General features: G+C 65.5%; 35 protein-coding genes and 2 pseudogenes (1 of these 37 only partly in view). 14 read left to right on the top strand and 23 right to left on the bottom strand.

Annotated elements, in window-relative coordinates; translation table 11 throughout:
• Positions 1–84: 84 nt before the first annotated feature.
• The 4 genes from thiM to QM588_RS08185 form a co-directional block, all read right to left on the bottom strand.
• A complete protein-coding gene (thiM, locus tag QM588_RS08200; RefSeq protein WP_283312553.1) occupies positions 85–888 on the bottom strand; it encodes a hydroxyethylthiazole kinase in 804 nt (267 codons plus the stop codon).
• A gap of 186 nt (positions 889–1,074) precedes the next feature.
• A complete protein-coding gene (locus tag QM588_RS08195) occupies positions 1,075–1,776 on the bottom strand; it encodes a DUF2334 domain-containing protein (protein ID WP_283312552.1) in 702 nt (233 codons plus the stop codon).
• A 55-nt stretch (positions 1,777–1,831) separates the two neighbouring features.
• A complete protein-coding gene (locus QM588_RS08190; protein WP_027495833.1) occupies positions 1,832–2,341 on the bottom strand; it encodes a glutathione peroxidase in 510 nt (169 codons plus the stop codon).
• Positions 2,342–2,472: 131 nt separating this feature from the next.
• Positions 2,473–3,870 carry a cation:dicarboxylate symporter family transporter gene (locus tag QM588_RS08185; RefSeq protein WP_032386372.1) on the bottom strand — a complete coding sequence of 466 codons (1,398 nt, stop codon included), beginning with the start codon at positions 3,868–3,870 and terminating at the stop codon, positions 2,473–2,475.
• A 234-nt stretch (positions 3,871–4,104) separates the two neighbouring features.
• On the opposite strand from QM588_RS08185, the gene QM588_RS08180 reads away from it, so the two are divergent.
• A complete protein-coding gene (locus QM588_RS08180; protein WP_228139393.1) occupies positions 4,105–5,598 on the top strand; it encodes a sensor histidine kinase in 1,494 nt (497 codons plus the stop codon).
• On the top strand, positions 5,595–6,269 hold the full coding sequence (locus QM588_RS08175) for a response regulator (protein WP_283312550.1): 675 nt from the start codon (positions 5,595–5,597) through the stop codon (positions 6,267–6,269). The genes QM588_RS08180 and QM588_RS08175 overlap by 4 nt, the downstream gene beginning before the upstream one ends.
• A 39-nt stretch (positions 6,270–6,308) precedes the next feature.
• On the opposite strand, the gene QM588_RS08170 is transcribed toward QM588_RS08175, so the two are convergent.
• Entirely contained in the window at positions 6,309–8,447 is a 2,139-nt protein-coding gene (locus QM588_RS08170) for a S9 family peptidase (protein ID WP_283312549.1), read from the bottom strand.
• Entirely contained in the window at positions 8,444–9,328 is an 885-nt protein-coding gene (locus tag QM588_RS08165; protein WP_283312548.1) for a phosphoribosylaminoimidazolesuccinocarboxamide synthase, read from the bottom strand. Before QM588_RS08165 ends, QM588_RS08170 begins: the two co-directional genes overlap by 4 nt.
• Before the next feature lie 62 nt (positions 9,329–9,390).
• Between QM588_RS08165 and QM588_RS08160 the strand changes: the two genes are divergently transcribed.
• Positions 9,391–10,794 (top strand): MDR family MFS transporter, encoded by a 1,404-nt coding sequence (locus QM588_RS08160; RefSeq protein WP_283312546.1) that lies wholly within the window; start codon positions 9,391–9,393, stop codon positions 10,792–10,794.
• A gap of 10 nt (positions 10,795–10,804) precedes the next feature.
• The gene (locus QM588_RS08155; RefSeq protein WP_283312545.1) at positions 10,805–11,371 is read left to right on the top strand and encodes a CG0192-related protein; all 567 of its coding nucleotides are present in this window, start codon (positions 10,805–10,807) and stop codon (positions 11,369–11,371) included.
• Here the strand turns inward: QM588_RS08155 and QM588_RS08150 are convergent.
• From QM588_RS08150 to QM588_RS08140, 3 genes are read right to left on the bottom strand one after another with little or no spacing between them, the layout of a single operon-like run.
• Positions 11,368–12,417, bottom strand: a complete 1,050-nt coding sequence (locus tag QM588_RS08150; RefSeq protein WP_283312544.1) for an ABC transporter ATP-binding protein — start codon at positions 12,415–12,417, stop codon at positions 11,368–11,370. The two genes, QM588_RS08155 and QM588_RS08150, sit on opposite strands and share 4 nt — an antisense overlap.
• A 2-nt stretch (positions 12,418–12,419) precedes the next feature.
• Positions 12,420–14,000 (bottom strand): ABC transporter permease, encoded by a 1,581-nt coding sequence (locus QM588_RS08145; RefSeq protein WP_283312542.1) that lies wholly within the window; start codon positions 13,998–14,000, stop codon positions 12,420–12,422.
• Positions 14,001–14,003: 3 nt separating this feature from the next.
• The gene (locus QM588_RS08140; RefSeq protein WP_283312541.1) at positions 14,004–15,047 is read right to left on the bottom strand and encodes an iron ABC transporter substrate-binding protein; all 1,044 of its coding nucleotides are present in this window, start codon (positions 15,045–15,047) and stop codon (positions 14,004–14,006) included.
• A 116-nt stretch (positions 15,048–15,163) separates the two neighbouring features.
• Here QM588_RS08140 and QM588_RS08135 point away from each other — a divergent pair, with 116 nt between their 5' ends.
• Positions 15,164–16,357 (top strand): FAD-dependent monooxygenase, encoded by a 1,194-nt coding sequence (locus tag QM588_RS08135; RefSeq protein ID WP_283312540.1) that lies wholly within the window; start codon positions 15,164–15,166, stop codon positions 16,355–16,357.
• Here the strand turns inward: QM588_RS08135 and QM588_RS08130 are convergent.
• The 8 genes and pseudogenes from QM588_RS08130 to QM588_RS08100 form a co-directional block, all read right to left on the bottom strand.
• Positions 16,354–17,247: a siderophore-interacting protein gene (locus tag QM588_RS08130; protein WP_283312539.1), complete on the bottom strand. Its 894-nt coding sequence runs from the start codon at positions 17,245–17,247 to the stop codon at positions 16,354–16,356. The genes QM588_RS08135 and QM588_RS08130 overlap by 4 nt on opposite strands.
• Positions 17,248–17,338: 91 nt before the next feature.
• Positions 17,339–18,148: an ABC transporter ATP-binding protein gene (locus QM588_RS08125; RefSeq protein WP_283312538.1), complete on the bottom strand. Its 810-nt coding sequence runs from the start codon at positions 18,146–18,148 to the stop codon at positions 17,339–17,341.
• A complete protein-coding gene (locus QM588_RS08120) occupies positions 18,145–19,206 on the bottom strand; it encodes a FecCD family ABC transporter permease (protein WP_283312537.1) in 1,062 nt (353 codons plus the stop codon). The genes QM588_RS08125 and QM588_RS08120 overlap by 4 nt, the downstream gene beginning before the upstream one ends.
• Positions 19,203–20,267 carry a FecCD family ABC transporter permease gene (locus tag QM588_RS08115; RefSeq protein ID WP_283312536.1) on the bottom strand — a complete coding sequence of 355 codons (1,065 nt, stop codon included), beginning with the start codon at positions 20,265–20,267 and terminating at the stop codon, positions 19,203–19,205. The genes QM588_RS08120 and QM588_RS08115 overlap by 4 nt, the downstream gene beginning before the upstream one ends.
• Before the next feature lie 5 nt (positions 20,268–20,272).
• A complete protein-coding gene (locus QM588_RS08110) occupies positions 20,273–21,577 on the bottom strand; it encodes a lysine N(6)-hydroxylase/L-ornithine N(5)-oxygenase family protein (protein ID WP_283312534.1) in 1,305 nt (434 codons plus the stop codon).
• Between the two features lie 135 nt (positions 21,578–21,712).
• Positions 21,713–22,345, bottom strand: a pseudogene (locus tag QM588_RS25800) (methyltransferase); the annotation flags it as partial.
• A 450-nt stretch (positions 22,346–22,795) separates the two neighbouring features.
• Positions 22,796–23,527: pseudogene (locus QM588_RS25795) on the bottom strand (siderophore-interacting protein); the annotation flags it as partial.
• 124 nt (positions 23,528–23,651) lie between these two features.
• Positions 23,652–24,725 carry an ABC transporter substrate-binding protein gene (locus QM588_RS08100; protein WP_283312532.1) on the bottom strand — a complete coding sequence of 358 codons (1,074 nt, stop codon included), beginning with the start codon at positions 24,723–24,725 and terminating at the stop codon, positions 23,652–23,654.
• Between the two features lie 240 nt (positions 24,726–24,965).
• Between QM588_RS08100 and QM588_RS08095 the strand changes: the two genes are divergently transcribed.
• Genes QM588_RS08095 through QM588_RS08070 form a run of 6 tightly spaced genes read left to right on the top strand, consistent with a single transcriptional unit; the run spans position 24,966 to position 49,673 of the window.
• Positions 24,966–25,910, top strand: coding sequence for a methionyl-tRNA formyltransferase (locus QM588_RS08095; RefSeq protein ID WP_283312531.1), 945 nt, complete (start codon positions 24,966–24,968; stop codon positions 25,908–25,910).
• Positions 25,907–27,637 (top strand): ABC transporter ATP-binding protein, encoded by a 1,731-nt coding sequence (locus tag QM588_RS08090; protein ID WP_283312529.1) that lies wholly within the window; start codon positions 25,907–25,909, stop codon positions 27,635–27,637. Before QM588_RS08095 ends, QM588_RS08090 begins: the two co-directional genes overlap by 4 nt.
• Complete coding sequence (locus QM588_RS08085) at positions 27,634–29,424, top strand: ABC transporter ATP-binding protein (RefSeq protein ID WP_283312528.1); 1,791 nt, start codon at positions 27,634–27,636, stop codon at positions 29,422–29,424. The genes QM588_RS08090 and QM588_RS08085 overlap by 4 nt, the downstream gene beginning before the upstream one ends.
• Before the next feature lie 54 nt (positions 29,425–29,478).
• On the top strand, positions 29,479–39,069 hold the full coding sequence (locus tag QM588_RS08080) for a non-ribosomal peptide synthetase (RefSeq protein ID WP_283312527.1): 9,591 nt from the start codon (positions 29,479–29,481) through the stop codon (positions 39,067–39,069).
• Positions 39,062–48,502 carry a non-ribosomal peptide synthetase gene (locus tag QM588_RS08075; RefSeq protein ID WP_283312526.1) on the top strand — a complete coding sequence of 3,147 codons (9,441 nt, stop codon included), beginning with the start codon at positions 39,062–39,064 and terminating at the stop codon, positions 48,500–48,502. The genes QM588_RS08080 and QM588_RS08075 overlap by 8 nt, the downstream gene beginning before the upstream one ends.
• Positions 48,503–48,551: 49 nt before the next feature.
• Complete coding sequence (locus QM588_RS08070) at positions 48,552–49,673, top strand: ABC transporter substrate-binding protein (protein WP_283312525.1); 1,122 nt, start codon at positions 48,552–48,554, stop codon at positions 49,671–49,673.
• Positions 49,674–49,745: 72 nt separating this feature from the next.
• Here the strand turns inward: QM588_RS08070 and QM588_RS08065 are convergent, their stop codons facing one another.
• Positions 49,746–50,162: an HIT family protein gene (locus tag QM588_RS08065; RefSeq protein ID WP_045842065.1), complete on the bottom strand. Its 417-nt coding sequence runs from the start codon at positions 50,160–50,162 to the stop codon at positions 49,746–49,748.
• 91 nt (positions 50,163–50,253) lie between these two features.
• Here QM588_RS08065 and QM588_RS08060 point away from each other — a divergent pair, with 91 nt between their 5' ends.
• Positions 50,254–51,045, top strand: a complete 792-nt coding sequence (locus QM588_RS08060) for an HAD-IIA family hydrolase (protein ID WP_283312524.1) — start codon at positions 50,254–50,256, stop codon at positions 51,043–51,045.
• 46 nt (positions 51,046–51,091) lie between these two features.
• Here the strand turns inward: QM588_RS08060 and purB are convergent, their stop codons facing one another.
• Positions 51,092–52,516: an adenylosuccinate lyase gene (purB, locus tag QM588_RS08055; RefSeq protein ID WP_032367933.1), complete on the bottom strand. Its 1,425-nt coding sequence runs from the start codon at positions 52,514–52,516 to the stop codon at positions 51,092–51,094.
• Between the two features lie 116 nt (positions 52,517–52,632).
• Here purB and QM588_RS08050 point away from each other — a divergent pair, with 116 nt between their 5' ends.
• A complete protein-coding gene (locus QM588_RS08050) occupies positions 52,633–53,283 on the top strand; it encodes a DsbA family oxidoreductase (RefSeq protein ID WP_283312523.1) in 651 nt (216 codons plus the stop codon).
• A 151-nt stretch (positions 53,284–53,434) separates the two neighbouring features.
• On the opposite strand, the gene QM588_RS08045 is transcribed toward QM588_RS08050, so the two are convergent.
• Complete coding sequence (locus QM588_RS08045; protein WP_032367536.1) at positions 53,435–54,082, bottom strand: TetR/AcrR family transcriptional regulator; 648 nt, start codon at positions 54,080–54,082, stop codon at positions 53,435–53,437.
• Positions 54,083–54,140: 58 nt separating this feature from the next.
• Here QM588_RS08045 and QM588_RS08040 point away from each other — a divergent pair, with 58 nt between their 5' ends.
• Complete coding sequence (locus QM588_RS08040) at positions 54,141–55,154, top strand: threonine aldolase family protein (RefSeq protein WP_283312522.1); 1,014 nt, start codon at positions 54,141–54,143, stop codon at positions 55,152–55,154.
• A gap of 65 nt (positions 55,155–55,219) precedes the next feature.
• Here the strand turns inward: QM588_RS08040 and QM588_RS08035 are convergent, their stop codons facing one another.
• The 3 genes from QM588_RS08035 to purD form a co-directional block, all read right to left on the bottom strand.
• Entirely contained in the window at positions 55,220–56,368 is a 1,149-nt protein-coding gene (locus QM588_RS08035) for a pyridoxal phosphate-dependent aminotransferase (RefSeq protein WP_283312521.1), read from the bottom strand.
• Between the two features lie 135 nt (positions 56,369–56,503).
• Positions 56,504–57,340: a DUF559 domain-containing protein gene (locus QM588_RS08030; RefSeq protein ID WP_283312520.1), complete on the bottom strand. Its 837-nt coding sequence runs from the start codon at positions 57,338–57,340 to the stop codon at positions 56,504–56,506.
• Positions 57,341–57,593: 253 nt separating this feature from the next.
• Positions 57,594–57,671: the 3' end of a phosphoribosylamine--glycine ligase gene (gene purD / locus QM588_RS08025; protein WP_283312519.1), read on the bottom strand. The gene runs 1,173 nt beyond the window's last position; only the last 78 of its 1,251 coding nucleotides appear in the window; its start codon lies beyond the right edge, outside the window; the stop codon is at positions 57,594–57,596.

Here is a 57,671-nt window from a genome sequence, read left to right as displayed (position 1 = left end):
CGCAGGCGATTATTGCTCCACTCGTCGTGCGCTCTGCGGTAGATCAGCGGATGTCGCCGCCGAGTGGAGCGCCAGTTGCACTCGTCAGTCGAGCCGAACCAATTCCCGCAGTGCCGACTCGTCAACCGCGTCGAGTCCGTCCAAGAATGCAGCAGCGAAGGTTCCCGGCCGCGACGTCGAGCGAGCAGCGATCTCCGACGCGGCCGCCACGTGCGCGTGCGCGGCGACGGCACCGATCAACGCAGACGGAGAAACGGAGCAGTACGCCGCCGTCAGCGCACCCAATGCGCATCCGGTGGCCGTAACTCGTTGCAGCAGTGCGCTTCCGCCGCCGATCTTCACCACGGAGTCATGCCCGAAGATGTGGTCGACCTCCCCCGAGGCCGCCACGACCTCGGCTCGGTCGAGGAGCGAACGCGCCGCGTCGACGGAATCCGCAACGTGCGCAGACGAATCCACGCCTCTCGATCCACCCTCAGCGCCCGCGAGTCCCATCACCTCGGACGCATTCGCGCGAATCACACTGGGCCGGTTGGCAAGTAGCTCGACGGCCACCTGAGTTCGCCAGGGAAGACCGCCTGCGCCCACCGGATCGAGTACCCACGGCTTACCCGCTGCTCGCGCGGCAGCCGATGCCAGACGCGAACTTTCCACTTGCGCGGCCGTCGGTGTTCCGAGATTGACCAGTACCGCGTCGGCGATCTCGGCAAAGCCGGCCGCTTCCTCCGGATTGTCGACCATCGCTGGGGCTGCACCTGCTGCGAGCAGAGCATTTGCTACGAATTGCACCGACACCGTGTTGGTCAGACACTGCACCAGCGGATTGCGATCACGCAGCAGTCGATGCGCGGCAACGATGTCGTCCAGGGTCACACACGAGGCATTCATCGCTCTCGAGTCTACGACCGCTCCCGTCCGCGTCAATGGACCATCGCATACGTCTGAGCGCTGCAGTGTGACATTCACGCAGCTACCCTCTGCACGTCAATGGCACTGTGCATACGTCTGGGGAGTGCAATGGTCCATTGACGCGGGGCGGGGGTTGGGGCGGGGCGGCGGTGAGGCAGCGAGGAGTCAGGCCACGCGGGCTTTGGTGCGCGGGATCCATTCGTAGACTCCGGCTGCGGCATCGTGGTGCAGGGAGAGGTCGATGGCATCGAGGATTGCCTGTCGCGGCGCGGGACGTCCGAGTTGTTTGGCGCTGATGGCCAGGCGCACCACTCCCCCGCGTCGGGCGGTGCGGCCGGCCCCGAGCACGAGGGCTTTGAACCACCAGGGTTCGGCTTTGAAGCCTTCGCCGATTCCCCATACCCGAGACCGGATGGTGCCGTCGCGGTCGATGTCGTGAATACCGTTGAGCGAGGCGATCATTCGGAATCCTGCGTCGGGCAGTGCCTCGATGGCCCCGGGTGAGGCGATCCAGCGCGGCGCTGCGAACACTCGGGTACGCAGGCCGGTCTGTTCCATCACGCGGTCGGCTGCCATCAGGCGAAGTCGGGCTTCGTGACGCGGCAGTGCGGAGAATTCGGAGCGTCGACGCTTCGTCGCGGCCTGGTCGTAGCCGTGCAGAACGATGGCGTCGCCGCCGTCGCGTCGGGCCCGCAACCACTCCTGGGTGGGCACGTCGGCTGCGAGACGGTATTTGTCTTTCAGGCGCGGTGCGACGAGCAGCGACAGCGGGACGCCCCGTCCGTCGAGTTCTCGCGCGAACTCGGCGGCATGCTCGTAGGTGTCGTTCTTGATTCCGCTCACCGACACGATCAGGCGTCCAGACATGACTCGAGCCTCGCACACCAGCGTGAACGAGGCTCGACGTCGATGCAGACAGAAGCTAAACGGCGATCGTTTCCTTCGGCAGGATCTTGTCGATCGCGGCGAGCACCTCGGGTGCGTCCGGCTCGGTGCGCGGGCGGAACCGGTTGGTGACGACGCCATCCGGGGAGATCAGGAACTTCTCGAAGTTCCACTGAACGTCTCCGGCTGTGCCGTCGGCGTCCTCGGTCTTGGTCAGTTCGGCGTAGAGCGGGTGCCGGTTGTCACCGTTGACGTCGACCTTCTCGGTCATCGCGAACGTGACGCCGTACGTGGTGGAGCAGAAAGTTTCGATTTCTTCGGCGGTGCCGGGCTCTTGGCCACCGAACTGGTTGCACGGCACCCCGACGACCGACAGGCCACTGGCGGAGTACTCGTTGGCGAGCTTCTCCAGCTTTTCGTACTGCGGGGTCAGTCCGCACTTGGATGCGACATTGACCACGAGGACGGCCCGTCCGGCGTACTCGTCGAGCGAGGTGGGCGCACCACCCAGCGTGTTGATGCCGATGTTCTGAACTTCAGTCATCATCCGAACTTACCTGTGAGTACCGACAGAATGGAACCGACGCACAAAAGCAAGTACGACCCCGCTGGTGGCAGGGCCGTACTTGCGTTCTTCCGAACCGGGCGACGGAGGGATGCGCGTCGCCCGGCAGGTTCTTATGCCTTGGCGGCGTTCTTTTCGATGATGACCTGCTTGTCTGCGGGTGCGTCGTCTTCGGGGTAATGGTCGTCGACCATGGTTTCCTCGTCGAACGGCAGGTTGCCGTCGAGCACCGTGTTGACTCGTTCCTTGTCCAAGGTCTTGGTCCAGGTGCCGACCAGCAAGGTGGCAACGGCGTTACCCGAGAAGTTGGTGACGGCGCGGGCTTCGGACATGAAGCGGTCGATTCCGACAATGATCGGGACGCCGTCCAGCAGCTGAGGGGCATGACTTTCCAGGCCGCCGGCTAGCGTGGCCAGTCCGGCTCCGGAGACTCCGGCTGCGCCCTTGGAGGCGATGATCATGAACAGCAGCAGCGAGAACTGCTCGGGGATCGAGAGCGGCAGGTTCATGGCGTCGGCGATGAAGATCGAGGCCATCGTCAGGTAGATCGCGGTGCCGTCCAAATTGAACGAGTAACCGGTGGGGACGACGATGCCGACGGTGGTGCGCTCGACTCCGACGTGTTCCATCTTGGCGATCAGACGCGGCAGGGCCGACTCGGACGAGCTGGTGGCGACGATGAGCAGGTACTCACGGGCCAGGTACTTGACCAGCTTGAAGATCGAGAAGCCGGAAACGAACTTCAAGATCAGGCCGAGGAAGAAGAACACGAAGATGAAGCAGGTGACGTAGAAGGCCAGCATCAGAGTGCCGAGCTGCAGTACCGCGTCGAATCCGGTCTTGCCGACGACACCGGCGATGGCACCGAAGGCACCGATCGGGGCGAGCCACAGGATCATCGTCAGGATGCGGAAGACGAGCTTCTGTACTGCACCGATGCCCTTGAGGATGCCTTCGCCGCTCTTGCCCATGGCCTGCAGGGCGAAGCCGACGAGGATGGCGACGAACAACGTCTGCAGTACCGAGCCTGCGGTGAGCGACGACAGCAGGGAGGTCGGAATGATGCCTGCGATGAAGTCCATCGTGCCGCCGGCCGCCTCGGCCGTCTTGACCAGTTCATCGGCTCCGCCGCTGGGCGGAATGTCCAGACCGTCACCGGGCTGGATCAGGTTGCCGACGACCATGCCGATACCGAGCGCGATGGTGGACATGCTGAGGAAGTAGGCCAGGGCCAAGCCGCCGACGCGACCGACACTGGCTGCCGCGCGGACCGAACCGATGCCCAGGACAATGGTGCAGAAGATGACCGGGCTGATCATCATCTTGATCAGGCTGACGAACAGCGTGCCGAGCACAGCCAGCGAGACGCCGAAGTCCTTCCACACCAGGCCGACGATGACTCCGGCGATGACGGCGATGATCACCGCGATGTAGAGCCAGTGAGTCTTGTCGCGCTTCTTCTTGGGCTCAGTGGGCGGATTGTCGAACCGCTCCGCATCGATGGTTGTCATGAATGTTCCTTCTGATTCAAGTGAAGCGCGAGTCGAACTGCGGACTTCGTAACTGTCGCGGGTGGAGTGAGGTGGGTCACCCCTGCTGAGAGATGATGTTGCTGCACCCAGTGACTGGAGTCACCTATACGTTCATTCTGTTCACATCGATGTTTCTTGTCCGAAAGGAATGTGTTGTTCTCGAAGCGGCCGCTGAGCGTGGCGGGCCAGGTTTTGGTCCTGCAACTGGTCGTCATGGCCGTCGTCGTTCTCGCCGGCGGGATACTGACGATCCTCAACGAGAGGTCCAACAGCGACGACGCCACCCGACGTGAGGTGACGGCGATCGCGGTGAGTATCGCCAACGAACCGTCGACGCCGCTGGCCATCGAATCCGACGACCCGACGTCTCGTCTGCAGCCGGAAACGGAGAAGATCAGGCAGGTCACCGGGGTCGATTTCATTGTCGTCATGGCTCCCGATCGCACCCGCTTCACGCACACCACCGTCGACCTGATCGGTAAACCGTTCAGCGGCAACATCGATCGCGCACTGCTCGGCGAGACGTTCACCGAGACGTACGTGGGCTCTCTCGGCCCGTCGATCAGGGCGGTCACACCCGTCACCGATACCGACGGCGAGATCGTCGGTCTCGTGTCCGCTGGAGTCACCCGCCAGAAGATCAGCGATCAGTTCCTGCAAGGCCTGCCGTTGATCCTCGCCGTCGTGCTCGCGGCCTTCGTCGTCGCTGCGGCCGGTTCGACGCTGCTCAGCCGCAGGCTACGGCGTCAGACATTGGGAATGGCTCCGGCCGAATTGCGGACGATGTACGAGCATCACGACGCCGTTCTGCATTCCATCGGCGAGGGCCTGTTGGTGTTCGGACGCAGCGACGAGGCGGAGTTGGTCAACGACGAGGCCCGACGCCTTCTCGACCTACCGGACGGGCCGGTATCGCTGACGTCGTTGCCGGAGTCGATGCAACAAATGGACACCGGGATCGTCCGCGGTGAGCTGCATCTGACGAAGGACCGCGTACTCGTCGTCAACCAGGATCCGGTCATGTGGGAGGGCAAACGCCTGGGTAACGTCCTGACGATTCGCGATCAGACCGAGTTGCGTTCGTTGATGGGCGAATTGGATTCGGTGCGCAGTTTCGCAGAGTCACTGCGCTCGCAGGCGCACGAGGCGGCGAATCGGTTGCACACGGTCATCACGATGGTCGAACTCGGTCGGCCCGAAGAAGCCGTCGAATTCGCGACGGCCGACCTCGAACTCTCCCAGACGCTCATCGACCGGTTGATGAACGCGGTCGGCGAGCCTGCGCTCGCGGCGCTGTTGCTCGGCAAGGTCAGCCAGGCTGCCGAACAGGGCGTCGAGCTGACGATCACCGACGACACGGCGATGGAGCACGAAGGGGTTCTGACTGCTCGCGAATTGGTGACGCTGGTGGGCAATCTGATAGACAATGCGATCGATGCCTCGAAAGAATCCGACCAGCCGTGGGTCGAAGTGACGGTTCGCGACGCCGACGGTGAACTCGTCGTCCGAGTGGCCGACAGCGGTCCCGGCATGCCACCGGAAACCCTGAAAGCTGCTCTCCGGCGCGGATACTCGACCAAATCCGGATCTCGCGGACTCGGCCTCGCGTTGGTGACGCAGGTGATCACGCGGCACGGTGGCACGTTGACCTCGGAAGTGACGTACGGGTCGGTGTTGGTTGCGACCATCCCCGGAGCGACGTCGTGATCCGCGTACTGATCGTCGACGACGAACCGCTCATCGCCGAGGCCCACAAGACGTACGTCGAGCGCACCCCGGGCTTCGAGGTTGCCGGGGTGGCGCACACAGGCGCTGCGGCCATGAGATTCGCCAGCACCGAACCCGTCGACCTGGTGCTGCTCGACATCGGGCTGCCCGACGCCAGTGGCATCGACGTGGCAGCGGCCCTCGGCGGCCTGCGTCCGAGCCCCGACGTCATTGCCATCACCTCCGAACGTGATCTGTCGGTAGTGCGTTCGGCCGTGGCCCACGGCATCGTGCTGTATCTGCTCAAGCCGTTCACGTTCGCGGCGTTTCGAGACAAGCTCGAGCGCTACCGCGAATTCCACGATGCATTACCCGCCGGTGAGAACGCGTCGAGTCAACGAGACATCGACCGTGCGATGGCACACCTGCGCACGGCCGACGAACGCGTCTCCACCCCCAAAGGCATTGCCCCACAGACGATGGACGGCATCACCGCCTCCGTCAAGCAATCCGTCGACGGCCTCAACGCCTCCGAGGCCGCGAAAGTCGTCGGAGTGTCCCGGGTGACGGCCTGGCGCTACCTCGAACGACTGGCCGACGACGGCCTGGTCACCCGGCACACCGAATACGGTAAGGCCGGGCGACCGCAGGTCCGCTATGTGTGGCGTTAGAGCGGCTGGCGCCGCATGTGAGTGGAAATTCGTAGCAGGCTACGAATTTCCACTCACATGGGCACCGGTCTTGTCGACGATCCAGGCGTACTCGAAGGCCGCTTCCTTCCATTTCTCGTAACGACCGCTCACGCCGCCGTGTCCGGCGCTCATTTCGGTCTTGAGCAGCAGATCCGAGTCCCCCGCCTTCGTGGCACGCAGGGCCGCAACCCATTTGGCGGGCTCGACGTAGAGGACGCGGGTGTCGTTGATGGACGTGATCGCGAGGATAGACGGGTAGTCCTTGGCCTCGACGTTCTCGTAGGGGCTGTACGACTTCATGTATTCGTACACCTCCTTGTCCGCCAACGGGTTTCCCCATTCGTCCCATTCGATGACCGTCAGCGGCAACGACGGATCGAGGATGGAGGTGAGCGGGTCGACGAACGGCACGTTGGCAAGGATGCCGTTGAACAGCTCGGGTGCAAGGTTGGCCACCGCTCCCATCAGCAGTCCGCCTGCGCTGCCACCGTCGGCGACCAGATGCTTCGGTGAGGTGCGGCCGGTGTCGATGAGATGCTGTGCGGCAGCGATGAAGTCGGTGAAGGTGTTCTTCTTCTGCAGCGTCTTGCCCTGGTCGTACCAGTGCCTACCCATCTCGCCGCCGCCGCGCACGTGTGCGACGACGAAGACGATGCCGCGGTCGAGCAGAGACAACCGCGCCACCGAGAACGACGGGTCCATCGATGCTTCGTACGACCCGTAGCCGTACAGCAGCGTCGGCGCAGGCCCCTCGGGGACGTCCTTGCGAGCGATGACCGACAGCGGAATCTGTGTTCCGTCCGGCGCGGTCGCCCACTCTCGATGCTGCACATAGTCGCCGGCGTCGAACTCACCGAGAACCGGCTGCGATTTGCGGAGCAGCAATTCCCCGCTCGCAATATCCAGGTCGTAGACCTGACCGGGCGTGATGAACGAGGTGTAGACCATCCGCAGCAACGGCTGATCCCATTCCGGGTTCGAGCCCGCACCGACGGAGTAGAGCTCCTCGTCGAATTCGAGCTCGCGGTACTCGCCGTATCCCTCGTCGGTCAGCGGCCAGATCGCCATGCGGGTCAACGCTTCTCGGCGGTAGGTGAAGATCAGGTGTCCGGCGAAGGCGTCGATGTCCTCGACTCGGACGTCATCGCGATGCGGAACCAGAATGCGCTGATCGAGTGGATCGCTCACCGGGGCCTCGGCGAGCAGGAAGTTCTCGGCCTTCTCCCCCTCGGTACCCCAGCCGTTGACCGAGCCGTTGTGGGTGATCAGGAAGCGATCCTCACCGGCCACGACGGCGTGTTCGATGCTGTACTCGATGCCGTCCGTGCGCGGCAGTACGACGCGGAACTCGCCCTCGGGATCGGTGGATTCCAGGACGAGGCACTCGGAGGTGATCTTGGAGCCGACCCAGATCATCAGGTACTTCTCACTGCGCGTGGAACCGAATCCGACCCAGTAGCTCTCGTCGGGCTCGTGAAACACTTTGACGTCCTCGGCTTTGCCGAGGGTGTGCCGCCAGACGGTGTCGGGACGCCAGGACTCGTCGACCGTCAGGTAGAACACGTGGGTGGCGTCGGCGGTCCAGGTGGCTCCCGGCGCGACGTTCTCGATGGTGTCGGCGAGCAGCTCACCGGTCTCGAGGTTCTTGAAACGCAGCGTGTACCGCTCGTCGCCCTCGGTGTCGGTCGAGTACGCCAGCAACGTGCCGTCGAGGCTGATCGAGAATGCCCCGAGCGAGAAGAAGTCGTGACCCTCCGCTTCGACGTTGGCGTCGAGCAGGATCTGCTCCCCCGGCACGTCCACATCGGACGACAGTGTCGGCGGTGTCCAGTCGTCGGGAGAGTCGACGGGGCAACGGCATTGGAGGCCGTACGACTTTCCCTCGACGGTGCGCGAGTAGTACCACCACTGGCCCATGCGCGTCGGCACGGACAGGTCGGTCTCCTGGGTGCGCGATTTGATCTCGTCGAAGATCTTGCCGCGGAGTGCTTCCAGACCGGCCGTCTGCTGCTCGGTGTACGCGTTCTCGGCCTCGAGGTAAGCGATCACCTCGGGGTCTTCCTTCGCGCGCAGCCACTCGTAGTTGTCGATGAACGTGTCGCCGTGATGAGTGCGCTCGAGCGGCACTTTCTTGGCAACGGGAGGGGTGATCGTCATGGCGTGACCCAATCGTCGAAGTTCAGGCCCGAGATGCGCTCGTAGGCCTCGATGTAACGGCTGCGCGTTGCGGCGACGACGTCGTCGGGCAACGATGGCGGTGGGGTGTCGGACGCACGGTCCCAGCCGGATTCGCCGGTCAGCCAGTCCCGAACGAACTGCTTGTCGAAACTGGGCTGAACGCGACCTTCTTCGTACGAATCAGCAGGCCAGTAGCGCGAGGAATCGGGGGTGAGCACCTCGTCGGCGAGCACGAGGTTGCCGTCGGCGTCGGTACCGAACTCGAACTTTGTGTCCGCGAGAATGATTCCGCGTTCCAGAGCGAAGTTGGCTGCACGCGAATAGATCTCGATGGTGTCTTCGCGGAGCTTGAAGGCCAGCTCGGCACCGACCAGTTCGACGGCCTGGTCGAAGGTGATGTTCTCGTCGTGCTCGCCGAGTTCGGCCTTGGCGGCAGGAGTGAAGATCACCTCGTCGAGTTTGCTCGATTCGATCAGGCCGGGCCGCAGTTCGACGCCGCACACCGCTCCGGTCGCGTTGTAGTCCGCCAACCCGGACCCGGCGAGGTAGCCGCGAGCGACGCATTCGATCGGCACCATGTTCAGCTTCTTCACTACCAACGCACGGCCGAGCAGTTCGGCGGGGATGCGTTCGTCGAGCGGATCGCCGGCCAGGTGGTTCACACCGCCGAGTTCCTCGAAGAAGAAGACGCTCATCGCCGTCAACACACGTCCCTTGTCCGGGATCGGGGTGTCGAGGATGTGGTCGTACGCCGAGATTCGATCGCTCGCGACGAGCAGCAGATGCGCGTCGTCGATGGTGTAGAGATCGCGGACCTTGCCGCCGGCCAGATGCTCGTAGCTACTCAATGATGGTCGCACGGTGCTCAACACTATCTGGGCCGGTGGCCGCGGGGGTGCCGGCAGGCATCAGACTGATAGCCGTGGCAACGAAAAACACGACGTCGGATGTCGGATTCCGCTCCGAACGCGGACCGATACTGGTTGCGCTCATGCTGAGCACGTCTCTGGTCGCTCTCGACGCGACGATCATCGCCACGGCGGTGCTGTCCATCGTCGACGACCTGGGCGGGTTCACGCAGTTTCCGTGGCTGTTCTCGATCTATCTTCTGGCGCAGGCCGTATCGGTGCCGCTGTACGGAAAACTGGCCGACCTGTTCGGCCGCAAGAAGATCATGCTGTTCGGCATCGCGGTGTTTCTGCTCGGCTCGATCCTCTGCGGGCTGGCCTGGAGTATGCCCGCACTCATCGCCTTCCGGGCGGTCCAGGGTCTCGGCGCGGGTGCCGTGCAACCGATGGCCATCACCATCGCCGGCGATATCTACACCCTGGCCGAGCGCGCCAAGGTGCAGGGTTACCTCGCCAGCGTATGGGCGATCTCCTCGGTACTCGGCCCGGCCCTCGGGGGAATTTTCTCCGAGTTCCTGACGTGGCGCTGGATCTTCTTCGTCAACATTCCGCTCTGCGCGCTGGCCGCGGTGATGCTGTGGCGCAAGTTCGACGAGGGTGCCGTGGAACGCACCAAGCCGAAGATCGACTACCTCGGTGCCGGGCTGCTGACCGTCGGCGCAGCGATGGTGCTGCTCGGCCTGCTCGAAGGCGGCCAGTCCTGGGCGTGGGGTTCGCCGATCAGCATCGCGATCTTCGTCGTGGGCTTCCTGCTGCTGGCGGTGTTCGCGTGGGTCGAGTCCCGCGCCGAGGAGCCGATCCTGCCGCTGTGGGTGTTCACCCGGCGGGTGCTGGTGGTCAGCAGCGTCATCTCGTTGCTCGTCGGGGCGCTGATTCTCGGGCTGACGTCCTACGTACCGACCTTCGTGCAGGGCGTGTTCGGCACCGGAGCGATCGTCGCCGGCTTCTCCCTGTCCACTCTGACCCTCGGCTGGCCGATTGCGGCATCTCAGTCCGGTCGCGTGTATCTGCGATTCGGCTTCCGAGCAACCGCCGTGGTGGGAGGCTCGATCGGCAGTGTGGGTGCGGTACTGACAACGCTGCTCGACGCCGAATCCCCGATCTGGCACGTGGCGGCCTCTTGTTTCGTCATCGGACTCGGCATGGGCCTGATCGCGAGCCCTACGTTGATCGCAGCGCAATCCAGCGTCGATTGGGCCGAGCGCGGCGTGGTCACCTCCACCAACATGTTCGCCCGCTCCATCGGTAGCGCGGTCGGTGTCGCGGTGTTCGGTGCCATCGTCAACTCCCGCGTGTCCGAGAACCCCGAACCCGAACAGCTCTCCGACGCCATTCATCTGGTCTTCATCGGGGTTCTCGCTGCGGCCGTGATCATGACCGCGGCAGCGGTCCTCATGCCGAAACGAACAGCAAAGTAGCGTTCTCTACATGTCCATCATTCATCGCGCCACGCTCGTTCCCGCGAAATTGGACGCGATCGCAGCCTGGATTCCGACGCAGGAGTGGTGGGCCGGTCGGGATATCACCGACCTCGAGGCCGTCGGCGCGTATCGTTTCGACGATCCGGCCGGAGACGTCGGCGTCGAAACCCACCTCGTGCGGACGCCGTCGGGCACGGTGTTTCAGGTACCCCTGACGTACCGCAACGCCCCACTGGACGGAGCCGACGCGTATCTCGTTGCCACGATGGAACATTCGGTACTGGGTCAGCGTTGGGTCTACGACGGCGTCGGCGATCCGGTCTATGTGGCGGTGACCACCGCGGCCATCGTCGACGGTGCCGAACAGGCGGAACTGGTGGTGCACTCGCCCGACGGTTCTCGAACGGTACGTGAATCCACCACGCGGGTCCGGGGTACCGGCGGGCACCCGTCGACGTCGCCCCGCCTGCATGTCCGTCGCGTCATCGACACCACTGCCACCGAACTGCCGCACTTGTTCGGCACCTGGCCAGGCCAGGAGGATCCGATCCCGCTGGTGGAGTTGCGAACCTAGTCTGCAGATCCCTCGAACCAGTGCACCGGACTTGTCACCGAAACCGCGACGGCTGTACCCGGGGCAAATCGATCCGAGGTCCGGGCGATGACCCGAAGTCGCAGCCCGGTAGCTCTGTGCCGCAGAGTCACCGAGGACTCGGGGCCGGTGAAGAACTCGTGCTCGACGACGAAGGAACCGTCCTCCGGATCCGAGACCACCAACTGCTCGGGGCGGAGCAGAACCTGCCCGTCTCCTGTTGCGCGAGTGGTGGTCTCGATTCGTCCGAGGAGTGTCTCGGCGAAATCGCCGTGGCCCACCGCGTCGACGTAGTACGCGTCGCCGACGAAGCTCGCCACAGCCGGCGTGGTGGGGCGCTCGTACAGTGCACGCGGCGTATCGACCTGCGCGCAGCGCCCACCCAGCAGGACCGCAACCCGATCCGCGGTGCCCAGCGCCTCGGCCCGATCGTGGGTGACGAGAATGGACGCGGTCTTGCTGGTGAGCAACAACTCTCGCACGTCCTGCCGAATCGAGGTCCGCAGACCCGCATCGAGAGCGGCGAACGGCTCGTCCATCAACACCACCGAGGGAGCCGGGGCCAGCGCACGCGCCAACGCGATCCGCTGCTGCTGCCCGCCCGAGAGTTCGCTGGGTCGGACCGCACCGGCGTCGGGCAGTCCGACGAGCTCGAGCATCTCGTCGACGCGGCGGGCCCGTTCGGCACGGCCGGACAGGTACGGCCGCACGAACCCTGTGCGCAAACCGAATTCGATGTTCCGGCGCACCGTCAGATGCGGAAACAATCCACCTTCCTGCGGCATCAGGCCTACCCCTCGCTTCTCCGGCGGCACCTGGACACGCCCGCCGACGGAGAGGTCGCGCCCATCGGCGGTGATGCGGCCCGCGTCGATACGGTGCAGGCCTGCGATCGATCGCAGCAGAGTCGTCTTGCCGCAGCCGGAGGGTCCGAGCACGGCGAGCATCTCACCGTCGCCGAGGTCGAGATCGATTCCGTGCAGCACCGTCGTACTGCCGTACGAGGCAACGAGATCGGACATCACCATGCTCATGACAGTGCCACTCGCTTTCGCGTCGTACGCCGCAGCGCCCGCGTCAGGACGATCGTCGGGACGACGGAGATCAGGATCAATGCGAGGGCGTAGGGGGCCGCCTCGCCGTAGCGGAATGCCTCGGTGGTGGACCACAGCGTGGTCGCGAGCGTGTCCACACCGCGGGGGCGCAGCATCAACGTCGCCGGTAGTTCCTTGGCGACGGTCAGGAACACCAGAGCGGCTCCGGCCGCGATGCCGGGCGCGGCGACAGGAATCGTCACCCGCAGGTCGGTGCGCACGCGTCCTGCCCCGAGGGTCCGTGAGACATCCTCCAGCACAACCGGAGTGGCCTCGACGACCGATCGGGTGCTGCCGACGGCCAACGGCAGGAACAGCACCACGTACGCCAGCACCAGCAGCACTGCGGTCTGATAGAACGACGGTAGGAACCTGATTCCGAGAAACACCGTGGCGAGCCCTACCGTGATCCCCGGTAGTCCGTGCGCGATGTAGGTGGACAACTCGGCACCGCGGGCGGCCCTCGACGTGGAACGGGCCGCGAACAACGCGACCGGCAACGCGAGCACGGCCACCACCAGAGCAGCGGTCGCCGAGTACTGAACTGTCTTGGCACTGACAGCCAGCACGTCCGACCAGTCGACGGTGAAGCGCAACGATCGACTCAGCCACCGCACCAGGGCCAGAATCGGTACCAGCACCGAAACACCGAGGGCTGCAACGACAACGGCCAGAGCAGGCACGCGCCACCGGCCCAGAACCACAGGCTCGGCCATCCGGTCGGTTCCCGATCCCACCCTCGCCGTGGCCCCGCGTCGGGCACGCCGTTCGAGGAGGGTCAACACCAACGCGCCCACCACGAGGACCAGCCCGAGAACAGCGGCCGCGGTGCGATCGAGTCCGCCGCGATAGGCACTGTAGATGCCGAGAGTGAAGGCGTCGTACCGCATCAGCGCCACCGCCCCGAAGTCACTGATCGTGTACAGCGACACCAGCAGTGCACCTGCTGCCGCAGCCGGAACGACGCGGCGACACTCGACCGTCAACGCGGTCCGCACCGCCCCGCGACCCAGGGTGCGAGAGACCTCGGCCAACGACGGGTCAGCGGTGGCGAACGCCGCGGACACCGGCAGCATCACCAGCGGGAAGCACGACAATGTGAGCACCAGCGCGGCACCGGAAAAGCCTGCCAACGAGGGGAATTCGGCAATCCACAGATAACCGGAGACGTACGACGGGATGGCCAGCGGAGCCGCGAGGATCATCGCGAAGGTGCGTCGACCCGGTAGATCGGTCCGTACGGTCAACCAGGCCAGCAGCGTCCCCACCACGACGGAAGCGACCACCACGGTGAGGGCGAGCGTCGTCGTCCGGACAACGAGGTCGAGCGTGCGTTGCCGCAGAAGCAGCCGCAGGACCTTCTCGGTTCCGCCGTCGAACGCTCGAACGAACAGGTAGACCAAGGGTGTCAGCGTCAGCGCTCCCACGCACAACGCGGCCGTCCCGAGAACGGGACGACCGCCGAAGTGGCGCCGCCGAAGCGGCTGGAGTGCAGACACGAACCCGGAATCGAGCACCGACTAGATGATTCCGACGTCGGTGAGCAGGGTCTGGGTGGCTTCGAGGGACGAGAGCCGGCCCAGGTCGAGGTCGGTCGAGCCCAGGTCGGACAGCGGCGGCAGGTCGTAGTCCGAGGTGACACCGTCGATGACGGGGTACTCGGCGGTCTCGTTGGCGAAGTACGTCTGCGATTCGGTCGAGAGCAGCTCGCGCACGAAATCGAATGCCGCTTCCTGGTTGTCCGAGGCAGCAAGTACACCGGCACCGGCGACGTTGATCAGCGCGCCGGGGTCGCCGGGCTCGAAGTAGTGCAGCTCGACGGGAGCGTCGGCACCGTTTTCGTCCTTGAACGGGTACCAGTAGTAGTGGTTGAGCAGTCCCGTGGCGACCTGACCGTCGTTGACGGCGGTCAGCAGCGGACCGTTGCCCTCGAACGCGACCGGCTCGTTGGCGACGAACCCTTCGAGCCAGGTGCGGGCACCCTCCTCGCCGCGCTGTACGCGCAGGGCAGTGACGAATGCCTGGAACGATGCGTTGGTCGGTGCGTAGCCGATCTGTCCGCGCCAGCGTGGGTCGAGCAGTCCGTCGATACCGGTGGGCAGATCTGCTGCCTGCACCGAATCGGAGTTGTAGGCCAGCACGCGGGCCCGTGCGGAGGTGGCAACCCAGGTGCCATCGGTGCCGCGGTACTGCTCGGGGACGAGCGAGAGGATGTCCTCGGGCAGCGGTGCGAGTGCGCCCGGCTCGTCGAGAGCGCCGAGAGCACCTGCATCCTGACCGTAGAAGACGTCCGCCGGAGTCGCGTCCCCCTCTTCGAGGATCTTCGCGGCCTGGGCGTTGGTGTTGCCCGAGTAGTCGACCTCGATACCGCCGCCGATGCGTTCGATCAAAGGGTCGACGAGTTCTTCACCGCGGCCGGAGTACACCACCAGGGCGGACTCTGCGGTGGCGGATTCGGAGGTGGACGTGCCTTCGCCCGAGGAGTCGGCCGAGCTGCATGCGACCAGACCGAGGGCGAGAGTTGCGCTGCACGAGAGCAGGGCCAAACGGCGAACGGTGAACACGGTTCTCCTGACGAAAACGGGTTAAACGGACAATTCGAGAAAGTACACCACCAAGGTGAGGCTCAGCTACTTTCCCCCTCGGATTGAAGAACCGGCCGCCCGGGCATTCCCGCCCGATGACCGAACGCGTGCTCGTCACCGGTGCCAGCATCGCCGGCCCCACTGTCGCCTACTGGCTCGACAAAGCCGGTTACGACGTCGTCGTCGTCGAGCGCAGTCCGCAGCTGCGCCTGGGCGGCCAGAACATCGACGTCCGCGGTAGTGGACGCGAGGTGCTGCGACGCATGGGCCTCGAGCAGACCCTGCTGGCCAACGGCACCACCGAGAAGGGCACCAGATTCGTCGACGATTCCGACGCCACCATCGCGGCCTTTCCGGCCGGGGACGGATCACACGACGGGCCGACGGCGGAGATGGAGATTCTGCGCGGCGAGTTCGCGCGAATTCTCGTCGAATCTGCCGGCCCGCGAACGCAGTACCGGTACGGCGATCGCGTCGTCGACGTGGCTCAGGATGCCGACGGCGTCGACGTCACGTTCGCGTCGGGCTCGGTCGAGCGCTTCGATCTCGTCCTCTTCGCCGACGGAATCCGTTCCAGCAGCAGAGGACTCGCGTTTCCTGACGAAGCGAAGACCACTCCGGTCGGCCTGTACACCGCCTACGGGGTGTTACCGAAGGCACCGAGCGACGACGGCTGGTGGCGTTGGTGCAACGCCCCCGGATCCAGAGTCGCCAATCTGCGCCCGGACAACCTCGGCACGACGCGTTTCAGCCTGTCCTGGGTGTCGGACGACGGCGGGTACGAAAGCGCATCCACCGAAGAAGTCATCGCCGCCTTGCGCGCGACGTTCGCCGACGTCGGCTGGGAAGTGCCCAGAATCCTGCATTCTCTCGGACCGGATTCGGAGCTCTACGTCGACTATCTCGCCCAGGTGCATGCTCCGCGCTGGTCGAACGGCAGAATCGGCATGCTGGGCGACGCCGCCTGGTGCGCAACACCATTGAGCGGAATGGGAACCACGTTGTCGGTCACCGGCGCGTACGTCCTCGCCGGTGAACTTGCGCGGGCGAACGATCATCGCGCCGGGTTCGAGGCCTTCGAGGCACGCATGCGTCCGTTCGTCGAGCAGGCCCAGAAGCTGCCGCCGGGCGTGCCTCGCGTCGCGCATCCGAAAACCGCTGCGGGAGTTGCCGCTTTCCGCACCGTGCTGCGTGTGGCCGGATCGAAGCCGGTCCAGGCGGTCACGAGCAGATTCCTCGGTCCCGACGCGGCGACGTTGGAATTGCCCGACTACGAATTTCGGCGCTAGAGCCCGACTCGCTCGAGCAGCGCGTCGAATGCCTCGCTGGCTTCCTGTTCGGTGCGGCCGGATTCGATGACGCCGTTGTACACCGCGAGCGCCTCTTCCTGGTACTGCTTGTACTTTTCGAGCCACTTCTCCGAGTCTGCGCGCCAGTATCCGATGATGTCGAAATACTTGTTGTCGTAACCCAGTTCTTTGCGGAAGTACTTGCGCACCCGACGCGAGGACGACGCCTCTGCGGCGAACCACACGTATCCGCGCCCCTCGGGCAACGGGTAGGCGAGCACGGCGTCGTCGAGCACGCTGGCGCTGTCACCGTTCCCGGATCCGATACGCCAATCGAACGTCACGTCGGCGGACGTCTCGAACGTCTGGATGTCACCACGTTCGAGTACCTCGACGATCGCGTGTGCGCGGGTGCCTGCGGGCAACTGCTCGATCAGCCGACCCAGCGCAGGAACCCCGGTCATATCGGCGACCAGCAGTAGCCAATCGACATCGGCGGGCGGTGAGTACCACGACCGCGGACGGGTGAGGAGCACCGTCTGTCCGGGGGCGGCCTGCTGGGCCCAGGTGGCCGCGACCCCGCCCTCGTGTGCGAAGAAGTCGACGGTCAGTTGTCCGCGCTCGGGATCGACGCGTCGGATCGTGTAGTTCCGGCCCTCCGGCGCGTTCTCGAGGCCGTGGAACCACCACAGGCCGTCGACCTCGGTCATCGGCGGCGGTGCCGACTCGCCGTCGCGCGGAAAGTAGACCCCGACGCACTCGTCGGGTGCTCCGATCGTGCGGTAACCGGCGACATGCTCGCCGCCGAAGGTGACGCGCACCATGTGCACGGTGAGCTGTTCTACCTCAACGACGTCGGCGTAGTGGAAACCACGCTGCTGATCGGTCATTTTCGTCCTCGATACATCTCTCGTCCGACTGTGCGAGAACCCTCGGGCTGACTCGGGATCCGAACTCGGCGGCCATCTCCTCGATTGTAAACTAAGCCTTGCCTAGCCTGCCAGCGGCCACCTTGGGTATCACCAACGGAGTGTGCGATTCGGGATCGTCGATGATGCGGCACGGCAGTCCGAACACCGACTCGACCAGCTCGGCGGTGACCACCTGCGCGGGTGGGCCCTCGGTGACCACGCTGCCGTCCTTCATCGCGATGATGTGGTCGGCGTATCGACAGGCGTGATTGAGATCGTGCAACACCGCGACCAGGGTGTTGCCGTTCTCCCGATTCAACGTGGCGAGCAGATCGAGAAGTTCGATCTGGTGCGCGATGTCGAGAAACGTCGTCGGCTCGTCCAAGAGCAACAGCGGTGTCTGTTGCGCGAGAACCATTGCCACCCAGACTCTTTGCCGCTGCCCACCGGATAGCTCGTCGACCGGACGGGCCGACAACGGTGTCACTCCGGTCGCATTCATGGCCGCCACCACTGCCGCCTCGTCCGCCGTCGACCATTGCCGGATCAACTTCTGATGCGGATAGCGGCCTCGCGCAACGAGATCGGCCACCGAGATGCCGTCCGGCGCGATGGAGGTTTGCGGCAGGAGCCCGAGTCGGCGGGCGACCTCCTTCGCCGGATACGACGAGATGGACTTGCCGTCGAGCAGTACTGCTCCGCCCGTCGGCCTCAGCAGCCGCGACAGCGCGCGCAACAGTGTCGATTTACCGCAGGCGTTCGGCCCGACGATCACGGTGAACTTGCCGTCGGGAATGTCGACGGTCAACTTCTCGCTGATGATTCGCTTGTCGTATCCGACGGTGATGCCGTCCGCGTACAGGCGTGGCCTCGTCGTCATTGCTTCCGCCCTTCTCGTGCCAACAACCAGACGAAGTACGCGCCGCCCACACAGACCGTCACCACACCGACCGGAAGTTGAGTGGGTGCAAACACCCGTTGCGCTGCAACGTCACTGACGACGAGGAGCAGAGCGCCCATGCATGCCGCGGGCACCATCGCCACCGACGAGGTACCGGTGAGTCGCCGAGCCAACTGCGGCGCGGCGAGCGCAACGAACGAAATGGGCCCCGCTGCGGCCGTGACCAGTGCCGTGAGGGCGACCCCGAGAATCACCAGCATCAGACGCGTCGGCTCGACGCGAATTCCGAGCGCTTTCGCCGCGTCGTCACCCATCTCGAGTACCGGTAGCCGCGTCGACAGCGTCGTCGCCACCGGGGTGATGACAGCCAGGGCCACCAGAACGGGAACCACCTGCGGCCACCCCAACCCGTTGAGTGTGCCCGCGCCCCAGACGGCGGCTGCGATTGCCTCGGAGACATCGGCTTTCACCACGAGCCAGGTATTGACGGACGCCAGGACGGCACTGACCGCGATACCGACGATGATCAATCGAAAGCCCTGCACGCCGCGCTTGTAGGCGAGCACGTACACCACGGCGGCGGCCACCAGTCCCCCGACGAGCGCGCCCGCTCCGGTCCGGTAGTAACCGCCCCCGAGGGTGAGGATGACGACGAGAGCGCCGGTGTACGCGCCGGTCGAGAAGCCGATGATGTCCGGGCTCCCCAACGGATTTCGCGTCAACGATTGAAAGATCGCACCCGACACCCCCAGGGCAGCTCCGAACAGGAATGCCAGGGCAACCCGGGGGAACCGCGACTGCATCACGACGATCTCGGTGATGCGCGGGGCGTCGCCGAACACCGCAGCGAGCACCTGGCGAGGCGGAACGTGGTAGTCGCCGGTGCCGATCGCGAGCACGGCAACAACGGCGGTCAGCACCAGCAGTGCCGCGCAGACGAGGACAGTACGAACGTCGATTCGTACACCCAGCACTGTGCGAACGATCCACACCCTTCTGCCGAAGTCGATGTCTCCGGCGCGCGGTGCCCGGGTCACAGCCCGCTCGCCTTCTTTCGGCGGACCAACAGGATCAGAACGGGAGCCCCGACGAAGGCGGTGACGATACCGACCTGCAACTCCCCCGGCTCGATGACGATTCGGCCGACGACGTCGGCGAGCAACAGCAGTGCCGGCGCCGCGAACACGGTGTGGATCAGAATCCAACGCTGGTCGGGCCCGACGAACCAGCGCACCATGTGCGGCACCATCAGCCCCACGAACCCGACCGGTCCCGCCGCCGCGGTCGCCGCTCCGGCCAACAGGGTCACCGCGATCACACCGACGGTCCGCGTCCGAAGCACATTGGCTCCCAACGACTGTGCCAGCTCGTCGCCCAGTGCGATCGCATTGAGCGGACGCGCGACGAGCGCCGCAAGACACAGCCCGAGTACGACGAACGGGCCGGTCGCCGCCGCGATGTCCAGACCTCGACCCGCCAACGAGCCTGCGCCCCAGAACCGCATCCTCGCGAAGGAGTCCGGGTCCAGTAGCAGCATCCCGGAGGTGATGCCGCCGAGCACCGCACCGAGGGCAATACCGGAGAGCGTCAAGCGAATCGGAGTTGTGCCCGCTCGTCCCACCGAACCCAGCGCATACACCGCAACGGTGGCCAGAGCGGCACCCACGAACGCGAACCACACGTAGAAGCGAACGTCGGTCACGCCCAACACTCCGACTGCGATGGCGACGAAGAGCGCCGCTCCGGCGTTGACGCCGAGAATGCCCGGGTCGGCCAACGGGTTGCGCGTCATCGCCTGGATCAGCGCGCCCGCGACGCCGAGCGCGGTACCGACGAGCACACCGAGCACGGTCCGCGGAACTCGGAGCTCGCGGACGATCACGGCGTCGGTGGAACCGTCGGACGACCACAGTGCGTGCCACACCTCACCGACAGCGATGTTCTCGGCTCCCACAGCGATACTCGCCAGGCACACAACGGCGAGGACGGCGACGACGAATACCAGACCGGCGGTCCTGCCGGCATCGGTTCGGGCCAGACCACCGACGAGAGCCGGAACATCGCTCTGTTCCGGCTCGTCGCCCGCAGTGGTGCCCACCCGATTCACACCACCGAACGCACCCTCGCACCCACCGCGGACTTGACGATCTCACCGCTGCGGACAGCGATGTTGGACAGCAGAGAGGACGTCAGACCGTGGGTGTGCTCGGTGCCGCCCTGCAGGTAGATCGAACCCGTTCTCGATCCACGCGTGACGAGCCGGTAGTCCCGTGTCACGCGAGGACCGTGCGCATCGAATTCGACGGAGTCGAACAACGGCCCGAGGATGTCGGGCAGATCGAGGGACGTGAAGCCGGTGGCATAGACGACAGCGTCGCACAACACGTCCTCGGCCAGTCCCGTCGGCCCGTGTTCCACCGATGCCTGCACGCCCGACGCCTCCTCCGTGACATCGGCCAGTCGGGAGGCTCCGTGCACGAACAGCCGTCGCGCTCCGCTGACCCGCTCGGCGTACTCGCGCGCGTACAGCTCCTCGATCAGGGGCAGGTCGACGGCGGAGTAGTTGGTTCCGCGGTGATAGTGCAGCAGCTGATCGCGCAGAGAATGCGAGGACGAGTAGAAGTCGTCGACGGCCGTCGGATCGAAGATGCGGTTGGCATAGGGGCTGTCGTCGGCCGGGCTGTACCCGTACTTGCGCAGTACCGCATGCACCGACGCGTCCGGATAGTTCGAATGCAGGTAGTCGACCACTTCGGCTGCGCTCTGCCCGGCACCGACGACGACGAACGTGCGGTGGTTCCGTGACGGCAGCCGGTCGAGGTGGCCGAGCAGGTCGTGGTTGTGGAATTGCCGCGCCGACGCGCTGACCCCGTCCGGCAGGGCAGCGGTCAAGCCGCCGGCGAGCACGATGTTGCGGCCGCGGACGGTTCCGGTTCGCCGCCCCTCGGTGCGGACGCCGTAACCGTCACCGGTGTCGACGACCGCGGACGCCCGCGTGCCGTAGTGCACCGTGGCGTCGACTTTGCCTGCGGCCCAGGACAGGTAGTCATGGAACTCGAGCCGGCTGGGGAAGAACGTCAGCAGATTGATGAAGTGGTTGAGCCGGCCTCGTTCGGAGAGATACGAGAGAAACGTGTACTCGCTGCTCGCATTGCGCTGGGTGGCAAGGTCTTTGAGGAAGGATATCTGCATCGTGGTTCCCGGCAGCAACATTCCGGGGTGCCAGGCGAACTCGCCCTTCGACTCGACGAAGCACGACGTCAGGCGCTCGGCCGGTGCGCACTGTCGATTGTGTTCTTCGATCGCGATGGCCAGGCCCAGGTTGGAGGGCCCGAAGCCGACTCCGACGATGTCGTACTCGATGTCTTCGGTGAGGTCGTATTCTCGCGAGTTGTCGTCGACAGTCATTGTGCAAGCGCTCCTGACGGTGAATGGGTCCGTGACCGCGTTTGTGCGCGCAACGAAAGTGCCTGAGCATCCGCGCACGCCTTCAGTAGGCAACGCTAACCTAACTCTTGCGCTATCACAACGGCTTCGAGGGTGTCAGGGAGCACGTTCCAGATCGAGCACCGTCGTACCCCAGCCAACCGAGGTCGACGCCGTGACCGTCAGCCCGGCAGCGGCTGCCACGGAGGCGAATTCGGCTTTCGTTCGTACACCGCTACCGTGCATGCAGAGCATCAGCAGGTCGAATTCCGACTGGTCCTCGTCGAACGACCCGTCGTCGGACAGTCGCTCGACGACCACCAGTTTTCCGTTGTCGGCCAATCCTGTTGCTGCGTTGCGCAACAGCAGTGCGAGGTCGTCGTCTCGATAGTGTCCGGTGACCTCGAGCAACAGATACGCGTCGAATCCGTTCCCGTGCTCCATACGCGGCTCGGACATCACGCTCTGCGGGTAATTCGCCACTCGCTCTTCGAGTTCGGGCCATTTGCCGAGGTCACGTCGAATCAGGTCGAGTTCGCTGGGCAACCCGAGTACGCCCACCGATACACCGTCGTACCGGGAGAGAACGGAACCGAGCACCACCCCGGATCCTGCGCCCGTCACCAACAGGGTGGAGACCGCGTCGAACGAATAGTCTTGCACCAGAGCAGGACCCAAGAACGCAGCCTCGTCGGCAATGTGGTTGTGATGCAGTTCGGTGAGCCGCGGGGACGCCTCGAGGTCTTCGGCCAACGTGTTGCCGGTCAGCAGGCTTGCGCTGGCGTTGCCGGTGCGCAGGCTGTCCACCAGACCCGTGATCGACAGCTCCACCCGTGCCTCGATGCCGTCCAGGTCCAGCCAGTGCGAGATCCAGTCGTCGCCGAGCATCGCTTCACCGATATCGCCGAGAATCAGATCACCGGTGGAGTTCTCGGCGAGGACGTCGACGGCACGCAGGTAGCGCACGAATTTCGCGAGAGCGCGCGCGTCCGTCTCGGTCGCTTCTGCCAGCGATTCGACGGAGCACGCCCCTCGGGACACGTGCAACGGAATACGTAATGTGTTCGCCGCCCTGATAGCGAAGGGCGACAGGATTTCCGCACGTTCGGCGAGCCGGTCGAACGGCTCGGACTCGCCGGCGCTCAGGTCGGGCAGTTCGGGATCGTCGGCGCGGGTCCGAACCTCGGCGCGACGCCAGTACCCGGTGACGTCGACCATCTCCGGCGGCAGCCTGCGATCCTCGCGCAGGTACCGTCGGATTCCTTTGAGAGCGGTCGCTTCCCCTGCCACCCAGGCGAACACCGTTCCGTCCCACCAGGGTGCCGCCCGCACCGCACTGTCGAGCACATCGCCGGTGCCGGCGGTGACTCCGTCCCGGTGGATCCACGTGATCTCGACATCGGCGGCCGTCGGCAACGGCAACTCTCGCTCGACGTCGGCGATTTCGACGAACACTCGAATTCGCTGACCTGGCAACGCCTCTTCGAGATACCGAGCGATGGCAGGTAACGCGGTCTCGTCCCCGACGAGCAACACCCAGTCGACACCGGCCGGGGCCTGGCCCGACCGCACCGGCCCGAGGAGCGTGATGGAATCGCCGACGCGGCAACGCCGACCCCACGTCGACGCGATGCCGGTGTCGTGGGTGACGAAGTCGAGAGTCACCTGCGCGGTCTCGGGATCCACCCTGCGCACGGTGTAGTTGCGGGTCACCGGACGAGGGTCACGCGGCCATTCGACGGTGCGCTCGCGCTGGGTCGGCAGCACCACCGTGCCGTCGGTCTCCGCCGGGAAGAACAACCGAACGAAGTCGTCGAACCCTTCGCTGCGCAACGCCGGGAACCGGTGGTCGCCGTGCGAGAACTCCCGCAGCTGCGGCCCACCCAACACGACCCGGCGCATACCCGAACCCAGCTGCCGTGTTTCGATCACCGTTGCCGTGCGCAGAACTTCGGGAAAGACGACCTGGAGTCGATGAGACCTTGCCACGGTGAAACACGCTCCTGTCGTCGAAAACGAATACGCCCGGGCTCGGTCGAGTGGGCCCCGAGCGTTGTCAGCCCTGCACGTTCTCGGCGGCAGTGTTCAGCGCCGAGGCCACGTCGTCGAGGATGTACGGGATCGTCAGCACGGTCAGGCCACCGAACGCGAAGTTCTTGTCGGCACTGAGGGCCTCGGTGGAGGCGGTACGACCCTGCGCCAGTACGGGCTGCGAGGCCACGGCGGGTTCGGCCAGGAACCCTGCGAGAGAGTCCTTGTCGTACGCCACGACGAACAGCACGTCGGACTTCAGCAACGACGCCTGTTCGAGGCTGAGCTCGAAGTACACGGCCTCGGGGTCCTTGGCCGGGTCGGCCTGTTGGATGGTGGGCTCGTTGACGAGACCGAGCTGCTCGAGGAACTCGACTCGTACGTCGTCGTCCTTGCTGACGGCGAACGTGCCGGGTGCGTTGGGCAGCGCGACGGTGACCGTCTTGCCCTGCAGCGCAGAGTACTTCGTGGCCACATCGGCGATCGAGCCATCGACCCCCGCAACCAGGTCGGCAGCCTCCTTCTCCTTGCCCAACGCCTTGCCCGCGATGGACAGCTGGTCCTCCCACGAGGTGGTCCACTGCTCGTCCGGGTACGCGACGACAGGCGCGATGTCGGAGAGCTTGTCGAACTCGTCCTGGCTCAGCCCGGAATACGGCGCGAAGATCAGATCCGGTGCGGCGGCGGCGAACTGCTCGACCGGAGCCGCTCCGGTGCCGTCACCGGAGAGCAGCGTGGGCGCGTCGCCGCCCAGGTCGGCGAGAGCCTTCGCGTCCCACGGCAGAACGCCGCGGTCGTCCGCACCGTACTGGGCACCGTCGAAGGTCGGCATCGCAACGGGTACGACGCCGAGGGCGAGAATCGCGTCCTGGTTCGACCAACCCCAGGTGGCGATCCGCTTCGGTGCCTCGGGGATCGTCGCGGATCCGAGAGCCGAGTCGATCGTGACCGGAAATGCGGACTCCTGCGCAGACGTCGTGGAGTCGGCGGCCGATGTCTCCTCGGTGTCGTTGCTGCATCCGGCGGCGAGGGCGATGGTCAGCCCTCCGGCGAGCGCGATCGACGCGGCGCTCCTCATCCACTTCGTACGAACCTTCATCGTTCTTCGGAACCTCTCCACTCGACCACGCACTCACTGCGTCCCACACCCGACGGGGCGAGGCGACTGACAAAGTAGCACCATGAGGCAAGGCTCACCTCACTCGAGCACGAACGTGCCGCCCATTTCGAAGCTAGGCTAGGCTACCCTCGCTGAGGCGTCGGATCCGTCGGTTGCGCGACAGCCGTGCCGACTCCGGTGACCGACGTTCGATGTAACCGTTCCGAGGAAAGGCTCGTCATGCGAGTGGTGATGTTCGGCTATCAGACCTGGGGCCACAAAACGCTCCAGGCGCTGATCGAGTCGCGGCACGACGTGGTGGGTGTGGTCACTCATCCCACCAGTGATCAAGCGTACGAAAGCATTTGGGCCGACTCGGTCGAGGACCTGGCACGCGGTCACAACGTGCCCGTGCACCTGGCACGACGGCCCGACGACGTGCTCGTCGACCGGATTCGTCAGTGGGCCCCCGACATCATCGTCGCCAACAACTGGCGCACGTGGTTACCGCCGGAGATCTTCGATCACCCGCCCCACGGAACGCTCAATCTCCACGACTCACTTCTTCCGAAATTCACCGGGTTCTCCCCCGTCGCATGGGCTCTGATCAGCGGTGCACCCGAGGTCGGACTGACCGCCCACCGCATGGACGGCGAACTCGACACCGGCGACATCCTCACGCAGGCAGCGGTACCGATCGGCCCCAGGGACACCGCGACGGAGTTGGTACTGGCCACGATAGATCTCATTCCCGAGGTTCTCCTCGAGTCACTCGACAGCATCGAAGCGGGCACAGCCGAGTGGCGCCCACAAGACCTGTCCGAGCGGACGTTCTTCCACAAGAGGCACGAGACCGACAGTCTGATCGACTGGTCCTGGGACGCAACCGACATCGACCGATTGATTCGAGCGATGTCCGACCCGTACCCGAACGCGTTCACACATTATCGCGGCGAGCGCGTCTACATCATGGAAGCTCATGTCTCGCAGGGGATCTACGGAGGCACTCCGGGCCGAGTGTTCATCGCCGAAGGCGACGGCATGGCCATCGTCGCCGGTCCTAATGCCCACCGCGGCGCAAACCACGCACTGGTCATCGACCGGGTGCGAACCGAAGACGGTACCGACCACAAAGCTCTGGAGTACTTTCCGAGCGGCGGCGGTTACCTGACCGCGGTCCCGTGACCGCTCGTACCGCGCAGGCGAACCCGGCCCCGTTGACCGCGCGCCGGATCGTTCGTCGCACACTGACCCGCAACAGAGGACGACTCGCCGTCGGAACCCTCCTGCTGTGCGCACACCAGATTGCCGAGACGGCCGTGCCGTTGGCCCTCGGCGTGATCATCGACCGCGGGATCGCCGACGGCGGGCCGACGGAACTGCTCTGGTCCATCGCCGCCCTGGCCGCGCTCTTCATCGCGCTCACGACAGCGTTTCAGGTCGGTATGCGTCAGCTGAACCTGGCACTCCAACGCGAAGCCCACGCGGTGCGCATGGAGGTGTCCGGTCGCGTCCTCTCCACCGGCGGGGTGCGCACTCCGATGTCCGACGGCGAGATGCTCACCGTGTCGAGCAGCGACGCCGAACAGGCAGCGTGGTTCCTCGATCTCTTTCCGCGCATGGCAGCAGCAGCAACTGCAGTGCTCGCGACGGCCGTCGCGTTGTTCGTCATCGACGTACCACTCGGCCTTGCTGTGCTGCTGGGCACGCCGCTGTTCATGGCACTGCTCCGACTCGCGACCCCTCTGATCACTGCACGCACGGTGGTGCAGCAATCTCGCGTGGCGAAGGCAACCGCGATGGCCGGTGACCTGGTGGTCGGTCTGAGATCCCTGCAGGGGATCGGTGCCCAGCACGCCGCGTCTGCTCGTTACCGCGCGGCGAGCGCAACAGCACTGAACGCAGCTCTCGCCACCGTCCGATCGCTCGCCCTTCAACGGGGTGTCACGACTACCGTGAGCGCGCTGATCGCCGCCGGCGTCGCATCGTTGGCCGGATGGTTCGCACTCGACGGGCGGATCTCCATCGGGGAGCTGATCGCGGTGGTCGGTCTCGCTCAGTTCCTCATCGAGCCGCTCACCCTGCTGACCTCCGCGCCCGCAGTGGTTGCGCGTGCTCGCGGATCCGCCGAACGGGTGTCGACGGTGCTCTCGGCCCCTTCTCTACTGTCCGATGGACCCGAATCGGTACCGGTGCCGACGGGTCTGTCGTTGCGGAACGTGACCTTTCGGTCTCTGACCGGCATCGACATCGACGTCCGCCCAGGGGAATTCGCCGCGGTGATCGCGCTCGATCCCTCGGATGGAGATGCCCTTGCCACCGTTCTCGGCGGGCAGGTCGCCTCCGACGAGTACTCGGGCGACGTGATGTTCGGCGGTGTGTCCATGCGCGAGGTCTCGCGCGAGTCGTTCCGAACGAGGGTGCTGGCCGAGCCGCATACCACCGACCTCTTCGCCGGCTCGCTGATCGAGAACATCGTGGGCTTCCGAGCCGGCACGGATCGAGAGCACCTCGACGCCGTGTTGTCGGCGTCGGCTGCCGATCAGGTTGCCACCGTGCACCGGGACGGACTCGAGCACCGAGTCAACGACCGGGGACAGAATCTGTCCGGAGGGCAGCGCCAGCGCCTGGCGCTCGCCCGGGCGCTGTATGCGCGTCCACCCGTGCTCGTGCTGCACGAACCGACCACTGCGGTCGACGCGGTGACCGAACAGGCCATCGCCGATGGCCTTCGGAGAGTGCGCCATTCGGCGGATCGCGACGACGCCACGGTCGTCGTCACGTCGTCCCCGGCGCTGCTGGCCACTGCAGACGTCGTCTTCGTCCTACGCGACGGACACGTGACCGACACCGGGACACACGCCGATCTGACTGCAACCAACGCCGAATACGCAGAGGCGGTTCTACGATGACGAACGCGAACGTGCAGGATCGACACCGCTTGCCGATCGCCGACGCGCGTCGGTCCCGGCAGTGGCTCGGCGCACGGATTCGTCAGCATCCCGGCGCTCTCGTCGGTGCACTCGTGACCGGGATCGTGTCCTCGCTGGCCGCTCTGGTGCCGTTCTTCGTTCTCGGTCGACTGGTGGACGAAGTGACCGACGGCGGTACGCCGCGGTCCATCCTCCCGATCGTGGCGGTTCTCGCGGTGGCTGCCGTGCTGTCAGGAACGTTTTCCGGTGGGACGAGCTATGCCGTCTCCCGGCTCGGCGAGACCATCGTTGCGGGACTTCGTGAATCGGCTCTGGAACGCGTTCTGAACCTTCCCCCCGGCACGGTCGAACGGACCGGGCGCGGCGACCTCCTGTCTCGGATCGGAGACGACGTTGCGCGGATCACCCGTGCTGCCGGAGACGTGGTCCCGTCGATGATCTCGGCCGCTCTGCTCGTCGCGGTATCGGTGGTGGCCATGTTCGGTCTCGATTACCGCCTCGGTCTCGCCGGAATGCTCGCACTGCCGCTGTATCTGCTCGCACTTCGCTGGTACCTGCCGCGGAGTGGCCCTCTGTACGCCGCCGAGAGGGCGGCGATGGGCGACCGGTCGGAAGCACTCACCAGCAGTATTCACGGACTTCGCACGGTGCGGGCGTACGGAACCGAGAACCTCCGCCTCGCCGAGATCGAATCGGCATCGAACCAGGCACGCACACTGGCCATTTCGGTGTTCCGACTGTTCACACGCTTCGTCGGCCGAGAGAACCGAGCCGAGTTCTTCGGCCTGTCGATTCTGCTCGTCGTCGGATATTTCCTGTTCTCACGTGACGAGGTGACGATCGGTGCCGTCACTACCGCAGTGCTGCTCTTCCACCGGTTGTTCAACCCCCTCGGCACCATCTTGTTCCTGTTCGACGAAATCCAGTCCGCCGGTGCAAGTCTGAATCGACTTGTCGGTGTCGTCGACATCGCTCTACCCGACCGCCCCCAGGTTGCCGCTCCGTCCGAGTACACGCTCGCTCTCGACGGAGTTCGGCATTCGTACGTCTCCGGCGACGAGATTCTGCACGGCATCAGCCTCACGGTGCCCGCCGGGACATCGCTGGCACTGGTCGGTTCCACCGGTGCAGGCAAGACCACTGCTGCACTCGTCGCGGCGGGATCCATCGAGCCCGACTCCGGAACGGTGACCATCGGCGGAGTGCCGCTGCACGATCTCGGAACAGCGGAACTGCGCCGCTACGTGTCGATCCTGAGCCAGGACGTCCACGTCACCGCGGGGCCGTTGGTCGACGACCTGCGCCTGGCGCTCGGTGACGTCCACGACGACGACAGGATCTGGAACGCACTCGCCGTCGTCGGTGCGGCGTCGTGGGTGCGCGAACTGCCCGACGGCATCGACACCGTCGTCGGCGACGACGGGTACTCGCTGACCGCTCACCGCAAGCAACAGTTGGCCCTCGCCCGTCTCGTGTTGGTCGATACCCCGGTCGCCGTCCTCGACGAGGCCACCGCAGAAGCAGGAAGTTCGGGAGCGCGCGCACTCGAACGAGCCGCGTACGCCGCAACGCGCGGACGAACGACACTCGTCGTCGCCCACCGGCTCACTCAAGCAGCCGCAGCCGATGCCATTGCCGTCCTCGACGCAGGGCGGGTGGTGGAACACGGCACCCATGAAGACCTCGTGAACGCAGGTGGCCCGTACGCGCAACTCTGGCGCGCGTGGAAGGGCTCGGACGCGGTCGGGGTGCAGAACCCGGGCTGACCGACACCCGAGATCAACAGTCCGCCGGATCTACGAAGTCGAGGAGCACACCGAATGCAGAGCGCCCGTGGAGAATCACTGGACCTGACGCCGTCGCAGCTGGACGTGTGGACGGCCCAGCAGCTGCGCCCGGACAGCGCGGAGTTCAACATCGGTTGGGTCGTGGACCTGGTGGAGATGTCCGACGCCGATGCGACGCGATTGGTGCACAGCATCGACACCGTGCTCCGCGCGGCCGACACCCTGCATGTGGTGTTCACCGACGACGGGTCGCAGGTACGTCAGGTTCTCACACCGCCGACGGTGAATGTCCAACGCGTCGAATGTGATCCGGCCGCCGCCGACGAGGCGATCCGATCCGACCTCGACACCGTCCGATCGCTCGACGGCCCACTGTTCACGCACACGGTGTTCGATCTGGGCAACGGCCACCTGCGGTGGTACCAGGGTTACCACCACATCGTCGTCGACGCGTATGCGGTGCGCGCACTCACTCGCGCAGTGGCGGACGTCTGGAACGGCGGCAAGCCTCCGACGTGGTCGTCGAGGATGCTTCTGGACGAGGAACTGGAGTACCTCGGTAGCGACCGCGCACGCATCGATTCCGAGGAGATCGCACGTCGAGCCGATCGGGTCGAGAATGCTGTGGCCCTGGCGGACAAGGCAGATCCGACGGAAACAGGGTGTCACACCCTGGATTTCGCACAGTCGGACATCGACCTGCCCGCCGACGCGCGCACACTGACCGCGGCCGTGCTCATGTACGTGTACCGAGTGTCGGGCCGCAGAACGGTCACTGTGTCGACGGCTCTGCACACACGGACCGACTCCGTCCGGCGAGAGCAGCTGGGAATGCTCTCCCGCACCCATCCGATGCGCGTCACGATCGAGCCGTCCGACCGTCTGTCCGACGTCGACGCTGCGCTGGTCCCCGAACTCGATGCACTACGCGCTCACGGTCGAGCGGCAGGCTCGCTCACGCACTGCGCGAGCATCAACGTGATGATCTGGAGAACCCCGATCTCGTTCGGAGATCAGCAGATTCGGATGCGGGGTGTCCGCCTGGGACCAGTACACGACGTCGACTTCGCCGTCGAGAGCGAGCCGGGTCTCGGCACCGTGATCGATGTACGGGGTCCGGGGACCTCGGCCCGTGTGCACCGCGATCGGCTCCGTTCGTTCCTCGGCGCGCTCCGTTCCGACACTCCCGTGTCGGCACCGAACATTTTGTCCGACAGCGAGTACGAGACCATCGTGCATTCGTTCAACGACACGGCGGAGCCGACGCAGGAGCGCACGGTGCCCGCCGTGTTTCGCGAATCTGCGCGTCGGCATTCGGAGTCGGTCGCGGTGGTGGACGGCGCCCGCCGTATCACCTACGCCGAACTGCAGCGACGGGTCGACGAGTTGGCGACCGAATTGTCAGCCCGAGGACTGAGACCGGAACAGACGGTCGGCATCGGCATCGCCCGCTCCGCCGAGACCGTCGTGGCGGCCCTCGCGGTGATGGCAGCGGGCGGAGCGTTCGTACCGGTGGACCCGTCGTGGCCCCTGGCCAGGCGCGAGGAGGTGGCCGCGCAGGCCCGAATCCGCTTCCTGTGCATCCGGTTCGACAGCGACGCGCTCGACTCCGTCGCGTCGGTGCCCGTCGACCTCGAGAACTGGGTGCACGCGCACCATGCGAACACGAGGCCGGAGGTGGACATCCACGGATCGTCGTTGGCGTACGTCATGTTCACCTCGGGATCGACGGGAAAACCCAAGGGCGCGATGATCCGTCACGACGCCATCTGCGCTCGGATGGACTGGCAGATGAATCGACTGCTGAACTTCCGGAGCGACGACGCTGCCCTGTTCAAAGCACCACTGTCCTTCGACATCTCGGTCAACGAGTTCCTGCTTCCGCTCGCCAGCGGTGGACGGGTGGTCATCGCAGGCCCAGGTGACGAGCGCGATCCGGACAGATTGCTCGACCTGATCGCGAACGAGAGCGTGACGTTCGTGTACCTCGTGTCGTCGATGCTCGACGTCTTGCTCGACATCGACGCCTCCGACACCGGGAACCGTGCGGGGCGGCTGACAGGTCTACGGCACGTCTGGTGCGGCGGTGAGGTACTCACGCCCTCACTGTTCACGCGCTTCAGAGCGCAAGTGGACACCACCCTGTACCACGGTTACGGGCCGGCAGAAGCAACGATCGGCGTCTCGCACGTCGTGTATTCCGACACCGCCGACCGCATCGCGACCTCCATCGGTGCACCGAACCCGAACACCGCGCTGTACGTGCTGGGCGAGGACCTTCGCCCGCTTCCGATCGGCACCGACGGCGAATTGTACGCAGCGGGTTACCTTCTAAGCCGCGGCTACGTTCACGCCCCGGCGTCGACCGCATCCCGCTTCATCGCGAACCCGTTCTCCGACAACGGTAGCCGCCTCTACCGCACCGGCGACAGGGCGCGCTGGACGCCGGAGGGCACGCTCGAGTTCGCGGGCCGCGTCGACAACCAGGTCAAGATCCGCGGGATGAGACTCGAACTGGAAGACGTCGAGTCGGTACTTGCCGGCCATCCGGACGTACGCCACTGCGCGGTTACGGTGCGCACCACACCCGCAGGCTCGCACTACCTTGCTGCGTACGTGGTCCCCGTCGCCGGAGCCGAAACCGACGCGCAGCGAATTCGATCCTGGGCCGCGGACAATCTGCCCGAATACATGGTTCCGAGCGGTGTTCTCGTTCTGGACTCGTTCCCGCTGACTGCGAACGGAAAGCTCGATCGTCGTGCACTCGGGGAACCGGAACTCGCCGGAAGCGAGGACTACCGCGCTCCGTCCACCCCGCGTGAAGCGACGGTGTGCAGTGCCTTCGCCGATGTGCTGGGTCGAGATCGAGTGGGTGCCGACGACGACTTCTTCTCCCATGGCGGCGATTCGCTTCTCGCGGTGCGCCTCGGCCAGTCGCTGGCACGACGCACCGGTCAGAGCGTCCCCATCAGTGCCGTGTTCGATCACCGGACCCCGTCAGCGCTGGCTCGTTGGCTCGCCGACGCGGCACCGGCGACGGTGCCGCTCATGCCCAGAGACACTGTGTCCGAGCCGGTTCTGTCGGACGCACAACGCAGAATGCTGGCACTGCATCAGTGGGCACCGCACAGCGCGTCGTACACGGTTCCGGTCGAGTGGCAGTTCGACGGCCCGATCGACGGCACGGCACTCGGTGCGGCCCTGCTCGACGTGGTGGATCGACACTCGATACTCAGAACCGTCTACCCCGATCACGAACGGCCGGTCGTTCTCGACACAGTCGATTCCGTGCTCGAGGTGACCGATGTGTCTCCGGCCCCCGAGTCGATCGTGTTCGACGTGACCGAAGAGCCACCCGTCCGAGCCTGGTGGAACCGGACGAACAACCGCCTCACCGTCGCGTTCCATCACATCGCCACCGACGACCGATCGGAATCGGTCTTCCGCTCCGATCTCGCAGTCGCATACGCCGCACGAACACAGGGCGTCGAGCCCGAGTTACCCACTCTCGCAGTACAGTACGACGACTTCGCCTCCTGGTCGCAGGACATACTCGGGCCATCCGATGACCCCACGTCCGCAGCGTCGCGCATGCTCGCTCACTGGAAGAGGACCCTGGCCGATCCCCCCGTAGCACCGCTGCCACGAACCGGAGCGGTGGGTGACGCCGGCGAGACGCTTCACTTCGCTGTCTCGACCGCGGACGCGGATGCTCTCCGCCGCGCGGCAACCGACGCAGGCGTGAGTCTGTTCATGATGTGCCACGCCGCCACCGCACTTGCCGTGTCGGCCATGACCGGTGCCACGGACATCCTGGTGGCTGCCCCCGTGTCGTTACGCACCGATTCCGCGCTCGACGCGTCGATCGGGTGTTTCCTCAACACGCTGATACTGCGCACCCGGGTTGTCGGAGACGAGACTCTCGATCGATTCCTGCACGGCGTCCGATCCGCGGATCTCGCCGCATTCGATCACCAGGCACTCGCGTACGAGGACGTCGTCTCGCAGTGCGGACTCACCGACACCACCGTCCCGTCGGTCATGACGGTCCTCCTCTCCGGCACCGGCGAGGACACTCGCCTGCGCCTGGGAGCGCAGGCCGGTCGCCGCGAGGCACCGAGCACCGCGACCGCCAAGTTCCCGGTCACGTTCACCGTCGACGATCGCGGATCGTCGATGGCGTACTCGGTCGAATACGCAAGCGACGTCGTGGACGCCGACCTCGCCGGACAGTACGCGCGCAGCTTCGCCCACGCACTTCGAACTCTTGCGGACGATCTGTCGGTCCCGGTGTCCAGGCGCACCCTTGCCGAGCCCTCCGACATCGCTCTCGTGGCCGACACCTGGGCACAGGGCGAGCGCGCCGCGATACCCAAAGCCGTTCTGCCGGAACTGGTCTCCAACACCATCCGCGAACACCCCCATCGCATTGCAGTGGTACACCGAGGTCGGACGGTGGATTTCGCGCAGTTCGACCGCGACGCCGATGCCCTCGCGAACGCTCTCCTCGACGCGGGTGTGAGACCGGATGACGTGGTGGGGGTTCATGTGCCGCGCTCCTACGAGCTGGTGCTGTCCCTGGTCGCCGTGCACCGCGCGGGTGCCGCATATCTCCCCCTCGACGCGGGGTTGCCCGAGGAGCGGCTGAGATACATTGCCGACGATGCCGATCCACGCGTCGTACTCAGCATCGAATCCTCGGTTCCGTTCACCGACGCCCCCGTCCTCGACCCGTCGAACGTCCCCGTCACCGGTACCCGCCCCGCACCTGCACTGCTGCGTCCCGACAACACGGCCTACGTGATCTACACGTCCGGGTCCACCGGAAAACCGAAGGGCACCGCAGTATCTCATCGTGCCGCGGTGAACAGACTGGAGTGGATGCGCGATCGATACGACGTCGGAATCGACGACCGAATCCTGCAGAAGACCCCAGCTGGTTTCGACGTGTCGGTGTGGGAGTTCTTCCTACCCTTGATCACCGGCGCGACCCTGGTCGTCGTCGACCCCGACGGTCACACCGATCCCGAGTATCTTCATCGCCTCATCGACGATGCCGAGGTCACCATCGCCCACTTCGTTCCGTCGATGCTCACCGAGTATCTCGTCGGTACTTCCCTCGACAACGGGCCCCACCCCGCACTTCGTCTGCTCGTGTGCAGCGGAGAAGCTCTGCCGCGCACCACAGCCCGACGGGCCCTCGACGCACTGCCGCACATCAGGTTGGACAACCTCTACGGCCCTACGGAAGCCGCGGTCGACGTCACCGCACACCGGGTTCGCCGCGACGACGAGAGCGCGTCGGTGCCGATCGGAACACCGATGAGGAATACCGACACGTACGTCCTCGATCACGCACTGCGACCGGTTCCGCCCGGAGCACCCGGCGATCTCTACCTCGGTGGCGTTCAGCTTGCGCGTGGCTACACCGGTGCGCCCGCGTTGACAGCAGGGCGGTTCGTCGCCGATCCGAATGCTGCCGACGGGAGCAGGCTGTACCGAACGGGCGATCGCGCCCTCTGGTCGGCCACAGGCGAATTGGTGTACCTCGGACGTGACGACGACCAGGTCAAGGTGAACGGCGTGCGGATCGAGCTCGGCGAGATCGTGGATGCGCTGGTCACCGTGCAGGGTATCGACAATGCTGCGGTGGCGGTCCGCGACGGCTCGCTGATCGCGTACGTCGTCGCCGACGCGGGTGCCGATATCCCCGACGCCGACATCGTCCGATCGTTGGCCACCACTCTTCCGCGACACATGGTTCCGGCCACCTATGTGCGTCTCGACTCGCTGCCGACCACCGCCAACGGCAAGCTCGACCGGCGTGCGTTGCCCGACCCCGTTCGTGTCGAGGTCTCCGAGGAACCTCCCCGGACAGAGACCGAGAGCTCGGTGGCCGCGGCGTTCGCCGACGCGCTCGGCGTCCGCAGCGCCGGCCGCACCACCGATTTCCTGGCCGCAGGCGGCAACTCGATGGGTGCCATCGCCGTACTGGGGCGTATTCGCCGCGAACTGGGAGTTCGGATTCCACTGGGCACGTTCATGTCCGAACCGACCGTGCACGCGGTGGCCCGGTTGTGCGACTCCACGTCGCCGTGCGTCGTCGAGAAGTCCGAAGACACCACCCGGCGTGATCGATCGGTGCTCACACCGGGCCAGTTCCGAATGTGGATGGACTGGAACGTCCGCGGCGCTGGAGCAACCTACAACGTTCCGCTCGTGTGGCGCAGACCCGAGTCGGTCGACGCCGAGGCGCTCGCTGCGGCGCTGCGAGACGTGGTGGAGCGGCACGACATTCTGCGGACGGTGTACCCGAGTCCGGCCGGAGAACCCACTGCGAAAGTTCTGCCTGTACCCGACACCATCCTGGTCTCCTCGGAAGAGGACGTCACCGAACTCGTGCGGACTGCGTTCGACCTCGGTACCGACATCCCGATCCGCGCATTCAGCACCCCGAAGCACATCGTGATCGTGTTGCACCACATCGCATTCGACGAGTGGTCACGCGATGTGTTGCTCGACGACCTGACGTTCGCATACTCCGCACGTTCGGAGGGACGCCGTCCCCGTTGGCCCGCCGCTGCCACCCAGTACGCGGATATCGGAGAACCCGTCGTCGACGCCGATTCCGGAGTCGACTCGTGGATGCGGGTTCTGAGCGGGGCACCCGAATCGACCGAACTGCCCCTCGATCGGCCCAGACGCGCCCGCCGAACCGACACCCGAACTGCGGGCAGCGTGCAACAGCACCTGTCCCGGGACGTCACTGCAGGCTTGAAGTCCGTTGCGACGCAGAGCGGCACGACCATGTCGATGCTCACCTCGGCCGTAGTAGCAGTGACCGTGGCCCGCAGTGGGGCGGGCGACGACGTCTGCATCGGTCTACCGGTGTCCACCCGAGCCCGCGTCGGGGCCCCGGACACCATCGGCTACTTCCTCGACACCGTCGTCCTCCGCGTCGACCTGTCCGGATCGCCGAGCCTTCGGACCGTCGTCGACCGTGTGCGCGGCGCGACGCTCGACGCATACGACCTCGCTCATGTGCCGTTCGAGCGAGTGGTCGCCGCATCCGGCTCCGAGTCACTGTTCGACGTGATGGTGGTGCACCAGGTGCCACCGCGGAGGTCTTCCGAACTGACACTGGGAGATTCGGTTCTGGAACCGGAGGCCGTGTCGACGCACACCGCCAAATTCGACGTGCTCGTTGAGTTCGTCGAGGGCGTCGACGGCCTTACCGTGACGATCGACTACGCCACGGACGTGTTCGACGACGACACTGCCCTCGCACTGCTGGAACGGCTGGTGAACACCGCCACTGCGCTGGCGGCCGATCCGGCAGTCTCGATTGCCGAGTTGGGCGGTCCCACAACCGCTGAAGCAGACGCCGTCGCTCGATGGAACGACACGGCGTTCCCGACCGACGACTCGACCCTGATCGATCTGCTCGACGGCGGAGCCACACTCCGTCCGGAGGCGGTGGCCGTTCGGTTCGCCGGCAGGGACCTGACGTTCCGTGAACTGACCGATCGCAGCACGGCTCTCGCTCGTCGACTGTCCGAGTTCGGAGCACGGCCCGGCTCGGTGGTCGCCGTCGCCGTTCCCCGCTCGCTCGCACTGGTGGTGTCGATCATCGCTGTGATTCGCTCCGGGGCAGCCTATTTGCCTCTGGACACGAGCTACCCCGAGGATCGGCTTCGGTTCACCCTCGAGGATGCTCGGCCGACCGCGATCGTGGGCCACCCCGGCGACGTCGCATTCGCGGATGGCACGACGCCGGTGGTGGATCCGCTCGAGTCCTCGACCGCGGTACCGTCGACGACGCTGGTTCGCCCGGCACCCGACGACGCCGCCTACGTCATCTACACCTCGGGGTCGACCGGGCGTCCGAAAGGTGTCGTCAACACACACCGGGCCATCGTCGGACACCTTCGATGGATGCAGGACGAGTATCGGCTCGGCACCGACGACGTCGTTCTGCAGAAAACTCCTGCGGGCTTCGACGTGTCGGTGTGGGAGTTCTTCCTCGCCGCCACTGTCGGTGCATCGACCGTGGTGGCCGAGCCCGACGGGCATCGTGACCCGCAGTACATCGGCCGAGTGGTCAGAGAAGAATCGGTGACCACGATTCACTTCGTCCCGCCCATGCTCGACGCGTTTCTCACCGCCACCGATGCGTCCGCGTGCACCTCGCTTCGTCGGATCATCTGCAGCGGAGAGTCATTGCCCGCGGATCTGGGACGTCGGGCTCGGGAGGCTCTTCCCGGCGCACGTCTGGACAACCTGTACGGCCCTACGGAGGCCGCGATCGACGTGACCGCGTACACCGTCGCCGGCGTCGATCCGTCGTCGTCGGTCCCGATCGGAAAGCCCGTGCACAACACCGGCCTCCGCATACTGGACACCCACCTTCGTCCGGTTCCTCTCGGCGTGGCGGGAGATCTGTACATCGCGGGGATTCAACTCGCGCGCGGATATCACCGGCGCCCGTCCCTCACCGCATCGCGATTCGTGGCCGATCCGCACGGGTCGGCGGGTGCTCGTCTCTACCGCACCGGCGACATCGCCCGGTGGCGACGCAGCGGAGACGTGGAATTTCTCGGACGGGCGGACGACCAGATCAAGATTCGCGGGCAGCGGGTGGAGCTCGGCGAGGTCGCCGCTGCCATCACCGACGAATACCCCGACATCGAGACGGCCGTCGCGGTGGTGCGCGACGGTTCGATCGTCGCGTACGTGGTCACCGGCGCAGCCGGCTCTCTGCCTGCCGATATCGACGTGCGGCTCCGTCGGCGTCTGCCCGAGCACATGGTGCCGGCAGCGATCGTCCCGCTCAGTGCATTGCCCGTCACCGTCAACGGCAAGCTCGACCGCCGAGCGTTGCCGGAGCCAGAATCCGAGACTCGTGATCGCCGTGTGCCCGATACGGATGCCGAACGTGCACTGCTGACCATCGCCGAGAACGAGCTGGGGCTACGCATCGGCCTCGACGACGATTTCTTCCGTTCGGGCGGCGACAGCATCAGCGCAGTTCTGCTCGCCGCGAAGGCCACTCGAACGGGTCTGTCGTTCACCGTCCGCGATGTCTTCGAGTTTCGCACTCTGGCCGACATCGCCCGGCGCAGCGCTGCAACCGCGCAGAATTACTCCCCCGCGCGCTCGACGGCGTCGGTCCCGGGAACCCCGGTTCCGCTGCCCCACGCAGTACGCGCAGCGAAGAGCGCCGGGATCGACGACCGCGTGCACACCGTCCGCATGCCCGTTCCTCGCCTCTTGTCTGTCGACGAACTCGCCGAGATCGAAGGGTCGCTACGGGAACGCAACGAAGGGCTCCGGTTGGCGATCGACACTCGCCGAAAGACGCTGTGGCGCGCCCGTATCGTGCCTCCGGACGGGTCGCCGGCCGAACCTCTCGACACGTCGTCGGGACGGGGATACCGCATCGAGGCAGTCGCCTCGTCCGACGGACCACAGGTCGAGGTGGCCGTCCATGCACTGATCGGCGACGACACCACAGCGCGGGACCTCGCCGCGGCCGTATCGGCTGTTGCCGCCGGCCGGTCGCCCGAGGACGTCCGCTCACACCACCGCCCGACCTCCGACGAAGGAGCTCAACTCCGTGCATGACGCCACCTACGCAGCTCGTTCGGTCGGCACGACACTGTCCGCAGCGCAAACGGACATGTGGTTGGCGCATCAGGCCGACCCGACCAGCGCCGCATTCAACATCGGTTTCGAGATCTCCTTTCCGTCGGACCTCGACGTCGAACGACTGCTCACGTCCATCGATTCGGTACTCGACCGATACCGAGGCGGCCGGTCTCGCTTCACCACCGACGACGACGGCAGGCCCGTCCGCATCTCGTCCGACGCTCGAATCGTCACCACGCTGGTCGACGGGCGTGGGCAGGATGCCGTAGCAACGACAGCAGTTCTTGCCGCGAAGGATCTGAGCACCCCTCTGGATCTGGAATTCGATCAGCTGATGAGCTCGGTTCTGGTGTCGAGCGACGACGATCACGTGTGGTATTTCCGCGCACACCACATCGTTCTCGACGCCGCCGGTGCGGTGATGCTCGCAACCGCCGTCACCGACACGTACGTCCACGGCGACACGGACCGCAGCCCATGGCTCGCCGACAACGCTGTGGCCGAGGATGTTTCGTACCGCGAGTCCGAGCAGTTCCTGCGCGACCGCGAGTTCTGGCGCACCCGGCTTGCTGCGGCCACGCCTCCCATCACGTTGCTGCCGGTGCCTGCACACCCCACCGGGTCGGCATACGAGAGAAGAACGGACCTGCCCGCAGACCTCGTCGGTGCGCTCGGTGCCCTTGCCGAATCGGCCTGCGTACGGCCGGCTCACGTCTATCTCGCCTCCTACGCGGCGTTCGTGCACCGCTGGTCGGGAGAACGGGACGTGACCCTGACGGTGCCCACCTCTGCGCGGACCACGGACGTGTTGCGCTCCGAACCGTGTACCGTCTCGACGACTCATCCATTGACAGTGCATATCGAGCCGCTCGACAGCGTCGCCGACGTCGCACGAAAGATCAGGAGTTCGCTCGCCGAATCGCATCCCCACCGCCGCTACCGCGGCGAAGACATGATCCGCGATCGCGCGCCGGGCCGGCCGAGCACAACCGGCCGCTCGTTCGGTCCTGGCGCGAACATCATTGTCGGGGAGGTGGATTCGCACGGGATCGGCTGGTCGGGACAGGCGCTGAGTGTGGGGCCGTTCCAGGATCTCGAGTTCGTCCTGACCTGCATCGGGCCGTCCGCGCCCGTCACGGTTCAGATGCGAGGGGACAGCTCCTGTGCCTCCGATATCGACACGCGCTTCGACGCACTGGCCGTTCTGTTGGCCGCGATCGGTTCCGCACCCGCTCGGCCGATCAGCGAACTGACATTGGTCGACGAACCGACCGGATCACGAATAGTGCACGCCTTCAACGACACCGAGTCCACGATCGACCGCACCCCGGTACCCGACATGTTCGCCGAGCGCGCACGTGATCGGCCCGCCAGCATCGCCATCGTCGACGGTACGCGTCACATCACCTACGAACGTGCGGCCACGATGGTCGAGCAGCTGGCGTCCACGCTCGTCGCCAACGGCCTTCGCGCCGAGGACGTCGTGGCCCTGAGCATGCCGCGCTCGGCGGAAATGGTGGTCTCGCTCGTGGCCGTCCTGCGGGCAGGCGGCGCGTTCGTACCGTTGGACCCGTCCTGGCCACGGGACCGGCGCGAACGCGTACTCGTCGATTCCGGCGCGCGAGTCGTTCTCTCGCATCCGGATTCGGCGCACCTCGACGATCCGGCCGTCGTGCCGCACGAGACGGTCGTGAGCCTCGACGATTGGCAGTTCACCGACACTCAGGTCCGCCGTGAGTTCGACGCCCTCTCGGCCGATCGGTTGGCCTACGTCATCTTCACGTCGGGCTCCACCGGCCGCCCGAAGGGTGCCATGATTCGACACGGCGCGATCGCCGAGCGCCTGAACTGGCAGCGGACGGACATCCTCGGTTTCGGCCCGGACGACGCGGCACTGTTCAAGGCACCGCTGGCATTCGACATCTCGATCAACGAGATCCTTCTTCCGCTGGTGTGCGGTGGCCGCGTCGTCGTCGCGAAGGACGGCGGCGAGCGCGACCCGTTCTATCTCCTCGACACCATCGCCCGAGAACGCGTCACGTTCGTCTATCTGGTGTCGTCGATGCTCGAGTCACTGCTGCACCTCGACACCGACAACGTCCTGTCCGGGTTGCGGCACGTCTGGTGCGGCGGGGAGGTTCTCACCCCGGATCTGTTCTCCCGCTTTCGGAATCGATTGGACACGACCCTCTACCACGGGTACGGCCCGGCCGAGGCGACCATCGGTGTCTCCCATGTGATCTACCACGACGCGGACGACCGGATCGCCACGTCCATCGGTCGACCGAACCCCAACACCCAACTCTACGTTCTCGATTCGCAACTTCGACCGGTCCCGATCGGATGCGGCGGCGAACTCTACGCAGCAGGGTCGCTGCTCGGACGCGGATACCGCAACGCGCCGTCGCTGACCGCGGCACGGTTCGTGAGTAACCCGTTCGCGGCCGACGGGTCGGCGATGTACCGAACGGGTGACCTCGCGCGGTGGCGGTCGGACGGCTCACTCGACTTCCTCGGTCGGGCCGACAACCAGGTCAAGATTCGCGGCATGCGACTCGAACTGGAAGACATCGAATCGGCCTTGTCCGACCACCCCTCGGTTCGCTACGCCGCAGTCACAGTCCTGCACCGAGACTCGGGAGACGTGCTCAGTGCGTACGCGATCCCGACGGATCGAGAAGGCATCGATCGCGAACAGCTGCAGACAATCTTGACGTCGTGGTTGCAGAGCAAGCTCCCCGAGTACATGGTCCCCACGTACATGACCATCCTCGACGACGTTCCCGTCACCGCGAACGGCAAACTCGACCGCAGAGCACTCCCGGAACCGACAGCGACCCCTGCGGGCCGTGACGCTCCCCGCACCGACATCGAGAAGCGTCTGTGCCGGGTCTTCGCGGCGGTGCTGTCCGTGCCGAACATCGGCGTTTCCGACGACTTCTTCTCTCTCGGTGGTCATTCGCTGCTGGCCCTACGTCTGGCGGTGGCACTGCACGCCGAATTCGGTGTGCGGGTCGGTCTACCCGTGTTGTTCGACCATCGAACGGTGGCCTCACTGGGCGCAGCGATCGATTTCGGTGCAGGCACGCATGTCGGCAGACCCGGTGACTACCCGGACGCCGACGACGCACCCGTGTCGTTCGGGCAAGAACAGCTCCTGTTCCTGGAGAGCCTGGCCGGCCCGTCCACGGCGTATCTGCTCACGCTCGATCTCGAACCGGACGAGCCTCTGGATCCCGTCGCCCTGCGGCAGGCAGGATTGGATCTGGTTGCACGACATCCCATTCTGCGTACGGTGTATCCGGTCGGCTCGGGCGACTGGACCCAACACGTCCTGTCGGTCGACGAGGTAGCCGACAAGTTCCGCGTCGAACCGACAGTCACGACTCCGACGCCGATCGATCTGCAGTCCGAGCTGCCGATCCGGCTGTCCTGCAACGCGACCCGACTACGCATCACGCTGCACCACATCGCGTGCGATCAGGAGTCGGTGAAGATCCTGGTCGACGAGTTGGCGGAGGCGTACGGCCGCCGTGTGGACAACGACAGAGATCCATGGCCGGAGACCGCACCCGGCACCGCGACGTATGCGCAGTTCGCCCGCTGGCAGCGTGACACCGCAACCGATGGATCAGACCTCGACTTCTGGGTCGGGCGACTCGGCCACGTACCGCCGGTCACTGCGCTCCCGCGCGACTTCGAACGCCGAGCCGACGCCGGCGGCACCGGAGAACTGGTGACCGTTCCGTTGTCGGACGAGCTGTCGGACGCCATCGATCGATCCACCAGTGACGATGCGGTCACCCCACTGGTACTGCTGCACACCGCCGTCGCAATGGTGTTGCGAGCCAGAGGTTCCGGTGACATCGTCCCGATCGGCACCGCGGTGGACAGTCGTAGCGATGCGCAGTTGGCAAGCACAGTGGGCTTTTTCGTCAATACGGTCGTGCTCTCGGCGGCGGTCGACGACACGCTGACGTTCACCGAGTTGGTCGATCGAGTGCGCTCGAGCGATCTGGAGGCGTACGACCACCGCGACGTACCGTTCGAGGCAGTCGTCGCGACCCTCGACCCGCCGCGGACCCCGGGAGTCAACCCGTTGTTCCAGGTCATGATCGCGGACGTCGACGATCGCCCGATCCGTCCGAACTTCGGACACGTCGGCACCCGTTCGGCTTTCGGGGGCGGATCCCTGGCGGCGAAGTTCGACCTCACGTTCGGAATCGGGTTCACAGCGGACGGCCGACGCTCGCTCACCCTCGTCTACGACCGCGACCTCTTCACCGAGACGACCGCGCGGGCGCTGCTCTCGGGTGTCCACGCCGTCCTCGTGCAGGGAACTCGTCACCCGCGACTTCTGGTGGCCGACATTGCCGTACCGACCACTCCAGGGTCGTCCGGCACCGCCCGGCTCGCACCGGCGCAACTGAGGATGCTCGATGCCGGAATCTCGGACGCCGCGTGCGTCGAATGGACCGTGCCGGGCGGGTCTCCGGCCACCGCCTACCGTCTGCTGGCGGAATTCGACGCTCTGCGAATGACCCTGGTTCGCGACGACGACGGTGGACGGCACGTCGCGATCGCCTCGGTGGACGATGCGATCGCACGCTCGCTCGACGGGACCGTCGACGTCGGCTCGAGACCGGTCACGGCAACCGAATGCGAGTCGGGCACCGTACTACGCGCCCATCCGTTGTTCGTCGACGCCGAATCGTGGCCACCCGTCGCGGTGGACTCGACTCTCGACTTCGCGGACTATCTGCGCGACTTGAATTCTCGTGCAGCTGATCTCGAGATCGTGGAGCATGCCGAGGCTTGGCTCGACTTCGTCGACGACGTGCTGGACAAGAGTTTCACCGAGTTCGGAGCCGGCGAACCGGAAACGGCGGACGCAGACGTGTGGGACACCGCGGATGCGCTCGATATCGACCGCACTCGCGCCGCCGCTCTGATCACCGTGGCCCGCACTCTCACCGATCTCGGTGCCGGCGACGCGTGGCTGGTCGAGATCGACGAACCCGACCGAGATGGACATGCCCGTACGGTCGGACATCTGCGTCGACGGTATCCGTTCTCTCTGAGTTCGGCGGACGCCCAGAGGAGCATCGACGAATTTCTGAATGCGCACAGGGACGATCCGGACCCGTCGACCTACGACGTGGCCGCATACACGAGCGAACACACGGTCGGTGTGTTCGAGGAGATGCCACGAGCAACCGTTGCTCTCGTGCTGGGCCGACCTGCGCAGACGCCCGAGTTGCGTAGCTCCGTACCGGTGTTCGCGTTGACGACAGGCTCGTCGATTCATGCCCGCGTCACGGCAGCAGTCCGGGCTCTCGGCGGGCGGCCGATTGCGGAGGCCGCTCGAACCTGGGCCCGACACTTGCGGACCGCGCTCACCGATGCGCGGCGCAACGGGGATTCGGCGGACCTCGCTCCCCTGCTGTCGGACGTGGATTCGGCTCGACTGCGTCGGAGTTTCGGACCGGTGCGACACGTATGGCCGCTCTCGCCCCTCCAGACCGGACTGTTGTTCCACCTGCTCGCCGGTAGCGAGGGCGAGGCCGACGTCTACGTCTCGCAAACAGTCGTCGACCTGTCGGGACACATCGATCGAACCCGGCTCGCCGCGGCAGCACGGGCATCGATCGACAAATTCCCCAATTTGGCAGTGGGTTTCGCCGAGATCGGTGATCGGGCGGTACAGGTGGTTCCGGAGACGTTCGACGTCCCGTGGACCTACCGTGACGGCAGTGACGTGGACGCGTCCGCCCGCGAACAGGCGTCGATTCCGTTCGACGCGGCCGACCCGCCACTTCTTCGCTTCGGTCTACTGTCCGACGGACCCACCCGGCACCACCTCGTCTTCACGGCGGAGCACATTCTGCTCGACGGCTGGTCCATCTGGCGGTTCCTGATGTCCGTCCTCGACAGTTACACCGACCAGGATGCCGAATCCCGTAGGTTCACTGCGTCTTTCGGCACATACCTGGGATGGCTTTCGCGACAGGACCTGCCGGCCGCCGAGCGTGAATGGCAGCGCTATCTCTCGGGAATCGACGAACCCACCCTCGTCGCTCCGCGCCGAAAATCACTCGGTGCGACGTCGTCGTCGAACTCTCGGGATCTACGCGTCACCGTGGATCCGGAGGTGTCACAGGGCCTTGTAGAAGTCGCCGCCACCACGGGCGTCACGCTCTCGACGGTGTTCGAAGCGGCCTGGGGAATGACACTGCGTCGCATCCTGGGTACCGACGACGTACTTTTCGGGTCGGTGGTGTCGGGACGCCCACCGGAGATCGACGGAATCGACACCACGATCGGGTTGCTGTTCAACACCCTTCCCACGCGATTCACCTCGAACCCGTCGCACACGGTGGCCGAGATGCTTCGGAAAGCTCAGCAGGACAAGCTCCTTCATCTGACGCATCCGTACGTCACTCTGTCTGCGCTACTGCAGATGTCGGGACACCGCGCGTTGTTCGACACATTGTTCGTCTTCCAGAACACTCCGGTGATCTCACCGGAAACTCCGTTCGGTCCGCCGGGCAGCCGGGTGCGCGTAGAGAACGTGACGCTGCGCGACGCGACGCACTATCCGCTGTCGATAGTGGTCAACCCCGACGCCGGGTCGGCTTCGAACCCCGCTGCGGGGTTGCGGGTGATGTTCCAGGAGGACGTCGTCGACGAGGCGACCGTTCGCGAGTGGATCGACACGTTCACGCGAACGCTCCACGCGATCACGAAGAATATCGACGGTCTCGTCGCGCGATGCGATCCGATGTCCGTCGAGCAACGGGACCTGCTGCTGCGCCGCTTCAACGACACGGCGCGTCCCGTTCCGGAACTGTCCGTGTACGACCTTCTACTGCGCCAGGCCGAGAAATCTGCATCGTTTCCCGCGGTCCGTGCAGGCGACGTCGTCCTGTCCTATGCAGAGCTGGTCGAGCGAGCGAACCGAACCGCCCGTGTCCTGCTGTCGCTGGGAGCCGGACCGGACCGTCGGGTTGCGTTGTTGCTGCCCCGGTCCGAGGACATGGTGGTCGCGTTGTTCGCAGTGTTCGCCGCACACAGTGCGTACGTGCCGATCGACCCCGAGCACCCTCAGGACCGCATCGGCCACATGCTCGCGGTATCCGAACCCGCTGTGATACTGACGGATTCGTCTCTCGTCGATCGGCTGCCGGAACATCTGCGTACTGCACCGACCACCCTCCTGTTGGATCTTTCGCGGGACGCAGTCGACAAGGCGTCCGGCGCGGCCGTGACCGACGACGATCGCGGCGCACACACCGATCTCGACCAACTCGCGTACGTCATCTTCACGTCCGGCTCCACCGGCAGACCCAAGGGCGTGGCCGTGCCGTACCGCGGTCTGACGAACATGTTCTACAACCACGAGGCAGCCATCTTCGAGCCCGTCCTCTTCCGTCAGGGCGGACGACGGATCAGGATCGCGCACACCACGTCGTTCTCGTTCGACGCCTCCTGGGAGCAGCTGCTGTGGCTGCTCGCGGGCCACGAGGTGCACGTGATCGACGAGGACCTGCGACGTGACCCGGAACAACTGCTCGGCTACTACGACGAGCACCGGATCGATGCATTCGACGTGACGCCCACGTACGGAGAGCATCTCGTCGAGCAAGGACTGTTGGACCGCGAGCGTTGCCGGGATTCGGCGTCCGGGTCGGTCGATTCCGGAGCGACGGGCGTGGTGTTCGTCTCGCTCGGTGGAGAGGCCGTCGGAGACGGACTGTGGGGTGCGTTGCGCTCCGCCCCCGGCGTGGACGGCTACAACCTCTACGGCCCGACCGAATACACGATCAATGCACTCGGTGCCGATGTCGCCGACACCGAGCGGCCGAGCCTCGGGCGACCGATCGCGAACACCGCGGCATACGTTCTCGATTCCACACTGTCACCTGCACCCATCGGAGCAGTCGGCGAATTGTATTTGGCCGGAGCGGGATTGGCACGGGGATACTTCGCGATGCCGGCCATGACCTCGGACCGTTTCGTCGCCTGCCCGTTCGGCGCACCGGGCGCGCGGATGTATCGGACCGGTGACCTGACGAGACGACGTCCCGACGGGACACTCGACTATCTCGGTCGAGCCGACGATCAGGTCAAGATTCGCGGCTACCGTATCGAGCCGGCCGAGATCGCGAATGTCCTGACCGCGCAGGATCGTGTCGCTCGGGCTGCGGTCGTCACCGTGACCGGATCCGCCGGGGATCCTGTACTGGCCGCGTACGTCGTCCCCGACAAGGGCACCACGATCGACATTGCGAGCGTCAAAGCCGCTCTGCGTCGGCAACTTCCCGCATACATGGTTCCGTCCGCCATCACGGTGGTCGACGATGTACCACTGACGGTCAACGGCAAGTTGGATACCCGCGCACTGCCTGCACCGGAATGGGATACCTCGGCTGCGGACTCGGCCGATGCGGACAATGCACTCGAACAGGCGATCGCCGACATCTTCGTCGAGATTCTCGGAGCGGCCAGGGTAGGCCGCGACGACGACTTCTTCGCACTCGGCGGGCATTCGCTGCTCGTCGTGCGGCTGACGCGGCGACTCGAGTCCGTGCTCGGTCGCTCCGTCGGAGTTCGAGACATCTACGCCCGGCCGACTCCCGCTGCACTCGCCGAGATCGCCGCATCGGGGTCCGAGTCCGGCACGATGCTCGATCCCGTGTTGCGGCTTCGCGACGCGGGACCGAACACGGTGTTCTGCTTCCAGCCCGCAGGCGGTCTCGCGTGGTCGTACATGGGTCTGGTGCGTTTCCTTCCGAGCCCCACTTCGATAGTGGCACTGCAGGATCCGTATCTATCCGACGGCGAGATCGAACTCGAGACGTTCGACGCCCTGGTCGACGATCAGTACCGCCGAATGCGCGAGGTATCCCCATCGGGCCCATACCACCTGCTCGGGTGGTCGTTCGGTGGCCAGATTGCCCACGAGGTGGCAACGCGGCTTCGTGCTGCTGGTGAGACCGTTGCGTCGCTCGTGCTACTGGATTCGTTCATCGTTCCGTCCGATGCACCGGCTCAGGAGCAGGCGGAGTCCCAGCGCGAGGATATCGCGGCCTACGTGCGCAGCGACTCGCTCCTCGGTGCACTCGACAAGACCACCCGAGAGCGACTCGTGTCGGCTCATGTCCGCCACCTCCGATTGACGGCATCGGCAGACCCCGCACCGTTCGACGGTGACGCACTCCTCGTGTCCGCCACCGAAGGGCTCGACCCCGACTTCGGTGCGCAACGAGAACTGTTGTGGCGGGAGCGAATCCGCGGTGAACTTCGAGTAGATCCGTATGATCTACCGCACCTCGCACTCGGGCAGGCACGCGGATGGAATGCCATCGGCCCTGCCGTCGCCCAGTACATCCTCGAGAGGAGTAGATGACCCCCTTCGGCAAGTCCCACCATCCACGATCGAATACGAAAGCAGACACATGATCGACTCCCGAGCCCATACTTCGAGCAGATTCGGCTCCGCACCCCGCACCCTCACCGGAGGCATCGCGGTTCTCGTGCTCCTCGCTGCTGCCGCGTGCAGCAGTGGCACCACCGGCAGCGACGACGCCGGCACCCAGACCGTCGACCTGAACGCGAACCCCGCCGCGTGCAGTGCGAACGACCGCGTCGATTCGGTCGACCGAGCGTCCGGACCGTTCACGTACACCGACGGCCGCGGACGTACCGTTTCCCTCGATTCACAACCGACCAGAATCATCGCCGACGAGGAATCCGCCGCTGCGCTGATGTCGTACGGAATCAAGCCGATCGCCATCTGGTCGACGACGCCGATGGGCACCAGCCCGATTCTGAGTTGCTCCGATCTGACGGGCATCGAATCGGTCGGCGAGACCTGGGGCACCTTCGATTTCGAGAAAGCCGCCAGCCTGGACCCGGATCTCGTCATCGGTGAGTTCAACCCGAGATTCGGCCAGTTCGGCAAGTTGACCACGACGGCCGATTCGTCCAAGGCCGACACGATCGATCGGATCGCTCCCACCCTGGGGGTCACCTTGGACACGACGTCGACCGCGAAGACCATCGAGAACTACGCCGGACTGGCGTCGTCGCTCGGCGTCGACCTCGACACCCCACAACTGGCAGACATCAAGTCCGACTACGACGCTGCTGTCACCAACTTCAAGAAAGTTGCCTCCGAACGCCAGGACCTCACCGGAGTCGGAGTCTGGCCCCTCGATGTCGCCTACGTACTCGACCCGTCCGCGGATCCGGACTTCAGCGACTACGAGAGCTGGGGCTTGAAGATGTACACACCCGACGGCACCGACGACGGTTACTGGAAGAAGGTGTCCTGGGAGAACGTCTCGAGTGTCGATGCCGATGTCGCGTTCGTGTACCACGACGTCGCCAATGCATCCGATGTGAAGCTTGCCGACATCCCGAGCCGTTACCCCGGCTTCGACACCATCTCCGCCGTCGAGAAGCAGCAGATGGTGCTGTGGGACTACGGCGCCAACAAGAGCTACAGCCGCTACACCAACACCATCAACGTCTACGCCGATGCACTGTCCAAGGCGCAGAAGGTCACTGCCGAGTAGTCGTATCGAGCACACCCACGGGACCATCGGTGATCGCTGCCGGTGGTCCCGTTCTATGTTCGTTCGTCATCACTACAGGGCAGCCGCGATCTCCGCCGCCAGTCGGTCGAGTTCGGATCGGTGCGGCGACGACGGCCGAGCCCGCAGGCCGAATCCGTCGCCGATCATGCGCGGGATGACGTGGAGATGGACGTGGAAGATTTCCTGACCTGCCACCGTGCCGTCGGCGAGGAACAGGTTCACACCGGCGACGCGCGGATTGCTCGCTCGCACAGCGGCTGCCACCTTCTGCCCGACGACGAACAGATGCGCACCGACCTCGGGCGGCAACTCGGCCAGCGTCCGATACTGCTGCTTGGGCACCACGAGCACATGCCCGGTGGTGAGAGGCCTGATATCCATGAACGCGATCGCGGTGTCGTCCTCGTGGACGCGCGACGCCTCGGCGGTCCCGGCAATGATCTCGGAGAAAATCGTGTAGGGGTTCACGGCATCGAGCCTAGGCGTGAGTTCGGACTGCGAGAACGACACCGATACCGCTGGAACTGCACGACTCACTCGACCCGACTACTGTTTGCCGATGGGTATCGGCGGGGTTCTTTTCGACATCGACGGCGTTCTTGTGACGTCGTGGCAGGCGGTACCCGGAGCAGCTGCGACGCTGAAGTACCTGGACAACAACGACATTGCACGCGCGTTCCTGACCAACACGACCTCGAAGACGCGCGAGCAGATAGCGGCGGCGCTGCGCGACGTCGGACTCGACGTCCATTCCGACGAGATCGTCACCGCCGCGTCGCTCACCGCGGATCATCTACGTGAGAACTACCCGGACGCCCGAGTGGTCATGATCAACAACGGTGAGATCGCGGCCGACATGCCGGGCATCGAATTCGTCGACGAGTCGTCCGAGGATCCGGATGTCGTGGTCGTCGGCGGTGCCGGCCCCGAATTCACGCACGAGCGCCTCAGTCGCGTGTACGACTGGCTGTGTCGCGGCATTCCCGTCGTCGCGATGCATCGATCGTTGATGTGGAGTACCGGTGGCGGGTTGCGCATCGACACCGGCATGTACCTCGCCGGGATGGAGCAAGCGTCCGGGCACGCCGCGAAAGCGATCGGCAAGCCCGCTCCCCTGGGCTTCCGCACGGCCTCCGAGCGGATGGGCGTCGACCCGGACGACGTCGTCATGGTCGGCGACGACCTCGACAACGACGTCCTCGCCGCTCAGGTCGTCGGCATGACCGGTGTCCTGGTTCGTACCGGGAAGTTCCGTCAGGACGTGCTCGATCGACGCATCACCGACGAATTCGCGATGGAACCCGATCACGTGATCGATTCCGTCGCAGACCTGCCTGACGTCCTGATGTGAGTGGAAACTCGTAGCCCACTACGAGTTTCCACTCACAACAGAGAACTCAGAGAATCGGCGACGGGCTGTAGGCAGCACCGGCCGGGAACTTCGCGATCAACCGCTCCACGGCCGAGACGACCGCGCTGACCTGAGCGTCTGCAGCGCCGACGAAGGCCGTCTTGTCGGCCAGCGCCGCATCGAGGGCAGCGCGGTCGAGCGGCAGGCGGTCGTCGGCAGCCAGCCGATCCAGCAGGTCGGGCTCGAGTCCCTGCTCACGCATGGCCAACGCGACGGCGACGGCGTGTTCCTTGATCGCCTCGTGCGCGGTCTCGCGGCCGACGCCTGCACGTACGGCGGCCATGAGCACCTTCGTCGTCGCGAGGAACGGCAGGTAGCGATCCAGTTCCTTGGCGATGACGGCGGGGTACGCGCCGAACTCGTCGAGCACGGTCAGGAAGGTCTCGATGAGACCGTCGATGGCGAAGAACGCGTCGGGCAGCGCGACGCGACGCACGACGGAACAGAAGACGTCGCCCTCGTTCCACTGCGCTCCGGCGAGCTCGGCGGCCATCGATCCGTAGCCGCGAAGCACCACCTGCAGGCCGTTGACGCGTTCGCACGAGCGGGTATTCATCTTGTGCGGCATCGCCGACGAACCGACCTGGCCGGGCTGAAAGCCCTCGGTGACCAGCTCGTGGCCCGCCATCAGACGGACGGTGTGTGCGAACGACGACGGCCCGGCACCCACCTGGACCAGCGCGGACACGACCTCGTGATCGAGCGAGCGGGGATACACCTGGCCGACGCTGGTGAGCGTGTGCCGAAAGCCGAGATGATCGGCGACGATGCGTTCGAGTGCGACGAGCTTCGCGGAGTCACCGCCGAAGAGGTCGAGCATGTCCTGCGAGGTGCCCATCGGGCCCTTGATGCCGCGCAGTGGGTAACGCGCGATCAGTTCCTGCAGCCGGGACAGCGCGAGCAGCAGCTCGTCGGCGGCCGACGCGAAGCGCTTGCCCAGCGTGGTGGCCTGGGCGGCGACGTTGTGGCTACGGCCGGCCATGACGAGGGAGGAGTATTCGGCGGCGCGTTCGGCGAGCCGCTTCGCCACGGCGACACCGTGGGTGTGGACGTGCTCGAGAGACCGCAGGATCTGCAGCTGCTCGACGTTCTCGGTCAGGTCGCGGCTCGTGAGTCCCTTGTGGATGTGCTCGTGACCGGCGAGGGCATTGAACTCCTCGATGCGAGCCTTCACGTCGTGCCTGGTGACGCGCTCCCGCTCGGCGATGGAGGCCAGGTCGACCTGATCGGCGACAGCCTCGTAATCGGCGATCGCGGCATTGGGCACGTCGACTCCGAGCGAGGACTGTGCGCGCAGCACGGCAATCCACAGTTGCCGCTCGAGCGTGATCTTGTATTCCGGAGACCACAGCTCCACCAGTTCGGGGCTTGCGTAACGGGTGGCCAGGACATTCGGGATGCTCACGAGCATCCAGCTTACGTGGCGCAGTTGTCGGTCTCGGATGAGGTCGGACTCGAATTCGGCCGTCGGACCGAGCCTCGCCGCAGCGTGGAATAACCGCACCGCATTCCGATGTTGCAGCCGCCGTGAGCCGAACAGTGAAGGTCGACATCTGGTCCGATATCGCGTGCCCGTGGTGCTTCGTCGGTAAGCGCCGTTTCGAGGCAGGCGCTGCGGAGTTCATCGCCGATGGCGGGACGCTCGAGGTGGAGTTCCACTCGTTCGAGCTGGCACCGGACACACCGGTCGACTTCGACGGCAGCGAGGTCGACTTTCTCGTCTCCCACAAAGGTATGCCGGCCGCCCAGGTCACGCAGATGTTGGGACAGATGACCGAGCTGGCCGCAGGCGAGGGGCTCGCGTACGACTTCGACGCCTTGCAGCACACCAACACCGTCAAGGCACACGAGCTCCTGCACTTCGCCAAGTCGAAGGGCAAGCAGGTCGAGATGAAGGAACGGCTGCTGGCGGCCTACTTCGAGGAGGGCCGCCACGTCGGACGCGTCGACGACCTCGCCGACCTGGCCGCGGAGATCGGTCTCGATCGTGACGAGGTGGTCGAGGCGCTGAAGTCCGAGGAGTTCCTGCCCGCCGTGCGCGCGGACAAGGAGCAGGCCATTGCCTACGGGATCAGCGGTGTGCCGTTCTTCGTGATCGACGGACGGCTCGGTGTGTCGGGCGCACAGGAACCGTCGGTGTTCGCCGACGTCCTGCAGAAGGCCGCGGCCGGCGCATGAGCGGCCCTTTGGAAATGGTCGGCGACGACCACGGCCCCGTCTGCGAGGACGGCGTGTGCGAGGTGCCGCCGATCCGAGACACAGACTCGGGCGAGAACGACCTAGGGCTGAACGCGCCGGCCTGATTGATTCCGACCTGAGGGGGCCTGAGTCAATCGGCCGACACCTGTTCCGCCGGTGCCACGATGTCGATGACGGCCAACAGCATGCTGCGCGCCATTTCACGGGGATCGGGATCCACTTCGCTGAGCGCGCCCACCACCGCGCCGTCGACGACTGCCACGAGCCGTCGTAGCTGCTCTTCCTGCACCGTGCGCCCCGATCGCCGCAGCACATCGGTCAGCAGGTCGTCGATCTGGGCGCGTAGCCGCAGCTGCACCTCACGCAGTTCGGGATGCCGAGCCGACGCGATGAACCGCTCGTATCTCGCGACCAGTTGCTCATGGCCACCCTGCGGCCCGATCAGCAGGTCGACGATGAGATCGACCGTCGACTCCATCTTCTGCGAGCACTTGCCCTCGTCGTCGATACGTCCGCGCATGACGTCGATCTCGCGGGTCCCGACGACATCGACCGCGGCGGCCACCAAGTCGCCGAGCGACTCGAAATAGTAGGTGGTCGACGCCAACGGCAGGCCGGCGCGAGCAGCAACCGACCGGTGCCGAACCGCGTCGAATCCACCCTCGACCAGCAAGTCTGCAGCCGCCGACGCCAGAGCGTGGCGGCGGCGCACTCCCTTCGGAGTCGCACCCGACACCTTGTGCTGCGACTCGGTCGGACCTGCGGACATTCCAGTCATCGTGCCAGCTCGCAACCGTTCGTCGGACTGCTTTCGCGCTATGGAATTGTCAGTGTTCGTGGCTCATCGACCTATCGACCTTCGCTCCGACACCATCACCCGACCCGATTCGATCATGCGACAAGCCATGGCCGACGCCGAAGTGGGCGACGACGTCCTCGACCACGATCCGACGATGGCGGCGCTCGAAGAGAGAGTGGCGGATCTGCTCGGCTTCGAGTCGGCGCTGTGGGTGCCATCGGGGTCGATGGGCAACATCATCGCGCTGATGCTGCATCTGCAGCGCGGAGACCGCTTCCTGGCCCCCGAACACGCCCACGTTCTGGGCTCCGAGCTCGGCACCGCCGCGTGGCTGGCGGGCGGGATGCCCGAGGCACTTCCCCACGACGGTGGCCCCGGACGACCCCTCGCGTCGACGGTGCGCGCCAAGGCCGGCGGCGCAGGGCCGTACTTCTCGCTGCGGACCACGCTGCTGTCGCTCGAGAACACCCACAACTTTGCCGGCGGTGCCGTGTTCGGACCGGACGAATGGTCCGAACTCGTTGCTGCCGGACATGACTCGGGGTTGAGAATTCACCTCGACGGGGCCCGGTTGTGGAATGCCGCTGTGGCACTCGATGTTCCGATCGCGTCGCTGACCGCCGGAGCAGACACGGTGCAGGTGTGCCTGAGCAAGGGGCTCGGTGCACCCGTCGGCTCGATGTTGGTCTCCGACGCCGCTCGAATCCACGAGGCCCGGCGCGTGCGAAAGATGTTGGGCGGCGGCGTGCGTCAGGGCGGAGTTCTGGCTGCGGCCGGGCTCGTCGCCTTGGATCGAATCGGCGATCTCGTCGAGGATCACACCAATGCGTCGACGCTGGCACGGGGACTTCGTGAACGAGGCTGGGAGGTCGCGGAACCACAGACGAACATCGTGCTCGCCGCCGTTGCCGATCCCGCTCGGACGGTGACCGAATTGGCGGAGCTGGGTATCGCCGCGGTCACCGTCACCGGCAAGGTGCGCTTCGTGACGCATCGCGACGTGTCCGCCGCCGACATCGACGAGGTGTTGGAGCGGCTGCGCCGCATGTGAGCGCAGCGCTTTCCTGTCGTTCCGCAGGCTCCACTCCTGCCTCGTAGCCTGCTACGAGTTTTGATTCACATGCGACGTAGTCGCTCCAATGCTTCTTCGACGTCCGCGGTGGTGCCCGCGAACGAGAATCGCACCGTGTGGTGCCCGCGGACGGTGTCGAAGTCGACCCCGGGTGCCAACGCGACACCGGTCTCGGCCAGCACTCGGGCGCACCAACCACGCGAGTCGTCGGTGAGATGCGCGATGTCGGCGTAGACGTAGAAGGCACCATCGGCGGGAGCCAGATCGGTGATACCCAACGCGGGCAAACCGTCGAGCAGGATCCTGCGGTTGACGGCGTACCGCTCGACATGCGAATCCAACTCTTGGCGCGACTCTTCGGTGAACGCGGCGATGGCCGCCACCTGCGAAATCGCCGGCGGGCACACCGTCATGTTCGACGCCAAACGTTCGACGGCCCTGCGCAATCGAGCCGGAAGCAGCATCCAGCCCATGCGCCACCCCGTCATCGAGAAGTATTTGGACACCGATCCGATCGCGACGGATTCCTTCGACGTCTCCCACGCGCTGGACGTGCGCGCGTCGCCGTAGGAGATGCCGTGGTAGATCTCGTCGGAGATCAACAGGGTTCCGTGCTCGTCGCACCAGCGCGCGATAGCGGCCAGTTCGTCGGGGTCGATGATCGTGCCGGTGGGATTGGCCGGGCTGGCGATGATCAGACCGGCAGGCGGCTCGGGTAGTTCGTCGAGCATCGCGACGGCGGGCTGGAACCGTGTCTCCTCCACACAATCCAGTTCGACGACGCGACAGCCCAACGCCGCCAGCGTGTTTCGATATGCCGGATAGCCGGGCCTGGCCATGACGACGGTATCCCCCGCGTCGAACGCGGCGAGAAACAGCAACGTGAATGCTCCCGAAGAACCCGTGGTGATCACCACGTCGTCGGCCTCGACGGTGATGCCGTACCGCGTGCTGTGATACTCGGCGATCGCTCGGCGCAGCGGCAGAATGCCCAGTGTCTCGGTGTACCCGAGCAGATGCGCATCCAGAGCGTCTCGGGTGGCGCGCAACACCGGCTGGGGAGCCCTGGTCGACGGCTGACCTGCGGCCAGTGAGAGCACATCACCGTGAGTGCGCGCCCGCTCGGCCGCTGCGGCGAACACATCCATCACGTGGAACGGCTCGACCTTCGATCGCTGCGATTCACTGTGCATTCGCTCGACACTACTGACTCGGGTGTCCACATTTTCGCGGCAGGCACGGGATTGTGCGGGCCGAACAGGCGAGCTCAGTGCCCACAATTCCACGGCGGGCACGGGATCCCGCCTCCGACCACACATGGTGGACACTCAGCTCAGTGCCTTCCGGCGACGTCGCACGGTCTCGATGATCTGGCGCACCACGGCGTCTAGGTCGGTCATCACCAGCGCGGCCGAGTATCGCAGCACGAGCCACCCATCGAGTTGCAGTGCGTTCTGGCGCACTCGGTCGTTGGTGAACACCCCCGGCGCGGTGTGGAATTCACGGCCGTCGATTTCGATGATCACCCGGGCTCGACGGTCCAACAGATCGGCGAAGTACTGCCCCACCGCCGCGTTGATCTCGAGAAAGTAGCCTGCCGCGGTGAGTGCGCGGGCCACCAGTCGTTCCGGTTCGGAGAGCGTGCGTGGGCAGCACTGTCGCAGCTGCTTCTTCGCTTCGGTGACCCCTGCCATTCCGGCCGACTTCGCGCATTGCGCCGCCAGCCCACGTTTGCTGACGGACCCGCTGAGCGCTGCGTCGACGAACGGTTCCAGGGCTGCCCCACCGAGTGACGCCGATACGTCGACGATGCACTGCTCGATCGTCACGACAGGGAGGGCGTCGACGAAACTCGTCTCTCGAATGGTGCGACGATACGCGCGCAGCCACGAAGGGCACCGCGCTCGCGTGCTGCGGGGCACGGTGATGTGCACCTGTTCGGGTTCGTCATCGATCAGGTTCCACCACCACGCCGCAGTCAGGTGGCTGAGCACTGCATCCGGTTGCCATAGCGTCGCGGCGACGCATCGGTCGCGGAACGACGGCTCTCCTGTGCAGTAGACGCCCGGCAACAGCCGGGTCAGTGTGCCGACCCTGGCCCGATAGTCGATTGCCCCTGAGCTGACGCCACTGTCCAGTAGTTGCTGCCTCGTGAATACCCCCATGGTCGACGAGCTTTGCGCTCGAGAACTGTTTGCGGGAGCCCGATCCGGGAAATGTGGACAACGCGAATGCCTGTGGACAACTGGGCTCAGCGTCCACTTTCAGCCCCGACGATCGGAATCCCGTGTGCTATGGCAAATAGTGGACACTCAGCACACCTAGCCCCAGCAACTGGGCTCAGCGTCCATTCTCAGCCCCGACGCTCGGGATCCTGTGCACGACGGCACTCAGCACACCTGCTTCGCGTGCATCGACCTACAGCGAGATACGACCCTCCACGGCAGCCAGGCCGATGTCGGTACGAAAGTGACTGCCCGGCAATCGGATTCCGGC

Origin of the sequence: Rhodococcus sp. IEGM 1354 (assembly GCF_030056855.1) — a bacterium.
Classification (GTDB): domain Bacteria; phylum Actinomycetota; class Actinomycetes; order Mycobacteriales; family Mycobacteriaceae; genus Rhodococcoides.
The sequence above is the reverse complement of the archived record's forward strand: the minus strand, read 5'-3'. Positions and strand labels throughout refer to the sequence as shown.

What these genes read in the sequence shown, in the direction of transcription:
- thiM (WP_283312553.1), bottom strand. Translation starts at nt 888, where the DNA reads ATGAATGCCTCGTGTGTGACCCTGGACGACATCGTTGCCGCGCATCGA.
- QM588_RS08195 (WP_283312552.1), bottom strand. Translation starts at nt 1,776, where the DNA reads ATGTCTGGACGCCTGATCGTGTCGGTGAGCGGAATCAAGAACGACACC.
- QM588_RS08190 (WP_027495833.1), bottom strand. Translation starts at nt 2,341, where the DNA reads ATGATGACTGAAGTTCAGAACATCGGCATCAACACGCTGGGTGGTGCG.
- QM588_RS08185 (WP_032386372.1), bottom strand. Translation starts at nt 3,870, where the DNA reads ATGACAACCATCGATGCGGAGCGGTTCGACAATCCGCCCACTGAGCCC.
- QM588_RS08180 (WP_228139393.1), top strand. Translation starts at nt 4,105, where the DNA reads ATGGCCGTCGTCGTTCTCGCCGGCGGGATACTGACGATCCTCAACGAG.
- QM588_RS08170 (WP_283312549.1), bottom strand. Translation starts at nt 8,447, where the DNA reads ATGACGATCACCCCTCCCGTTGCCAAGAAAGTGCCGCTCGAGCGCACT.
- QM588_RS08155 (WP_283312545.1), top strand. Translation starts at nt 10,805, where the DNA reads ATGTCCATCATTCATCGCGCCACGCTCGTTCCCGCGAAATTGGACGCG.
- QM588_RS08150 (WP_283312544.1), bottom strand. Translation starts at nt 12,417, where the DNA reads ATGGTGATGTCCGATCTCGTTGCCTCGTACGGCAGTACGACGGTGCTG.
- QM588_RS08135 (WP_283312540.1), top strand. Translation starts at nt 15,164, where the DNA reads ATGACCGAACGCGTGCTCGTCACCGGTGCCAGCATCGCCGGCCCCACT.
- QM588_RS08130 (WP_283312539.1), bottom strand. Translation starts at nt 17,247, where the DNA reads ATGACCGATCAGCAGCGTGGTTTCCACTACGCCGACGTCGTTGAGGTA.
- QM588_RS08125 (WP_283312538.1), bottom strand. Translation starts at nt 18,148, where the DNA reads ATGACGACGAGGCCACGCCTGTACGCGGACGGCATCACCGTCGGATAC.
- QM588_RS08110 (WP_283312534.1), bottom strand. Translation starts at nt 21,577, where the DNA reads ATGACTGTCGACGACAACTCGCGAGAATACGACCTCACCGAAGACATC.
- QM588_RS08100 (WP_283312532.1), bottom strand. Translation starts at nt 24,725, where the DNA reads ATGAAGGTTCGTACGAAGTGGATGAGGAGCGCCGCGTCGATCGCGCTC.
- QM588_RS08095 (WP_283312531.1), top strand. Translation starts at nt 24,966, where the DNA reads ATGCGAGTGGTGATGTTCGGCTATCAGACCTGGGGCCACAAAACGCTC.
- QM588_RS08085 (WP_283312528.1), top strand. Translation starts at nt 27,634, where the DNA reads ATGACGAACGCGAACGTGCAGGATCGACACCGCTTGCCGATCGCCGAC.
- QM588_RS08080 (WP_283312527.1), top strand. Translation starts at nt 29,479, where the DNA reads ATGCAGAGCGCCCGTGGAGAATCACTGGACCTGACGCCGTCGCAGCTG.
- QM588_RS08070 (WP_283312525.1), top strand. Translation starts at nt 48,552, where the DNA reads ATGATCGACTCCCGAGCCCATACTTCGAGCAGATTCGGCTCCGCACCC.
- QM588_RS08060 (WP_283312524.1), top strand. Translation starts at nt 50,254, where the DNA reads ATGGGTATCGGCGGGGTTCTTTTCGACATCGACGGCGTTCTTGTGACG.
- purB (WP_032367933.1), bottom strand. Translation starts at nt 52,516, where the DNA reads ATGCTCGTGAGCATCCCGAATGTCCTGGCCACCCGTTACGCAAGCCCC.
- QM588_RS08045 (WP_032367536.1), bottom strand. Translation starts at nt 54,082, where the DNA reads ATGACTGGAATGTCCGCAGGTCCGACCGAGTCGCAGCACAAGGTGTCG.
- QM588_RS08035 (WP_283312521.1), bottom strand. Translation starts at nt 56,368, where the DNA reads ATGCACAGTGAATCGCAGCGATCGAAGGTCGAGCCGTTCCACGTGATG.
- QM588_RS08030 (WP_283312520.1), bottom strand. Translation starts at nt 57,340, where the DNA reads ATGGGGGTATTCACGAGGCAGCAACTACTGGACAGTGGCGTCAGCTCA.